47 protein-coding genes, 7 tRNA genes and 2 pseudogenes (2 of these 56 running past the window's edge) are annotated in these 57,671 nt (G+C 41.0%); 45 read left to right on the forward strand and 11 right to left on the reverse strand.

Features of this window, described 5'->3' with window-relative positions; translation table 11 throughout:
- From glnA to D0469_RS07245, 4 genes are all read left to right on the forward strand, one after another.
- Positions 1 to 415, forward strand: the 3' end of a protein-coding gene (glnA, locus tag D0469_RS07230; RefSeq protein ID WP_117325966.1) for a type I glutamate--ammonia ligase. The gene continues 950 nt to the left of window position 1, outside the view; 415 of the gene's 1,365 nt are visible here — the last part of the coding sequence; its start codon lies off the left edge, out of view; it ends in the stop codon at positions 413 to 415.
- Between the two features lie 1,559 nt (positions 416 to 1,974).
- Positions 1,975 to 2,757, forward strand: coding sequence for an alpha/beta fold hydrolase (locus tag D0469_RS07235; RefSeq protein ID WP_199478402.1), 783 nt, complete (start codon positions 1,975 to 1,977; stop codon positions 2,755 to 2,757).
- A 79-nt stretch (positions 2,758 to 2,836) separates the two neighbouring features.
- Entirely contained in the window at positions 2,837 to 3,274 is a 438-nt protein-coding gene (locus D0469_RS07240) for a glycosyl hydrolase family 18 protein (RefSeq protein ID WP_158553383.1), read from the forward strand.
- Between the two features lie 165 nt (positions 3,275 to 3,439).
- Positions 3,440 to 4,006 (forward strand): DUF4256 domain-containing protein, encoded by a 567-nt coding sequence (locus D0469_RS07245; protein ID WP_117325969.1) that lies wholly within the window; start codon positions 3,440 to 3,442, stop codon positions 4,004 to 4,006.
- A 1,104-nt stretch (positions 4,007 to 5,110) separates the two neighbouring features.
- On the opposite strand, the gene D0469_RS07250 is transcribed toward D0469_RS07245, so the two are convergent.
- On the reverse strand, positions 5,111 to 5,347 hold the full coding sequence (locus tag D0469_RS07250) for a transposase (protein ID WP_117325970.1): 237 nt from the start codon (positions 5,345 to 5,347) through the stop codon (positions 5,111 to 5,113).
- 519 nt (positions 5,348 to 5,866) lie between these two features.
- Between D0469_RS07250 and D0469_RS07255 the strand changes: the two genes are divergently transcribed.
- The 5 genes from D0469_RS07255 to D0469_RS07275 all read left to right on the forward strand — a co-directional run bounded on the left by D0469_RS07255 (position 5,867) and on the right by D0469_RS07275 (position 12,649).
- Positions 5,867 to 6,646: an IclR family transcriptional regulator gene (locus D0469_RS07255; protein WP_117325971.1), complete on the forward strand. Its 780-nt coding sequence runs from the start codon at positions 5,867 to 5,869 to the stop codon at positions 6,644 to 6,646.
- Positions 6,647 to 6,667: 21 nt separating this feature from the next.
- Positions 6,668 to 8,557: a TRAP transporter permease gene (locus tag D0469_RS07260; protein ID WP_142919171.1), complete on the forward strand. Its 1,890-nt coding sequence runs from the start codon at positions 6,668 to 6,670 to the stop codon at positions 8,555 to 8,557.
- A 12-nt stretch (positions 8,558 to 8,569) separates the two neighbouring features.
- Complete coding sequence (locus D0469_RS07265) at positions 8,570 to 9,607, forward strand: TAXI family TRAP transporter solute-binding subunit (RefSeq protein ID WP_117325973.1); 1,038 nt, start codon at positions 8,570 to 8,572, stop codon at positions 9,605 to 9,607.
- 67 nt (positions 9,608 to 9,674) lie between these two features.
- Positions 9,675 to 11,018 carry a 4-aminobutyrate--2-oxoglutarate transaminase gene (gene gabT, locus D0469_RS07270; protein ID WP_117325974.1) on the forward strand — a complete coding sequence of 448 codons (1,344 nt, stop codon included), beginning with the start codon at positions 9,675 to 9,677 and terminating at the stop codon, positions 11,016 to 11,018.
- Complete coding sequence (locus D0469_RS07275; protein ID WP_267897292.1) at positions 11,015 to 12,649, forward strand: thiamine pyrophosphate-dependent enzyme; 1,635 nt, start codon at positions 11,015 to 11,017, stop codon at positions 12,647 to 12,649. The genes gabT and D0469_RS07275 overlap by 4 nt, the downstream gene beginning before the upstream one ends.
- Positions 12,650 to 13,164: 515 nt before the next feature.
- Here D0469_RS07275 and D0469_RS07280 read toward each other — a convergent pair.
- Positions 13,165 to 13,261 (reverse strand) — tRNA-Sec (locus D0469_RS07280).
- A 178-nt stretch (positions 13,262 to 13,439) separates the two neighbouring features.
- Between D0469_RS07280 and D0469_RS07285 the strand changes: the two genes are divergently transcribed.
- From D0469_RS07285 to selB, 5 genes are all read left to right on the forward strand, one after another.
- Positions 13,440 to 13,877 (forward strand): DUF2621 domain-containing protein, encoded by a 438-nt coding sequence (locus D0469_RS07285; protein WP_199478405.1) that lies wholly within the window; start codon positions 13,440 to 13,442, stop codon positions 13,875 to 13,877.
- Positions 13,878 to 14,042: 165 nt separating this feature from the next.
- Positions 14,043 to 15,188 carry an exonuclease SbcCD subunit D gene (locus tag D0469_RS07290; protein ID WP_117325975.1) on the forward strand — a complete coding sequence of 382 codons (1,146 nt, stop codon included), beginning with the start codon at positions 14,043 to 14,045 and terminating at the stop codon, positions 15,186 to 15,188.
- Positions 15,185 to 18,316, forward strand: coding sequence for an AAA family ATPase (locus D0469_RS07295; RefSeq protein WP_117325976.1), 3,132 nt, complete (start codon positions 15,185 to 15,187; stop codon positions 18,314 to 18,316). The genes D0469_RS07290 and D0469_RS07295 overlap by 4 nt, the downstream gene beginning before the upstream one ends.
- 31 nt (positions 18,317 to 18,347) lie before the next feature.
- Complete coding sequence (coaW, locus tag D0469_RS07300) at positions 18,348 to 19,166, forward strand: type II pantothenate kinase (protein ID WP_117325977.1); 819 nt, start codon at positions 18,348 to 18,350, stop codon at positions 19,164 to 19,166.
- A gap of 40 nt (positions 19,167 to 19,206) precedes the next feature.
- Positions 19,207 to 21,096 carry a selenocysteine-specific translation elongation factor gene (gene selB, locus D0469_RS07305; RefSeq protein ID WP_117325978.1) on the forward strand — a complete coding sequence of 630 codons (1,890 nt, stop codon included), beginning with the start codon at positions 19,207 to 19,209 and terminating at the stop codon, positions 21,094 to 21,096.
- Between the two features lie 45 nt (positions 21,097 to 21,141).
- On the opposite strand, the gene selD is transcribed toward selB, so the two are convergent.
- Positions 21,142 to 22,194: a selenide, water dikinase SelD gene (selD, locus tag D0469_RS07310; RefSeq protein WP_117325979.1), complete on the reverse strand. Its 1,053-nt coding sequence runs from the start codon at positions 22,192 to 22,194 to the stop codon at positions 21,142 to 21,144.
- A 181-nt stretch (positions 22,195 to 22,375) separates the two neighbouring features.
- Here selD and D0469_RS07315 point away from each other — a divergent pair.
- The 8 genes and pseudogenes from D0469_RS07315 to selA form a co-directional block, all read left to right on the forward strand.
- Positions 22,376 to 22,570, forward strand: a pseudogene (locus D0469_RS07315) (Rdx family protein); the annotation flags it as partial.
- A gap of 235 nt (positions 22,571 to 22,805) precedes the next feature.
- Positions 22,806 to 22,881, forward strand: a tRNA-Val gene (locus tag D0469_RS07320).
- A 65-nt stretch (positions 22,882 to 22,946) separates the two neighbouring features.
- A tRNA-Ala gene (locus D0469_RS07325) sits at positions 22,947 to 23,022 on the forward strand.
- A 63-nt stretch (positions 23,023 to 23,085) separates the two neighbouring features.
- Positions 23,086 to 23,165 (forward strand) — tRNA-Leu (locus tag D0469_RS07330).
- A gap of 15 nt (positions 23,166 to 23,180) precedes the next feature.
- Positions 23,181 to 23,254, forward strand: a tRNA-Gly gene (locus tag D0469_RS07335).
- A gap of 5 nt (positions 23,255 to 23,259) precedes the next feature.
- A tRNA-Ile gene (locus D0469_RS07340) sits at positions 23,260 to 23,336 on the forward strand.
- A gap of 11 nt (positions 23,337 to 23,347) precedes the next feature.
- Positions 23,348 to 23,422: transfer RNA gene (locus D0469_RS07345), tRNA-Asn, on the forward strand.
- Between the two features lie 325 nt (positions 23,423 to 23,747).
- Positions 23,748 to 25,154: an L-seryl-tRNA(Sec) selenium transferase gene (gene selA, locus D0469_RS07350; protein ID WP_117326034.1), complete on the forward strand. Its 1,407-nt coding sequence runs from the start codon at positions 23,748 to 23,750 to the stop codon at positions 25,152 to 25,154.
- Between the two features lie 71 nt (positions 25,155 to 25,225).
- Here the strand turns inward: selA and D0469_RS07355 are convergent, their stop codons facing one another.
- Positions 25,226 to 25,366: a small acid-soluble spore protein P gene (locus tag D0469_RS07355; protein ID WP_117325981.1), complete on the reverse strand. Its 141-nt coding sequence runs from the start codon at positions 25,364 to 25,366 to the stop codon at positions 25,226 to 25,228.
- 119 nt (positions 25,367 to 25,485) lie between these two features.
- Between D0469_RS07355 and D0469_RS07360 the strand changes: the two genes are divergently transcribed.
- The 3 genes from D0469_RS07360 to D0469_RS07375 all read left to right on the forward strand — a co-directional run bounded on the left by D0469_RS07360 (position 25,486) and on the right by D0469_RS07375 (position 28,577).
- Complete coding sequence (locus tag D0469_RS07360; protein WP_117325982.1) at positions 25,486 to 25,743, forward strand: hypothetical protein; 258 nt, start codon at positions 25,486 to 25,488, stop codon at positions 25,741 to 25,743.
- Positions 25,744 to 26,065: 322 nt separating this feature from the next.
- Complete coding sequence (locus tag D0469_RS07365; RefSeq protein ID WP_117325983.1) at positions 26,066 to 27,163, forward strand: L-dopachrome tautomerase-related protein; 1,098 nt, start codon at positions 26,066 to 26,068, stop codon at positions 27,161 to 27,163.
- Positions 27,164 to 27,746: 583 nt separating this feature from the next.
- Positions 27,747 to 28,577: a hypothetical protein gene (locus D0469_RS07375; RefSeq protein ID WP_117325984.1), complete on the forward strand. Its 831-nt coding sequence runs from the start codon at positions 27,747 to 27,749 to the stop codon at positions 28,575 to 28,577.
- A gap of 295 nt (positions 28,578 to 28,872) precedes the next feature.
- On the opposite strand, the gene D0469_RS07380 is transcribed toward D0469_RS07375, so the two are convergent.
- Positions 28,873 to 29,748 (reverse strand): MerR family transcriptional regulator, encoded by an 876-nt coding sequence (locus D0469_RS07380; protein WP_142919172.1) that lies wholly within the window; start codon positions 29,746 to 29,748, stop codon positions 28,873 to 28,875.
- A gap of 335 nt (positions 29,749 to 30,083) precedes the next feature.
- On the opposite strand from D0469_RS07380, the gene D0469_RS07385 reads away from it, so the two are divergent.
- Complete coding sequence (locus tag D0469_RS07385) at positions 30,084 to 31,613, forward strand: methyl-accepting chemotaxis protein (RefSeq protein WP_117325986.1); 1,530 nt, start codon at positions 30,084 to 30,086, stop codon at positions 31,611 to 31,613.
- 56 nt (positions 31,614 to 31,669) lie between these two features.
- Here the strand turns inward: D0469_RS07385 and D0469_RS07390 are convergent, their stop codons facing one another.
- Positions 31,670 to 32,020 carry a DUF2512 family protein gene (locus D0469_RS07390; protein ID WP_117325987.1) on the reverse strand — a complete coding sequence of 117 codons (351 nt, stop codon included), beginning with the start codon at positions 32,018 to 32,020 and terminating at the stop codon, positions 31,670 to 31,672.
- A 448-nt stretch (positions 32,021 to 32,468) separates the two neighbouring features.
- Between D0469_RS07390 and D0469_RS07395 the strand changes: the two genes are divergently transcribed.
- The 9 genes from D0469_RS07395 (at position 32,469) to D0469_RS07435 (ending at position 41,875) form a co-directional block, all read left to right on the forward strand.
- Positions 32,469 to 33,533 (forward strand): PrsW family intramembrane metalloprotease, encoded by a 1,065-nt coding sequence (locus D0469_RS07395; RefSeq protein ID WP_117325988.1) that lies wholly within the window; start codon positions 32,469 to 32,471, stop codon positions 33,531 to 33,533.
- A 742-nt stretch (positions 33,534 to 34,275) separates the two neighbouring features.
- Positions 34,276 to 36,987, forward strand: a complete 2,712-nt coding sequence (acnA, locus tag D0469_RS07400) for an aconitate hydratase AcnA (protein ID WP_117326035.1) — start codon at positions 34,276 to 34,278, stop codon at positions 36,985 to 36,987.
- A 160-nt stretch (positions 36,988 to 37,147) separates the two neighbouring features.
- Positions 37,148 to 37,654, forward strand: a complete 507-nt coding sequence (locus D0469_RS07405) for a redoxin domain-containing protein (RefSeq protein ID WP_117325989.1) — start codon at positions 37,148 to 37,150, stop codon at positions 37,652 to 37,654.
- A gap of 136 nt (positions 37,655 to 37,790) precedes the next feature.
- A complete protein-coding gene (locus D0469_RS07410) occupies positions 37,791 to 37,919 on the forward strand; it encodes an FbpB family small basic protein (RefSeq protein ID WP_117325990.1) in 129 nt (42 codons plus the stop codon).
- A gap of 68 nt (positions 37,920 to 37,987) precedes the next feature.
- Entirely contained in the window at positions 37,988 to 38,131 is a 144-nt protein-coding gene (locus tag D0469_RS07415) for an acid-soluble spore protein N (protein ID WP_117325991.1), read from the forward strand.
- A gap of 227 nt (positions 38,132 to 38,358) precedes the next feature.
- Positions 38,359 to 38,592, forward strand: coding sequence for a small acid-soluble spore protein Tlp (gene tlp, locus D0469_RS07420; RefSeq protein ID WP_117325992.1), 234 nt, complete (start codon positions 38,359 to 38,361; stop codon positions 38,590 to 38,592).
- Positions 38,593 to 38,739: 147 nt separating this feature from the next.
- Positions 38,740 to 41,103 (forward strand): AAA family ATPase, encoded by a 2,364-nt coding sequence (locus tag D0469_RS07425; protein WP_233522977.1) that lies wholly within the window; start codon positions 38,740 to 38,742, stop codon positions 41,101 to 41,103.
- Entirely contained in the window at positions 41,104 to 41,526 is a 423-nt protein-coding gene (locus D0469_RS07430; RefSeq protein WP_117325993.1) for an acyl-CoA thioesterase, read from the forward strand.
- A gap of 40 nt (positions 41,527 to 41,566) precedes the next feature.
- Entirely contained in the window at positions 41,567 to 41,875 is a 309-nt protein-coding gene (locus tag D0469_RS07435) for a hypothetical protein (protein WP_117325994.1), read from the forward strand.
- A gap of 41 nt (positions 41,876 to 41,916) precedes the next feature.
- On the opposite strand, the gene D0469_RS07440 is transcribed toward D0469_RS07435, so the two are convergent.
- The 3 genes and pseudogenes from D0469_RS07440 to D0469_RS07450 form a co-directional block, all read right to left on the reverse strand.
- Entirely contained in the window at positions 41,917 to 42,207 is a 291-nt protein-coding gene (locus D0469_RS07440; protein ID WP_117325995.1) for a HesB/YadR/YfhF family protein, read from the reverse strand.
- A gap of 104 nt (positions 42,208 to 42,311) precedes the next feature.
- Positions 42,312 to 42,482 (reverse strand): annotated as a pseudogene (locus D0469_RS22110) (hypothetical protein); the annotation flags it as partial.
- A 207-nt stretch (positions 42,483 to 42,689) separates the two neighbouring features.
- On the reverse strand, positions 42,690 to 42,890 hold the full coding sequence (locus tag D0469_RS07450) for a hypothetical protein (protein WP_158553385.1): 201 nt from the start codon (positions 42,888 to 42,890) through the stop codon (positions 42,690 to 42,692).
- 322 nt (positions 42,891 to 43,212) lie between these two features.
- Here D0469_RS07450 and D0469_RS07455 point away from each other — a divergent pair, with 322 nt between their 5' ends.
- From D0469_RS07455 to D0469_RS07465, 3 genes are all read left to right on the forward strand, one after another.
- Complete coding sequence (locus tag D0469_RS07455; protein WP_117325998.1) at positions 43,213 to 43,839, forward strand: flavodoxin family protein; 627 nt, start codon at positions 43,213 to 43,215, stop codon at positions 43,837 to 43,839.
- A 58-nt stretch (positions 43,840 to 43,897) separates the two neighbouring features.
- On the forward strand, positions 43,898 to 45,193 hold the full coding sequence (gene egtB, locus D0469_RS07460) for an ergothioneine biosynthesis protein EgtB (RefSeq protein WP_233522982.1): 1,296 nt from the start codon (positions 43,898 to 43,900) through the stop codon (positions 45,191 to 45,193).
- A gap of 313 nt (positions 45,194 to 45,506) precedes the next feature.
- Positions 45,507 to 45,710: a hypothetical protein gene (locus D0469_RS07465; RefSeq protein WP_233522978.1), complete on the forward strand. Its 204-nt coding sequence runs from the start codon at positions 45,507 to 45,509 to the stop codon at positions 45,708 to 45,710.
- 251 nt (positions 45,711 to 45,961) lie between these two features.
- Here the strand turns inward: D0469_RS07465 and plsY are convergent, their stop codons facing one another.
- Positions 45,962 to 46,570, reverse strand: coding sequence for a glycerol-3-phosphate 1-O-acyltransferase PlsY (gene plsY / locus D0469_RS07470; RefSeq protein ID WP_117326038.1), 609 nt, complete (start codon positions 46,568 to 46,570; stop codon positions 45,962 to 45,964).
- A gap of 81 nt (positions 46,571 to 46,651) precedes the next feature.
- Between plsY and D0469_RS07475 the strand changes: the two genes are divergently transcribed.
- The 5 genes from D0469_RS07475 (at position 46,652) to D0469_RS07495 (ending at position 54,378) form a co-directional block, all read left to right on the forward strand.
- Positions 46,652 to 47,950, forward strand: coding sequence for a purine/pyrimidine permease (locus tag D0469_RS07475; RefSeq protein WP_117326000.1), 1,299 nt, complete (start codon positions 46,652 to 46,654; stop codon positions 47,948 to 47,950).
- A 125-nt stretch (positions 47,951 to 48,075) separates the two neighbouring features.
- On the forward strand, positions 48,076 to 48,486 hold the full coding sequence (locus D0469_RS07480) for a CoA-binding protein (RefSeq protein ID WP_117326001.1): 411 nt from the start codon (positions 48,076 to 48,078) through the stop codon (positions 48,484 to 48,486).
- Between the two features lie 395 nt (positions 48,487 to 48,881).
- Complete coding sequence (gene parE, locus D0469_RS07485; protein WP_117326002.1) at positions 48,882 to 50,873, forward strand: DNA topoisomerase IV subunit B; 1,992 nt, start codon at positions 48,882 to 48,884, stop codon at positions 50,871 to 50,873.
- Complete coding sequence (parC, locus tag D0469_RS07490; protein WP_117326003.1) at positions 50,860 to 53,307, forward strand: DNA topoisomerase IV subunit A; 2,448 nt, start codon at positions 50,860 to 50,862, stop codon at positions 53,305 to 53,307. Before parE ends, parC begins: the two co-directional genes overlap by 14 nt.
- Positions 53,308 to 53,826: 519 nt before the next feature.
- Positions 53,827 to 54,378: a hypothetical protein gene (locus D0469_RS07495; RefSeq protein WP_117326004.1), complete on the forward strand. Its 552-nt coding sequence runs from the start codon at positions 53,827 to 53,829 to the stop codon at positions 54,376 to 54,378.
- A gap of 179 nt (positions 54,379 to 54,557) precedes the next feature.
- Here the strand turns inward: D0469_RS07495 and D0469_RS07500 are convergent, their stop codons facing one another.
- A complete protein-coding gene (locus tag D0469_RS07500) occupies positions 54,558 to 55,922 on the reverse strand; it encodes an amino acid permease (RefSeq protein WP_117326005.1) in 1,365 nt (454 codons plus the stop codon).
- 281 nt (positions 55,923 to 56,203) lie between these two features.
- On the opposite strand from D0469_RS07500, the gene D0469_RS07505 reads away from it, so the two are divergent.
- The gene (locus tag D0469_RS07505) at positions 56,204 to 57,565 is read left to right on the forward strand and encodes a cytochrome ubiquinol oxidase subunit I (RefSeq protein ID WP_117326006.1); all 1,362 of its coding nucleotides are present in this window, start codon (positions 56,204 to 56,206) and stop codon (positions 57,563 to 57,565) included.
- 15 nt (positions 57,566 to 57,580) lie between these two features.
- Positions 57,581 to 57,671: the 5' portion of a cytochrome d ubiquinol oxidase subunit II gene (locus D0469_RS07510; protein WP_117326007.1), read on the forward strand. Its footprint extends 953 nt past the window's final position; only the first 91 of its 1,044 coding nucleotides appear in the window; its start codon is at positions 57,581 to 57,583; the stop codon falls past the right edge of the window.

A 57,671-nucleotide genomic window follows, 5' to 3' on the forward strand; every position in this document is an offset into this window, starting at 1 on the left:
CTACATTGCTTGGTCAGCTTCTAACCGTTCAGCACTTATTCGTATCCCAGCGAAAAAAGGTCTTGCGACTCGTGTAGAATTACGTTGTCCAGATCCATCTTCTAACCCTTACTTAACGTTTGCTGTTATTGCTGCAGCAGGCTTAGATGGAATAGAAAAAGGATTAGAGGCTCCGGCTCCAATCAATGAAGATATTTTCCATATGACCGAAGAACAAAGGGCAATCCTTGGGATTGACAACCTGCCAGGAAGCTTAACAGAAGCAATCAAAGAACTAGAATCAAGCGACTTTGTTTATAACGCATTAGGCGAACACGTCTATAGCGAATATGTTGCTGCAAAAAAAGCAGAATGGGATAGCTATCGCACAGCCGTTCACGCATGGGAAATCGAGAACTATCAATCTAAATTTTGATAGAAAAGCAGGCATTAGCCAGCTTTGTACAAGTTTTTAGTTCCTTTACGTTTCTAACTTGATTTTATTAATAAGGAATTAGCAGAAGCTAGCTGGAAGTAAAGGGAATATTCTAAATAGCCCTTCATTCTTCTTTTTGGTGAAAGGGAGGCCTATTTCTTCATTTCTTGGTGTTCGCCTAAAAAAACGGTCGAATATATAAGTCTGCCTTTTCTGTTAAAGTCCAAAAAAGAAGCCAATCCAGCCATAATTAAACTAGGTATACTTCATTACTTGGCTATCTGTTACTGGTTTTAAAGCTTAGGAGGATCCTTTAAAGGATTAAAATGCAGTTGGCTTGTCAGTGGAATGTCGAAAGTTATCCTGCGTGGGGATAGCTTTCTACATACATTGGAGAAAAGTTGCATCACAAGTCCATAGGTCTGATGCTTCGCAGCGTCAAATTATTATATATTGCGGCAAGTGATATTATACATTGATAATAGTGTAACAATCATTCGTTTAAAGGGACAGTAATGAAAATAGGATATACATGCCCTATAATGATAATATTAAAAACTTGACTCTTGCACATTTTAATTTTATCCCTGAAAAAGGACATACGGGTAGTGCGGTTGTAAAAACTGATTTTTAAGCGATTAGTGCAGGGCATTCAGTACCTTTTTCAAGGGAGTTTTGGCTACCATTTCTTGATACACATATACAACGAGCTGCCCTAAAACTTCTGTCCTGATTCGTCGGACTGTATCTCCAAGCGTAAAGGAAGCGTCTCGGGACCACTTATGCCTCTTCAAGGAAGTTTTGCGTCAGGTATTGGATGGCCCAGTATAAAGCTCGATGGACTTATCGATGGACTTAATAGAAAGAAATTGATATTGGTCAAAGCCCAATAACTCTTTGAAATAACGATAGCCAGTTTCAATCTCCCAACGCACATGTTCCCTGTCTGAATATACAAGCGATTATATCGAGAGCTCCGGCCTTCACTCTGTGACTGTGAATGATAAAGGGAGATTTCGTATTTACTTATGCGGAGGTCCGCTCTCGGATATGGAAAATGTCAAAATCCTATTGTCCTGGGAGAAAAAATTCATCCCGGGAAAAACTCCGTTTTGTCTCCTGTACACCGACCGGGCCTTGGAAGTCGTGACCATCCTAGGTTATTAATACCCTGCGGGCAAATTTTGCGATTGGACTTTACAGCCTCCATCACGTGAAAGCCTTTAATGTTACAACCATCAATCATCTTTTTGCTTGTATACCAGCTGTCCAGTAAAACATAGACCTGTTCACCTTCATTTGCAGGAAAGTCCCTAAACATGTCCAGGACGAAGTCGTTCTTGCTTTTGAAGGGGATCTGACGTTCCTGGCAATAGGCCTTAGAGATCCAAAGCTGCTTTTCTGCAGCTTTTTTGTGCTAAAGGGGCAGAAAAGTTCCATAAGCACATTTCTATTTCCACCGATACGGCATGCCCCCAAGGAATAGGTATTCACAGATGTTTGCCTATGTGAATAACTTACTGCTAAAGCCATTTTATTATTTGTGTGGGGGAATCGGTGTGGGATACTATGTGACTGTAGAATTAGGCGTAAAATTATATGTGGAAGATATAAATCCCGTGGGAAGTAAGACGATAGTGTTTTTACATGGTTGGCCATTAAGCCATAAACAGTTTGAGTATCAGTTTGATGTTCTTCCCTCAATGGGCTACCGCTGTATCGGAATTGACTGGAGAGGATTCGGAAAGTCGGATAAACCAATAAGTGGCTACAATTATAATCGATTGGCTGATGATATTCGCACAGTAGTTGGTGTACTTCAATTAGACAATTTCATTCTTGTAGGTCACTCTACAGGTGGAGCAATCGCGATTCGGTATATGTCCCGATATAATGGTTACGGAGTATCAAAACTTGTCCTTGTAGACGCTGCAGCTCCAATAGGCTTTACTACAGAAACTGCGAATAGATTACTTTCTCAAGCGTTAAATGACCGTCCTAAGATGATGCGAGAAGTAACAGACACCTTTTTCTTTCAATATATAACAAGCCCATTCTCTGAATGGTTTTTTCAATTGGGGTTACAAGCAGCAGGTTGGTCAACAGCAGCAATCATAATTACACTAAGAGATGAGAAGCTTTATGCGGATTTGGAAAAAATACTTGTTCCAACCATAATCATTCACGGTGTTCACGACAAAGTTATTCCATTTGCACAAGCTCAGGAATTAAACCAACAAATAAGAAATTCACAGCTTGTTCCGTTTCATTACAGTGGTCATGGTCCTTTCTGGGAAGAACGTGACAAGTTTAATCAGCAATTGAGGCAATTTATTGGTTGATAGTCTTCTTCAGCTAAAGGGGGCATTTACGGTGGTTTGATTACGAAAAGCTTGGTTATATTCAGATGGGTTAATGATTATGACATACGATGAACACAACCCAAGAACAAAACCTGGGTCAACAGCATCATTCAATTGGACAGAAGCAACGATTCGTTATGCTTTGAAACATGGTGTACCACCATCAAAAATTTTACTCGGTATCGCTGGTTATGGATGGGACTGGGATACCGCAGCAGACAAAGCCTTGTATAGCTCCTACGCACAGTTAATGGATCAGAGAACAAAATATAAAGCTAAAGTTATATGGGAAACCCGTTCGCAAACACCTCATTTCAAATACGTTGATCATAATCATCATAGCCACCAAGTTTGGTTTGAGAATAGCGATAGTCTGCGGTTTAAGTTAAACCTAGTAAAAAAATATAACTTGCGGGGAATCGGGATTTGGCGGCTCGGCTTAGAAGACCCAAAGTTCTGGACCACTATACCCGAGGAAATAAAAGTAAAAAAGTGATGAATGGTCCTCTAAATCCTGAACTTGTTTAATTGTGAAGAGTTGTACTTAAAGTAACGGGTACGTTTGTCTAAGAAGGATAACGCATCTTTTTGTTGAAGTTATTGTACTAAGAGCAGTTTAGTCCTTATTCAATTATGAGGACAACCCAAGGGGGAAACTAATATGACAAAGAGAATTAAGGAGTTGTCACTAGAACAACGTGAAGAACTACTAAGAACTTTGGAAGCCCGTTTTGAGAAAAACATGCACAGACATAAAGGTCTCGAATGGGCTAAAGTACAAGCTAAGATTGAAGCTAATACTGAAAAACTGTGGTCGCTCAATGTAATGGAGGGAACTGGCGGTGAACCGGATGTTGTTGGCCATGATAAAAAGACGGGCGAATACATATTTTATGATTGTTCACCGGAAAGTCCTAAAGGTCGCAGAAGTGTTTGTTACGACCGTAAAGCACTGGAGTCAAGAAAAAAACACAAACCAGAAAATAACGCTATTGATATGGCAACTACCATGGGAATTGAACTTTTAACAGAAGAACAATACAGGGAGCTGCAGAAACTTGAAAATTTCGATATGAAAACATCGAGTTGGGTGCAAACTCCTGCTAATATTAGAAAACTTGGCGGGGCCATCTTTTGTGATTGTCGCTACGACACTGTATTTGTGTACCATAATGGAGCGGAATCCTACTATGCTGCAAGGGGTTTCCGTGGCTCGCTAAGGGTCTAAATTATGCACAAACAGCTAATTTCGATTTTTACGTTTTTCATTTGAAATTGTTATTTAAGATTTCAATATCCTATTTTCTGAGAGTCAGCCTTTCCAGCTGGCTCTCCTCTTTTTTTACACAAAAACAAAACTAACTGGCTACTAATGGCAATAACCGTTCGAACATGCGCCTGTCGTTGGTTTTCTTCATGGCTTCCATGACACGAAAAGTCTCCTGTTTGATAGTAGTCAATGTTTTCATCCTCCGATTAAGTTTTCCTATTCAATACCCTTTATTGGGAGAGCAGAATCTTTTAATTTCAACTTATATAGGAATGAATGAATGGATCTGGGAGTAAAAACAAATTCCCCGCCTAATTTAGAAAGATTAGGTGGGGAATACTAAATAACTGAGACATATTCAAAAATCAAAGGTGTTGAATCTTAATTGATGAAAACTTGATGGTTAAACTTGTTACCTTTGATTATTAAATATGTTGCCGAAGTGTGACCAAATCAGTTTTTATCGGGATGGAAAAATTCTTCCAATATTGTCTTTTTTATAGTTGCCGACAAGTATGCAAATCCAATAAAAGGGTTTGCATTTTTTTATTGCCTTCAAGATACATAAAATAATTGAGTTTAAAAAAAATGAATACAATGTTCGTATAAAAACAGAGTGAGTTTGAAACTGTTGAAATACTATTTTACGTATATTAGATTTAGTAAAAGATGATTGGGGGCAGATCGTTTATTTGTGTCCGAAAATTCTCCCCAATATCTTGACAGGTTAATATCTATTACGTAAATAAATGTTTTGAAGTAATAAAACATCTAATTGAACAGCGGCTATGTATAGGAGTCATTACTGCAGGGAGTATAAATCTTTTTGGGTAAATAGGGTTTTCACTTCGGTAATGTAAAGGCTTTATATTGTGGGGGTATGATAGGCTCAGCCGGGCGATGCCTTTCTTTTAAAGGTTTCGCCCAATCTCCAGAAATCATGCGCAGAAGCTCCATGTCAAGTCGGAACTACACTTCGGTCAAGCGGAAATCCCGTCCTTACAAGTAATAAGAATGTCTTCGCCACCCTGTTTTTCAGGCATTGCACAAAAACTTGCACTTTCATTTTTCTGCAATCCAAATACCAAAAATCTCTTTATGGCGAGACATAATGATTCCTAAAACGCTGTAAGCAGACTTATTTACGATTCGGTTTTCTTTTCTGACCTTAAAATGAATGGCCTCCAAGAAGACGATTGGGTAACTCTGTCTAATGGACGGGATTGCCACTCCCACAATAAGTGGCATAATTTTATCCGTTACTTTGCTCACCAATAGTCGGCAAAACATCAATTCCATATAAATGTTTCATATAGTCCTCAATATCCCAGGTGGACATGCCGTTTGCATAGAGGCCAATGATCTGTTCTTCCAGCCCATTTACTGTGTTTCTCATTTTTTATTGTGTGAGGTTCATATTCTTCGTTCCGGTCTCTCGGCATTTTCAGTTCGGTAGGACCAAATTTTGATTTATCCGTTTATGGCTGTATCCAATTTCGGCTATTGCCGGAATTAGTTCAATTTCCGCTTCAAATACTTGTTGGATTGTATCTTTAAAAGGTTCTTCAACATTTTGACTATCTTCAACTGATTTACATTGTTCTTTCGCTAAATCATCAATTAATTTGCTTATTCTTAATGGTAATTTTAACTATTTATACAAAACTTCTTACAGTGGTAAGTTTTCAATTGTAATTGCTCAATTTTAATAATCATATATAAATGGAATAATTATCTTACTTCGAAAATATTAATGAAGTAAGTAATAGATGAAATGGCGTTGCAATTATTGAAACTCCATACGGGGGGAAAGTTAAGATGAATCAAAGTGTGATAAAAGCCCTAAACTTAATAAATTATTTTTCTCTGGATAAACCAGAGCAATCCCTCTCTGACATCGCCAAGCTTTCAGGAATGTCGAAACCGACGACTTATCGATTACTTAGCTCATTAGAATTTTGTGGTTTTCTATCGAAAATTAAGTATTCGGATCAGGACATTCGTTATCGTCTTGGGATGAAGTTGTTAGAACTAGGTAATATTGTATTGGAGCAATCCGAAGTACGAAAGGTATGTTTGCCCCTTATGAAGCAATTGGCAGAATCGGTGGATGAAGCTGTACATTTAGTAGTCGTTGATGGAGAACATGCTGTTTATATTGAAAAGGTAGACAGCAAACAGCCCATTCGCTTGTTTACTAGTGTAGGCAGAAGGTCACCATTACACCTTGGTTCTGGTTCGAAATTATTGCTTGCCCACATGGACGGACTAGAGCGTGCTAAACACCTTCAAAAGATGGAATTAATAGCGATGACGCCCAACAGCATTACTACTATAGAAGGACTGGAAAAAGAATTGACCAAAATTATCCAAGATGGCTATTCCATTAGTGACGGGGAGCAAACCCTAGATACCATAGGATTATCCTTTCCGATTCGGAATCATAAGGGTAATGTTATAGCTGCACTCACGATAAGTGGGATGAAGTCCCGTTTTCAAGAGCGCTTGGCATTTTTACTAGAGGAAACGAAAAAAGCTGCAGATCTCATTTCTGGTGATTTAGGGTATAGAAAGGAAGTTATATCTCTCAAAATATGAATAGGTTGAGGTGAAGAAATATTGGATAGAAGTGCTAGGCATTGGAATTTACTAACTAGTTTATTAGGGGTCATGCTTTCCGGATTTGTCCTTTATACCGCGATTTTTGGTTCACTTGTCGCTATGAAGCAACGCGCCTTCGTTCTCCTGTTTGCCATGGTGCTCTGCTTCCTGATTTTTCCTGCAAATAAAAAAAGAAAAGGAAATCGTATTTCGTTTTTAGATTTACTGCTGGCTATTTGTTCTGTTGCTGTAAGCGTTTATATTATTGTTGCTTTTAATGATTTAATAACACGCATGGGAATGCCAAACAAGCTAGATTTAATAATGGGAGTACTAGCGGTAGTTCTTATACTTGAAGCTACTCGACGAACAATTGGATGGGAGCTATCCTTCATTACAATCATAATTCTACTCTATGGATTCTTAGGAAATCATATCCCGGGTATATTCAATCACCGTGGTTATTCTGTAGAGCGGATGATTAATCAAATGTATTTGACAACCGAAGGAATCTTTGGAGTTCCACTCGGGGTTGCTACGACATTTGTGTTTTTGTTCGTGCTTTTTGGAGCCTTTTTAGAAAAATCTGGTGCCGGTCAGTTTTTTATTGATTTAGCGGTTAGTTTAACTGGCAGAAGCAAGGGAGGTCCTGCGAAAATCGCAATTTTTGCAAGCGGTTTCATGGGAACTATTTCAGGAAGTTCTATTGCCAATGTCGTAGGGACTGGGACATTTACCATTCCGTTGATGAAACGAGTAGGATACAAGTCCCATTTTGCTGGAGCAGTAGAGGCTGCTGCTTCTACCGGTGGACAAATTACACCACCAATAATGGGGGCTGCGGCTTTCATCATGGCCGAGCTTACAGGGGTGCCCTACATGGATATTGCCATGGCAGCCATCCTCCCGGCAGCACTGTATTACTTAAGTTTATATATGAACGTTCATTTTGAAGCTTCACGTACTGGACTGAAAGGGATGTCTAAAGAGGAAGTTCCTGATCTTAAAAAAACTTTACTATTAGGTGGACAATTTATCATTCCACTGGTAGTTGTTGTTACGGCACTAGCCGGGGGCTCAAGCCCAACGAAAGCTGCCTATCTAGCTATCTTTAGTTTAATTTTAGTTAGCATGATAAAAGCTTCCACAAGGATGGGGATAAGGAAAATCGTGGATGCCTGTAGGATGGGTGCAGAAATATCTATCAGTATTATTACTGCTACCGCTTGTGCAGGGATGATTGTCGGAACGGTTTCACTTACTGGATTGGGTTTAAAATTCACTGATTTTATCGTTTCCATTTCCGCTGGGCAACTGTTTTTAGGGTTATTCCTAAGTATGATTGCATCAATAATTTTGGGGATGTCGTTACCTACAACAGCTACATATATAGTTTTATCAGTTCTTACTGCACCAGCACTGGAACAATTGGGTATCCCATTAATCGCAGCACATATGTTCATTCTGTATTTCGGGGTATTTGCTGATATTACCCCACCGGTTGCTTTGGCTTCTTATGCAGGTGCTGGAATTGCAAATGCTTCACCCATGAAGACGGGTATGACCACGGTGAAAATTGCCATTATTGGCTTCATCGTTCCGTATATGTTTGTATATTTCCCATCTCTATTATGGATAGGGAAGACAAGTGATATTATAATCGCTACGATTACCTCAATACTGGCTATTATTTCGCTAGCAGCTGCGCTACAAGGGTATATGCTCCGCCCGACAACTAAATTAGAACGCTTGATCCTCTTAATTTCCGGTGCGCTGTTATTAGTTCCAGAACACGTATCGGATTTGATAGGGGCTTTTGCGGTAGTATCAGTTTTTGTATGGCAGTGGAAAACGTCAAAACAGACAACTAAGAATGAAATAGAGCAAGCAAACACAAAAAACACTTAGGAGGGTATTAAATTGAAAAGAATATTAAAAAAAGGAATGCTATTATCAATATTTGTTGCACTATCAATACTTGGTGCTGCATGCAGTGGTGGTGGAAACAAGGTAACTTCCACCAATTCACCAACAGAGACTGAAAAACCTGCTGAACGCACATCTCCCGGAAGCAGTGAAGCAATTTCCATTGTAACTGGAGCAACTAGTGGTACTTACTATCCACTTGGTGGGGGAATAGGTAAAGCACTTAACGGTGCAGGAATTGGCGTAAATGCTACTGTAGAATCCACTGGGGGATCTAATGAAAATGTTCGTTTGTTGGGACAAGGTGAAGCAGAAATTGGATTCACAGAAACTGGTATAGCCTACTACGGTTATGAAGGTATTGAGATGTTTAAGGACAACAAGTTTGATAACCTACGTGGAATTATGTCCTTATATGCCAACCTAATGCAAACAGTCGTTATGAAGGATTCAGGTATTCAAAGTTATGCTGATTTGAAAGGAAAGACTGTAGCGATAGGTATTCAGGGGAGCTCATCTGCTTTGAACATGCAGTTAGTACTTAAGGAGTACGGGCTGTCTTTGGGTGATATCAAACCTCAATTTGTTAGCTATTCGGAAGGTGTTACTATGCTTAAAGACGGTCAGATTGATGCGGTTATGATCGATTCAGGCATTCCGAATTCTGCTGTTACTGATATTACTACTCAACATGACGTGAATATTTTACCGATTGAAGAAGAAAAGATCAAATCATTGGTTTCTAAATATCCTTACTTCTCAAACATGGTCATCATCCCAAAGGGAACATATGAAGGCATCGACGTTGATGTACCTACGGCAGGTGCCAAGGTTATGCTAGTAACTCATGCAGGGGTATCTGAAGAAATGGTTTATAAATTAACGAAAACCATTTTTGAAAAGAAAGAAGAGATTATAAAGATCCATCCGCGTGGTGATAGTATTGACTTGAAAACTGCTACTGATGGTATGTCTATTCCGTTGCATCCAGGTGCTGAGAAATACCTAAGAGAACAAGGTGCTATAAAATAGATTTGTAAATGGAAGCACGGTGCCTCAACCGTGCTTCTTCTAAATAAGAGAGAAGAGGTGCTTGTAAATGGGAGAGATTGTAATGAATAGTTCGGTGCCAGGACCAAGATCTATACAGCTTAAGCAAGAAAGAGAAGAAGCTGTACCACAAGCCCTAGCGAATGCGACTTCGATTTTTGCAAAGAAAGCATACGGTGCGCTCCTTACCGATATGGATGGGAACACCTTTATTGATTTTGCGGGTTCAATTGGTGCCCTAAATGTGGGTCACTGTCCGCCTAAAGTTGTAGAATCAATAAAAGCACAATTAGACTCTTTTATACATACCTGTTTTCATGTAGTTATGTATGAATCCTATATTAAGCTGGCCCAACAGCTAAATGAATTGGTACCCGGAAAGTGGCAGAAGAAAACGGCACTATTCAACAGTGGTGCAGAAGGAGTAGAAAATGCGATAAAAATTGCCAGATACTACACAAAAAGAAGAGGTATCGTATCATTTGAACGCGGATTCCATGGGCGAACACATTTGACTATGACTCTAACTAGTAAAGTAAAACCTTACAAATACGGTTTTGGTCCACTTGCCACCGACACGTACCGCATGCCATATCCTTATTACTACCGCTCTGAGCTTCCGCGGCCAGAAGCAGACCGAAATGCGCTTAGACAGTTTGAACGCCTATTTAGTATGGAAATTGCACCGGAGGATATTGCAGCGGTAGTTATTGAACCGATCCAAGGTGAAGGTGGTTTCGTTATCCCGTCGAAGGAATTTCTGCAAGGAGTTAAGGGAATTTGTGAAAAGCATGGTATTTTACTTATTGCCGATGAAATTCAAACCGGCTTTGGACGCACGGGTAAAATGTTCGCCGTTGAGCATTTCGATATTGAACCAGATTTAATGGTCATGTCTAAATCGTTGGCAGCTGGTGTTCCACTTAGTGCTGTTACTGGGCGAGCGGTTATAATGGATTCGCTGCAGAAAAAGGAGCTTGGCGGTACGTTGGGAGGAAGCCCTCTCGCTTGTGCTGCTGCTTTGGCCGTAATTGAAACAATCAAGGAAGAAAAGCTGTTGGATCGTGCTACATTCATCGGACAAAGGATGAGTGATAGGCTTAACAAACTTGCCCAATGCTGTCCGTCAATTGGAGAAATCCGATGCTTAGGTGCAATGTGTGCTGTGGAATTCGTGAAGGATCGTACAACAAAGGAACCTAATTCAGAATTGCCGCAGCGTATTGTAAAAATGTGCTTAGACCGCGGTTTAATTGTTCTTACTGCAGGGTGGTACGGAAACGTAATTCGATTCTTGACTCCTCTTATTATAACAGAAGAGCAGCTGGAAGAAGGGCTTCAGATATTTACAGAAGTGGTTCAAGAATGTGAAAAAGGAGTGTTTAAGAAGTGAGAATTTCGGGAGGAAAAGCGATCGTTGAAGTGATGAAGGTGGAAGGGGTAGAATCTGTATTTTGTGTACCGGGTGAGAGTTACTTAGGTGTTTTGGACGCCCTCTATGACACTAACATTAATGTCATTTCAGCCCGTCATGAAGGAGGTGCCTCTTTTATGGCTGAAGGTTATGCCAAAATGTCGGGTAAAGTAGGAGTTTGCATGGCGACTCGTGGAGTTGGTTCCACTAACCTATCGATAGGTATCCATACGGCTTACCAGGATTCTACACCAATGGTTGTATTAATTGGACAAGTGGAACGTCCGTTTAAAGCGAGGGAAGCATTCCAGGAGGTTGACCTTGCTGGATACTACAATCATATAGCTAAGTGGGCAATAGAGATTGATGATGCGAAGCGGATTCCAGAAATTATGCACCGGGCCTTTGCCATGGCCAAATCTGGAAGACCGGGTCCTGTCGTTGTTGGTCTGCCACATGATATGCTAGAGGATAAAGTTGAGGTTCATATAAGGAAGCCATATCCAATTGTCGAACCGGGAGTGGATTCGGCAGCGGTTAGGGAAGCACTTAACATTCTTGCAGTAGCGGAGAATCCAGTTCTGATCGCCGGAGGTGGAGTCACTCTTTCTGGTTCTTCTGCATGGCTTATCCAGTTTGCAGAGAAATTCACAATTCCTGTCGTTACTGCTTTCCGACGCTTCGACGCCTTCCCAAATCTCCATCCGCACTACATCGGCTGGCTTGGCTTTGGTCCTTGCAAGTCCACCTTGGAGGCTATCAAGAAGGCTGATGTTATATTAGCACTAGGAACGAGATTCTCTCAAGTGAGTACGCAAGATTATGAGCTCCTAAGTGAAAATACAAAGTTGATTCATGTCGACATTTCACCGAATGAGCTGGGGAAAGTTTACGCACCATATCATGCAATCGTATCAGACGCGAAAGCTTTCTTAGTGGAGGCATTAAAGCAAGAAGCATCGGCAGTATCTGAAGGTCGAATGGAGATGATAGTGCGGGCAAGAAGTGAATATGAGACCTTTTCAACTTCAAAACCCTACTATTCTCAAGAGTATACAGATATGGAAGGAGTCATTCATGATTTAATTGAATATGTTCCCGAAAACACAGTAATAACAAGTGATGCTGGAAACTTTTTTGGTTGGGTCTGTCGCTTCTTTCCATTCCGTGAAGAAAAGACCTATGTAGGTCCTACTTCTGGTGCTATGGGCTATGGACTTCCTGGGGCGATTGGTGCAAAGATTGCTAGTCCAGACCGTACGGTGATTTCCTTCTCAGGTGATGGCGGATTTATGATGACGATGCAGGAATTGGAAACAGCAGCGCGTTATAACGTCCCGATCATTGCTATAGTTGTCAACAACAATATGTATGGAACGATCCGTGCGCATCAAGAAAAGCATTTTCCAGGCCGCGTAGTTGCGACCGATCTAAAAAATCCCGATTATGCAGCACTTTCTCGTTTGTTTGGTTGTCATGGTGAAACCGTTCATAAAAATGCTGACTTTGTTCCTGCTTTGAAACGGGCATTGGACAGCGGTAAGCCAGCTTTAATCGAGATTCAAACGGATCCTAGCATCCTTTCGGTTAATCAAGTAAAAAGATCATAGAAAAAAAGATTTTTTGACCTTTCAACTTTTCATCGGAATTCATAATTTACTTATAGCATAGATATAGATATCACATTTTCACCTAAATGACATCAAGTGCACATCCTTGGAGAAATTTAAAATTCATTCGCAAAATAAAACCACGGAAAATATCAACTTTGATTTGATCAGAAGATATCTTCAACTTTATATCTTTTAAAATATTCAAAGTGATTGTAATAGCCAGTTAAGTACGGGAAGAAAATGCTTCCGTTTTCTTAATGGTCATAAAACGTTCAAATATTTGAAATGGTGTTAATTCTTTTATTACCTTTTTAGTTTTCTTGCTGTTTTTTCCTCGCTTGTATTTGCGAATAATTTTGTTTGCATAAAAATAGCGCCCTATGAATTATAATAGGGCGACTAAGAGTAAATGTCCTACTCGGTTTTTCAAATCGGACTCAATCGGTTTAGCCTATTTTTACCGCGAGGACCGTGCAAGACTGTTATGTACAATAACGCTGTAAATCTTAATTTGGCGGGACCGTGTGGGAATCGAACCCACCAGAGACGACACGCGCCTCTCACGCGGTTTTGAAGACCGAGGGGCGCACCAGCTACCCTTCCGACCCCAGAAATTAGAGAACTTTTATATTATATATAGCCCGTCGACAGAAATCAATATAAAAGCTCGCTTGCTGGATGGAATCTGCAGTACTGCGATCATGTAGGTTCGACATTGTTTTTCTTGTTTTTCCATTAGGCTCGTGGCTATAATAAATTATACATAATAGATTACTTGATTAATGGGGTGAACAGGGTGCAACTGGAAGGCTGGTTTTTGTGGTTTATCCTGTTTTGGATAGTTGTTTTGGTTGGATTATTCGCGATTGGCGGCTTTTTTATGTTCAGAAAGTTTTTAAAAAGGCTGCCGAAAGAGGATGGCAGGTCCGACATGGATTGGGAAGAGCATTATGTCGAAAAGACACGCGGACTGTGGTCTGCTGATGAAAAAGTCTTGCTGGAGGATTTGGTAAGCCCGGTTCCTGAATTGTTCAGGGATGTAGCCAGGCAAAAAATTGCAGGGAAAATTGGGGAAATTGCTGTAAAGGAAAAGGCCCCGCAAATCACGGAAGATCTTATTATCAGAGGTTATATCCTTGCTACACCTAAGCGCGACCATAAATTCCTGCGGAAGAAGCTTGCCGAAAGAAAAGTGGATTTGCGGCCATATAAACACTTGTTTTAGCATCTAGGGACAAAACGCCATGTTTTGTCCTTTTATTTGTTTCTCGAATTTTTTCCCCATAAATATTGAATTGAAGGAAAAAAAGAACATTTGTTTCGTTTTCCGTCTATAAGCTTCTTTTTTTGCTATAATCAAACCATATATGAACACGGATGGAGTGAAATTATGAAATTCATACATACGGCGGATTGGCATTTGGGAAAGATTGTCCATGGCGTCCATATGACAGAGGATCAAAGACTTGTATTGCAGCAATTTATTGAAGTGGTTGACGAAGAGCGGCCGGATGCAGTTGTTATTGCAGGGGACTTGTATGACCGCTCTGTCCCGCCGACAGAGGCTGTAGAACTCCTTGATGAAGTGCTTTATACCATTAATGTGGACATGAAGACGCCCATTGTTGCGATTTCGGGGAACCATGATAGTGCAGAGCGGCTCTCTTTCGGCTCTTCCTGGTATCGCCACAGCAATCTCCACATTCAGGGAAAGATGCCTCAAAAGTTTGAACCCGTTCGGTTAAACGGCGTAAATTTTTATCTTGTTCCTTATGCAGAGCCTGGAGTAGTGAAGGCCATGCTGGATGATGATTCTATCACGACCCATGATAATGCGATGAAGGCGATTGTCGGGAAAATAGAAGAGACTCTTAATCCAAACGAACCGAATGTTTTTGTTGGACATGCTTTTGTTCTAGGTGGTAAAACGACTGATTCCGAACGAATCTTGTCTGTTGGCGGTTCCGGCTGTGTAGCCTCCGAGCTGTTTGAAACTTTTGATTACACGGCGCTGGGTCATTTACATAGTCCCGACGCATTAAAGCACGATAAAGCAAGTTACTCTGGTTCGTTGATGAAGTATTCCTTTTCAGAAGCCAAACAAAAGAAATCTATTACAATTGTTAATATGAATCCTGATGGCAGCTTCGAAACAAAGTATCGCTCCTTAGTACCAAAGCAAGATATGCGTGAAGTGGAAGGACTGTTAGAAGAGCTATTGGACCCTGCTTTCTATCAATCTCAAAAAACGGAAGACTATTTGAAAATTACCCTCCACGATGAAGGATCAATCATCGATCCGATGAACAAGCTTCGTATGATTTATCCTAATGTTTTGCATCTGGAACGGAAGTGGGAAGCTGTTGACAGCAAGCGAAAGCAAAGCTTCCAATCCGTAAAGGACGAAAAGAAAACGGAACTTGATTTGTTTGAGACGTTTTACAGTGAAATGACCGACCGTATATTTGATGAGAAAAAACGCGGAGTAATGACCTCTGTCATCGAGAAAGTAAAAAGGGAGGAAGCGTTGAAATGAAACCTTTAAAATTGACCATGCAGGCGTTCGGACCGTATGCCGGGAAAGAGCATGTTGATTTTACCCTCCTTGGCAGCAGGACAATGTTTGTGATTTCCGGGAAAACCGGTGCTGGAAAGACGACCATTTTTGATGGAATTTCCTATGCGATTTACGGAAAAGCGAGCGGGGAAGACCGTATCGGTCAAGAGCTGCGAAGCCAGTTCGCGGAAGACAGTCTGACTACCGAAGTTACCCTTGAGTTTATGCTGAGGGGAAAATCGTACGTTATTACACGTGCACCGCAGCAGGAAAAGAAGAAGAAATCAGGGAACGGTGTTACGACTGTAACAGCCAAAGCTGAACTATATGAAATAGAAACAAACGGCGAAAAGAAACTGCTAGGTGCGAATGTGCGGGAAGTGGATGAAAAAATTAAATCGATCATGCAGCTGGATACAAATCAGTTCCGCCAGATTTTAATGATTCCGCAGGGGGAATTTCGAAAGCTGCTTACATCTGAGAGCAAGGACAAAGAACAAATTTTGCAAAAGCTTTTTCATACTGAGCAATATAAACGCGTAGAAGAAAAGCTTAAGGACGAAGCAGCTGAACTTAAAGTGCAGGCGGAAAAAAGCCGGCTTGAGCGGATTAGATTAATAAAGGAAATCTATACCGCAGAAGAATCGGAGCTAAGTGAAGTGGTACAAAGCGATGAACCAAATGAACATGTAGTCCTTCCTTTGCTGTCGGCTGAAATTGAGAAGGCGGAAATGAAACTTTTTGATATGGAAACAATTATGCAAGCGAAGGAAGCGGAAAGAAGCCGAGCTCAGCAGGAAATTCACAAAGCTGAGGACATTTTGGCCAGGATGGCTGAGAGGGATAAACTGCAGGCTGAAAAACTGCAGCTTGAAGCGAAGAAAGAAGAGATTGAAGAACTTAAAAACTGTATTCGTTTAGCGCAGAAAGCGGCTAACCTTGAAAAGCAGGAGCAATACTGCAAAAGAATTCACTCACAGGTGACACAGCTGAAGGCAGAGCTTGAAAGGCTTACGATGGAAGCTGAAAAATGGAACAGCATAAAAAGAGAACTTCAGGATAAATACGAATTAGAGCAGGCAAAATCCTCCGAGCGCGAACAGGCAGCTGCAGAGGTCCATCACCTGCAGCAGCTAAAGGAAAAAGTGCTTGTATTTTCAAAGCTATCTACTGAAACGGGAACTCAGGAAGTCAAGTGGAAAAATGCTGTTTCTGATAAACAAACAGCTGAAGCAGCTTTCCGTCAGCTAGAGCTGACTGAAGAAAGGCTGCAGCAGGAAAAGGGTGATTGTGAAAAGGCAGCTCTATTATTTTCAGAGGAACAACGAAAATGGGACAAAGCAAAGTCGATACTCCAGCAGTTATCACGGCTTTCCGAAACGATGAAGGACCTTGGAAATGCTGAAGCCCTTTTTGGCGCAAAAGAACAATCTATGAGGGAAATGACGGAGAAGCTGGAAAAGGAAAAACAGCAGTATGAAAACCTTGAATTAAGCCTGAGGTCTTCCCATGCAGGGATACTGGCAGCGACACTTGTAAGTGGGGAAGCATGTCCGGTCTGTGGTTCAGCTCATCATCCAAATCCGGCTGGAATCTCTGATGATTCACCCTCTGAGGATGAAATGAAAGCCCAAAAGGCCAAGGTGGCAACTGCAGAGCAAGCACGAAGCAGGTCAGAGTCAGAGTACTATCAAGCGAAGTCCAGCTGGACATCACTAAGCGCCAGTACGGAAGAGAAAATCGCGGGAATTCAGGAAACAATTCCGGATTTCCATGTTTCGGACATTAGCATCTTTGAACGGAAATATAAGCTGGAAAAACAAGATCTTGAGCAGGAGCTAAAGCGGTTAAAGCTAAAAAAGGATTCACTCCCGCGGATTGAAACTGAATACAACAGCCTTAAATTGCAGCGTGAAGAAAAGAAAATGCTAATTGAGGAGTTTGGAAAAAAGGAAGATGCTTTAAAGGTAAGCTACCTGGAACTTAATGCAAAGCTAAACAGCCTGATGGATACCGTCCCAGAGGATATGCGGACACCGGAAACGTGGGAAAGCGCTTTGGGAGCAGCTCAGGCCACGCACAAAATGATGCAGGAAGCATTAGAGAATGCGGCAGCAAAGCTGCAGCAGGCAAGAGAAACGGAATCTGCTTTTTCCGCACAAAAGGCCGCAACCGAAGAAAATCATCATAAAATGCAAGCGGAGCTGGAACAGGAACGGAGCCGCTTTAAAGCGGACATGATTGCCCAGGGGTTTGAAACGTACAGCGCGTATGAGTCCGCCAAGCGTACGGAGGCTCAGCTTAACAGCTACGAAAAGACAATTGAAGCTTACGGTCAAAAATTCCATACCATTACTGGGCTGCTTCATGACTTAGAACTAAAACTGAAAGATATAAATAAACCGGATCTTGCTGCACTGCAAAGTATGTTAAACACTGTTTCTGCCGATCTGGATAAGTTAAGGAATGTCCACCAGGAATGGAGAATGGGCAAGCAAAGAAATGAAAAAATACTCTTGAAAATAGAGGAAATCTCAGCTTCCCAAAAGGAAATTGACGAAAAGTATGCAGTCGTTGGTCATCTTTATGAAATCACGAAAGGTCAAAACCCTTTCAGAATTACATTTGAGCGCTATGTATTGGCAGCGTTTTTGGATGATATTTTAAAGGAAGCTAATATGAGACTGATTAAAATGACCGGAGGCCGTTACCAGCTGCGCCGGAAGATTGACCCTACCCGCCGCAATATTCAGAGCGGATTAGAACTATCGGTATTTGACCAATATACTGGGCAGGAACGGCATGTTAAGACCTTATCGGGCGGGGAAAGCTTTAAGGCTGCGCTTTCGCTGGCGCTGGGACTTGCAGATGTTGTCCAGCAACATGCCGGCGGAATTTCACTTGAAACAATGTTTATTGATGAAGGCTTTGGAACTCTTGATCCCGAATCATTAGACAATGCTATTGAAGCGTTGATGGATATTCAAAGCGGCGGAAGATTGGTGGGAATCATATCCCATGTTCCGGAGCTAAAAGAACGCATTGATGCACTCCTTGAGGTAAGTGCTTCACAAAAAGGAAGCACAACCAATTTTCTGTTTATGTAGTTTTATTCTCATTTAGACGGGAGCTGGGTAGATGGAAGCAAAAAAAACGATTGGGATGGATGCTGGAGGCTCACTGATTAAACTTGCTTATTTTGAGAAAGGAAATCTCCATCTGAAAAAATACAGTTATCAGGAGACGGATTCATTGTTAAACTGGCTTTCGCTCATCGCTCCTGATGCAAATATCCGCCTAACCGGCGGCAGGGGCATGGCGGTAAAAGGAAAATTTTCCGGGCGGATTACTGAGATAACAGAATTCGAGGCGTTTACAGAGGGAGCGGTTTACCTTCTGGAGAAGGAACAATCCATCCGGGAAAAAGGATTTATCGCTGTAAATATCGGAACGGGGACATCCCTTCATTTTATTAAGGAAGGGAAAAGCGAAAGGCTGATTGGCACAGGTGCAGGTGGTGGGGCCCTGCTTGGCCTTGCCGCCCTTTTGCTTGGAACGGGAGATTATCAAGAGGTGATTAAGCTGTCGAAAAACGGGGACAGGAGTGCTGTTGACCTTCAAGTAAAGGATATTTATGCTCCGTTTGAACCTCCTGTTCCCGGTTATTTAACAGCCAGCAATTTTGGTAAGGTAACACATGGAAAACAATATACACGTGAAGATATTGCTGTGTCCCTGACAGGGTTAATTGCTGAAACTAATATGCTGTTAGCTGTTCAGGCTGCCCAAATGAAAGGAACCACGTCTGTTGTTTATTTTGGGGGAGCATTGGCTTCAAATGGTTCTTTGCAGGAATTCTTGATAAAAGGAACCAAGTTGTTCGGGTGTGAACCGCTGATTCCTGAACAAGGCGAATTTTGTGGAGCTATCGGTGCATTGATTGCTAAACAGCTATGATATAATTCCCTTATCGAATAAGAACTAGAAGGGTGTCACAATGAAAAAGCATTTTACTATAGGTATGGCCGGCCATATCGACCACGGAAAAACTACTCTGACAAAGGCATTAACAAATGTGGACACAGACCGTTTAAAAGAGGAAAAGGAAAGGCAAATATCCATTGAACTTGGCTTTGCGCCTCTTTTTGAGGATGAACATATGCATGTTTCGGTCGTCGATGTACCTGGCCATGAGCGCTTTATCCGTCAAATGATTGCTGGTGTCGCGGGCATCGATATGGTGGTTTTGGTTGTTGCCGCTGATGAAGGAGTTATGCCCCAAACTAAAGAACATCTTGAAATTCTCCATTTTCTAGGAGTGAAAAGAGGAATTGTGGCTATAACCAAGATTGACAGAGTGGAAGAAGACTTTATTGACTTGGTCCGAGAAGAAATTATGCTCGAGCTTGAAAGCAGTATTTTCAAGGAATCCCCTGTGGTGTTGGTCGACAGCATTACTAAAAAGGGAGTTGACGAACTGAAAGCAGCGATAGTAACCGAGCTTAAACAACTGGAACCGCGGGACAGTAACGGGCCCTTCAGGCTTCCTATCGACCAGGTGTTTACGGTCAAAGGGCAGGGCACAGTCGTTCGGGGAACGGTATATGAAGGCAGAGTAAGTGAAGATCAGACCTTGGTGGTACTTCCGCAAAATATCGAAGTGCGGGCCAGGCAGCTGCAGGTCCATCATAACCCTGCGAAAATGGCTTTTGCTGGCCAGCGTGCGGCTATTAACATTTCTGGAGCCGCAAAGGAAGATCTGGAACGGGGAAATGTGCTCGTATCCTCTGAGCATTTTATCGTATCAAATTGCATGGATGTCGCCTTACAGATGGTGGGTGATCTTGAGCATTTGGTCAAACAAAGGATGCCAATTAAATGTCATATTGGCACCTCAGAGGTTATGGGACGGATTGTGTTTTTTGATAGAAATGAAATTTCAGAAAACACGGGTGAGATTCTTTGCCAGCTCCGCCTTGATGAAGAAATTGTGATTAAACGAGGCGACCGTTTTATCCTGAGGCGTCCAAGTCCTCAAGAAACTATTGGAGGCGGCTGGGTAATCGATCCAAAAGGCGAAAGATATCGTTTTGGCGATAATACCATTCAGGCATTGCAAAAAAAGAGAGAAGGCAAACCGGATGAACGAGTACTGGCAGCGCTGCAGGAAGCAAAGGGGCTAACTAAAGCTGAGCTGCTGACAAGGACCTCATTGACTATTGAGGAGCTGGAGAGTGTCCTTCAACTGGAATCTTTTGTTGCTTATTATCCTGATCATTTTACGCATAGGTCCGTTATTACGGCCGTAACAGAGGATATATTCGACCGTCTGACGGCGTTTCACAATAAAAATCCGATGAGACCTGGGGTTAACAAAGCTGAAATTGTGCAGGTCTTGCAGAGCGGTCTGCCTAAACAGTTGATTGAATATGTGCTGGAAGCAGGGGTTGAACAAGAGATTTGGGAACGGACAGGAATGTTCATTGCAAAAGACGGATTTCAGCAGCACGTACCTCAAAGCTGGAACAGACGTGTGGAAGGAATGCTTAAAGCGATGGAAGGAGCAGGATTATCTGTACTATCTCTTGAAAATTATCTGGACGACGCAGGGATCCCGTCTGCTATTGCATCAGAATTGCGCCACTTTCTCTTGAATTCGAAAAAAATTATTGCTTTGGACGAAAAATTCTATCTTGCTACTTCTGTTTTCGAGCAGGCTGTTCATAAGCTCAAGGAACGAACAGGTGAGACATTTGAAGTTGGGGATGCAAAGGAAATCCTTGGATTGTCAAGAAAATATTTGATTCCATTCCTCGAACTGCTGGACCGTGAAAAGATAACGGTTCGGGAAGAAAACAGGCGCAGATGGATGATGACTCAACAATAGTGCACATAAAAAGGAACCAGGCAGATGCTTGGTTCCTTTTGTATCTTACCGAACATAGATAAGTTTTGTATCTTTCTCTTTCACGCTTCCAATGATCGCGGTGGACTTGATGCCCGCTTCCTTCATGTTAGCAACGTATTGCTCTGCTTCATACCTCGGCATGGAGATGAGTAAACCTCCAGCGGTAATTGCATCACACAAGATTAGCTGTTCTTCAACAGGCATAGATTCTGGATACTCTACGTCACCGGCCAGCCAGGAGTGATTGGATTTAGTGCCGCCGGGTACAACGCCACTCGCAGCGAGATCCCTTGTCCCATCAAGCAACGGGACATCCTGACTGTTGATTTCAATACTAACTTCACTGCCTTTAGCCATTTCACTTGCATGACCGAGCAGGCCAAACCCAGTGACATCTGTTACCGCAGTTGGATTGAACTTTGTCAACTGTTCAGCAGCAGTTTTGTTTAGCATTGCCATTGTTTCTGTAACTATTTTTTCCTGTTCAGCGGATGCTGCGTTCCTCTTGATTCCAGTAGTGATAATTCCAACACCAATTGGTTTTGTCAGCACAAGGGCGTCACCTGGCTTCGCTCCGACATTTTTCCACACCTTTTCCGGATGGACAATGCCTGTAACCGATAGCCCGAACTTTGGCTCCTGGTCATCGATGCTGTGGCCTCCGACCGTTACAGCACCTGCTTCATTGACCTTGTCAGCTGCCCCCTTAAGGATTTCTGCCAAGATTTCACCGCCAAGTTTTTTTATTGGAAAACCTACGATATTTAATGCAGTTTTTGGCTCTCCACCCATAGCGTACACGTCGCTTAATGCATTTGCTGCAGCGATTTGGCCGAACATATATGGATCATCCACAATTGGAGTGAAATAGTCGACTGTCTGAATCAGAGCGATAGAATCGGTGAGCTTATAAACTCCTGCGTCGTCGGAAGTATCGTGTCCAACGAGCAGTTCTGGTACTGGATCAAACTTTGGTAAATGGCGCAAAACTTGCGCCAGGTCCTCTGGACCAATTTTGCAGCCTCAACCAGCCTTTGTGGAAAGAGCGGTTAGACGGATATTTTCATTTTCTTTCATAATTTTTGGTCACCTCCAATGTTAGTATAGTTCATTTAACTATGTACATGCTAATATAGGCAACAAATTTGCTTTGGCTCCGCCATTCACATACAATGCAAGTGAGAAATTCGAGTGGGAGGTTATGCAGATGACTTATGATGTTAGAGTAGAATTTTGTATGATGTGAAACTACGCTCCAAAAGCTGCGAGTCTCGCAGAAGATTTATTCACCCGATTTAGAGGAAGTATTACTAAGATGGAATTGATTCCTTCGTCCGGTGGAGTTTTTGAAGTAACAATTAATGATGCGTTGATATATAGTAAAAAGGAAACAGGTGTTTTTCCAAAAAACAGGGATATCATTGCTAAAATGGAAGCATTAAATAATGAATAAATAAGAGAAAAAGATCGTGGACCAAAGCCACCCTTGGAAGGCCAGTCCGGTCTTTTTTTTTAATTAGAAGAAATTCTCGGAGTATCTGCAGTATTACCAAAAATTAATTTTGGAAGAGATGAAACATTACTTTCCACTATTACACAGGTTATATTATATTGCGTAGATATAGACAAGAAACTTCTTTTTTGATATACTATTTCTTGTCGTTGATATGCATATTGGTCGTCTATTTGGAGGATTAGCTCAGCTGGGAGAGCACCTGCCTTACAAGCAGGGGGTCGGCGGTTCGATCCCGTCATCCTCCACCATCTATATTTTTTAAAAGCCTGCGATTCGTATTTTTGAATCCTGTCATTCCAACTAATAAAATTTTGGGGCCTTAGCTCAGCTGGGAGAGCGCCTGCCTTGCACGCAGGAGGTCAGCGGTTCGATCCCGCTAGGCTCCACCAATAAAAAATATCAAATGATAATTAATAATGACCGTTAGATTAGCTGAGTAGAGAATTCATTTGCGATGTGGCGGTATTGGCAGACGTGCACGACTCAAAATCGTGTTCCGCAAGGAGTGTCGGTTCGACCCCGACCACCGGTATTCGTTTCATTATTCGCGGGTGTAGTTTAATGGTAAAACCTCAGCCTTCCAAGCTGATGTCGTGAGTTCGATTCTCATCACCCGCTCCAAATATGGGCCTATAGCTCAGCTGGTTAGAGCGCACGCCTGATAAGCGTGAGGTCGATGGTTCGAGTCCATTTAGGCCCACCATATAAAATTGTTCCGCAGTAGCTCAGTGGTAGAGCATTCGGCTGTTAACCGAACGGTCGTAGGTTCGAGTCCTACCTGCGGAGCCATTTTTTTTTTATGGGGAAGTACTCAAGAGGCTGAAGAGGCGCTCTTGATAGATTACGCAATGATAGTAAGAGTCCCAAAAACTTTTTCTTTAGTGTAAATCGTTGAGTATTCTTAATTATGATCCAAAATCATACATCACTTTTAATTTTTTACATAATTAACAAGGCAGCTATTTATATGGCTGTCTTTTCTTATATTGAATTTACATATTGGCCATTTCTTCTTATAAGAGCTTGCTTTGGTAAGAGACTATGGAGCATTGAAAACCGAGCGAATCAAAATGGTATAATGGAAAATAGTACATATCAAAATGGAGTGAATAATTTGAAGGAACTTCTTCGGCAGATCCCCCCAGTGCATGAGCTGCAAAAGCATAAGGAATTCATGGCGATTATGGGAGCGGAAAATGTAGATGAAAAAGCACTGACTGAACTTTTAAAAAACAAACTGAGTGAAATTCGTGTTTTGATAGCAAATGGTAATTGGTTCGGAAGCTTGCCGGGCACGTCAGACTTTACAATGTCGCTTTTTTCAGAACTTAAAAAAGATATCAAACAGCAATTTAATTACCGTTTGAAGAGAGTTATTAATGCTACTGGCACTGTCCTCCACACAAACCTTGGACGGGCACGGCTCAGTGAGGAAGCAATCAATCATGTTATAGAGACGGCCAGGAGTTACTCGAATCTGGAATATAAACTGGATGAAGGGGAACGCGGTTCCCGCCATAGCCATATTGAAGAATGGATTACCCGGATTACGGGGGCTGAAGCTGCAATGGTCGTAAATAATAATGCGGCCGCAGTTTATTTAGTCCTGCGGGCACTCGCTAAGGATAAGGAAGTAATTGTTTCTAGAGGCCAGCTGGTTGAAATCGGCGGTTCTTTTAGGATTTCTTCTATCATGGAGGAGAGCGGGGCAAAGCTTGTAGAGGTAGGAACTACTAATAAGACCCACTTATATGATTATGAGAATGCAATTAATCCTGAAACCGCGATCATTATGAAAGTCCATACGTCCAATTTTAAAACAATCGGTTTTACGGAGAGTGTCGAAACAGAGGAATTGGTTCATCTAAAGAGCAATCACTCGGGTGTCTTGTTTTACGAAGATTTAGGGAGCGGTGTTCTCTATGACCTGAAGAACGAGGGAGTAGGGGAAGAACCATTTGTCAGTGAAATCATCCAACAAGGGGCAGACCTGGTTTCCTTCAGCGGGGACAAGCTTCTTGGCGGACCGCAGGCAGGTATTATCGCTGGCAAGAAACAATACATTGAAATTCTGAAAAGGCATCAGCTTGCCAGAGTATTGCGCGTTGATAAAATGACGTTGGCCGCATTGGAGGGTACATTGGCATCCTATCTAAAAGGCAATTTTGCAAGGGAAAGCATTCCTGCAGTAAGGGATATTCTGCAAAGTGAAGAGATATTGGAAATGCGCGCACATTTGCTCTTATCAGGCATTCAAGTAATTGGAAAAGGGTTAACGGCTGAAATAATAAAAGACACTTCTGCCATTGGTGGCGGAACAATGCCGGGTGTAGAGATACCCACAATCGCAGTTGCTGTTCAGCATACCGGCACGTCTGCAGCATCACTGCATTCCAGGCTTCGAAAGGCAGATCCCCCAGTTGTTGCAAGAGTTAAAAATGAGTTGTTAATTCTGGATACACGGACTATTACAGATGAAGAAGCGGCAGAAATCATCACTGCCTTCGACAAAATATTTTAATACCTAAGAAAACCTTGTCTGGGTAACTTCAGACAAGGTTTTCTTTTGATTGAGAAATAGAAAATCTACGGTTACATTGTGTTCCCCCGGTTGTTATTCTGCCGCGAGTGGTTACGGTTTTTTACCTTATGCGACCCGCTTAGAGGAGCAGGCTGTGAAGAACTATGACCTTTTGATGGGTTATTGTTTACATCCTTACCTTTAATCTGCATGTGAATCCCTCCTCTGTATTCTTAACATGAGCTTTTCCCATGGCTATTATACGTTCTGTATAAATAACCGGGAAGTGCAGCAAGATAATGATATTAATGGAGTAAGGAGCTGATATAGTATGCCGTATCATAAAAATAAACAGCAGGCTTTCCAGGCGGCACAACAAGGGGTTAAGCAGGCATTGGATGCTTCTGAAATAGATGAGCATGATGTTAACTATGGATCAGAATTGAACCACCTCAAACAAGAAGTAAACGAGGCTTACCAGCAAATCGAAAATGCGATGGAAACAGCTTCAGAGCATCAGCAAAAACAGCTGGAACAGTTTCGGGACGATCTGGAGTCTATCGTTACGGATGTAAATGAAGAAGAATAATTAGGGTCTTGATTTTGGAAAAAGGGAAGAGGTTTGCGGAAAGCCTCCACACTAAGCAATGGAGAGTTCATTGCCAAATATACAACTAATCAATGCCCTGCAATGATTTTCTGCTGCCTTAACCAAAGGTGGCTTTTTCTTTGCTTATAATAGGTAAAATTTGATTATAAGAATGTAAAACACAAAGGGGGTAGATTTATCTTAAAGTAATAATCTTTTAGCTGAAACGAAATTTATAAAAAAATAATCAAGAACCAGGCACCAGAAAAAATGTTAATCATATATAGGTGATATCCCGTTTCAATTTGCTGAGGAGGATATAATGAAACCTATGTTACCTTTTGAAAAATATTTCGGTAAGTTAGAACTAGTTTATGCCTTTTATGGGGCTATGCCTACAGGTGTGAGTGTTTCGGAAACCGGCCGTATTTTTATTTGCTTTCCGAAATGGGGAGACGACGTGGAATTTACGGTCGCGGAAATTGTTCAGGGTAAGCTGCAGCCTTATCCTAGTTTAGAAACTAATTTGATAAACCCAGGGAACCTCACAATGTCTTTCATCAGTGTCCAAAGTGTAGTTGCTGATGGAAGGGGTACACTTTGGGTATTAGATACAGCGGCACCAAATTTTTCTGAGCCTATTAAAGGTGGGGCAAAATTAGTCGCTGTTGATCTAAAAACGAATACAATAAGAAAAGTTTATACCTTTACAGAAGATGTTGTCTTGCCAACAACTTATTTGAACGATGTCCGATTTGATTTTTGTGTTGGAAAAGCAGGTTATGCATATATAACGGATTCTTCTTCCAAAGGACCAGGAGCTATTATCGTCGTTGATTTAGAAAATGGAGACGCGTATAGACGGTTAAATGGAGCAAGATCAACTTCACCCGATCCCAATATGCTACCGAAAGTAGAGGGTGAAATATTGATGAATCGAAATAAGGATGGCTCAACTTTTCCATTTAGGTTGGCGTCTGACGGTATAGCCATTTCTCCCAATGGAAAGGTGTTATTTTATTGTCCACTTACCAGCCGTTATTTATTTTCGATATCAACAGAAGCTCTAAGAAACAGAAATATATCGGATATGGATTTACTTTATAATGTGGAGTATCGGGGAGAAAAAGGTGCGTCTGATGGTATGATCACTGATGCGAGAGGAAACATTTATGCTGGAGATTATGAAAATAACAGTATTCGAAAGATAATGCCAAATGGCACAATGGTAACTATCGCACATGATCCGAGAATTTTATGGCCGGATACTTTTTCGATCGGTCCGGATCAATACTTATATGTCATTGTGAACCAATTACATCGGCAAGCAAGATTTCATTATGGAAAAGACCTGCGACAAAAACCTTATAGTTTACTTCGCATGAAAATCGATGAATTACCTGCTCCTACCTTTTCATAATAAAAAATAGTTGAATAATAATTTTGCATTACAAGATATTCCAAAGGTTGTAAGCTTAGTGCTTTGCGTCCGTTGTATGTTTGTGAACGTAATATTCTCACTTCGGGGGTAAAGATAATGGAATTTTCTTTAAGTAGCCATGGAGCTCTGCCAGTAGAATTCACTTTAGAGTAGAACAATGGACGCTATATGATTCGAAAAATCGATACGAGCGGGGAAGCATTTAATAGTCCAGCTGAGCTGATTCAATAGTTGCGACGAATTTTACACAAGAGGAGTTTTGTAATCCTGCTGAATTCTGTGGAATGATTTCACAGCTATCCGAATATTTATTAGATTCTAGTTCATATGAATAATACTGGTTTTTTACCAGTTAACAGTTGCTGCCGTGGCGTCTTTTTCAGTAAAGGTAAGAGTGTGAAAAAATGTTAATAAACTTTTGTGCCTCTGTTGGAAACAGGGAGTTGTTGCGGCAGCTCTTTTTTCTTGTTATGCTAACGCAGTTTAGCGCAATTAGGAATGGTTTTTGTTAAAGTTGACATGGTAAAATTATATTATAGAAAAGATACAAGGGGCTAAATCAATGCGTAGTAATTTTGGTAAATACGATGTACCGCCTACACTCCAAAGATTAATCGACTTACAACATGTTCTTGTTGACCCTGAACTTGTTTATCTTGGTCTTAATTTTTACCCTTCTCTTGCAAACTACAGATATTTCAACACACCTTGTGATGTGGTCGTATTTGGAAATATGGGTGTAGATGGTGTTCATTATGGGTTCCTTACTGATTTTGGTACTGTAACTGATCTTGAGGCAGCTCCTATTGTTTGTGTTTGTCCTATGGATTTTGAACGTCCAACTCGTATAGTTGCAAACAATCTAACTGAATTTCTGAGAGTAAATTTGACTGACAGTGCACTATTCTATAACAAGTTTGATAGTGACGGTAATTATTTAGCAGCTCGAGAACAATGGGTGGAAGAGGCTTCTAACTCCCCATATCAACCATCTGAAAATGACAAATTAGTTCTGGAGAGAGTAACAAAGTTTTTAATGGAGAATCTCAAGTTTCCTATTATTGACAATGCGTATCTTTACGTTCAAAACGTCGATCAGGAGCGGCAAAAAAATGTAACGATCCAAACAGAGGATGGACTGGGCGTTACTACTCCACTTCTTAAAGGTGAAAAGTACATACCATTCCCGATTCAAAAACACGCAGAACCTGATTTGAAGTTGTTCAAGGAATACCTGTATTCCGCACCGGTTGCCTCACGACTTGCGTTATTTAGGGAGATTCAGCTTAATTATGTTTTGCAAGACCACCAAGAACTGCACGGAATAGTAATTGAGGCAATGATCAATATGGACCTTGCCGATGAAGCCAAACGATTATCCGAAGATATTTAAATATTAACCAACATAATGAGTACAAGCGTGTAAAGATGGCATAAAATTAGTTGATAAATTACGAACAGCCACCAACGAAGGTGGCTGTTCGATTGGTCCCAAAATCAACAACCTACAGAGGCTTTGTATAAACAAAATTAACTTCAACTGTGGGGAGAAGTTTATTAGAAGTTTTATAATTAAAGAATAATTATTATGAAGAGAGAAGCATAGCAGCTGTCTACCCTTTATATGTTGAAACACTTGCTGTAATATAGAAAAAATAACTTTGGTTTAACACTTGCATTTACATCAATCAAAGTTTACTCCTCGAATTCAACCATTTCTTCCAATTTTCCAGATCTCCTTTTAATCTATATTTTTGCATAGGTTCCGAAAGGAATTTTGCTCCAGCTCCACCGATGACAAAATCTATGTTTGTTCCTTTTGACAATAAGTCCGAGATGAAGGTTTCAACCTGACTGATGCTTTCTTCCATGGTTATCGAAATGCAGACTAGTTGCACATTGTTTAGGTGAATAAGCGGAAGAAGGCTCTCTGTAGGAGTGCTTTGGCCTAGAAATAGAACATCAATTCCTCTTCTTTTCAAGAAAAGGGAAAAGAGAAGCAAGCCGACATTATGCAGTTCTTCCGGGGCGCAAAGTGCTACAGCCTTTGGCTTCATCGGATCAGCGTACAAGTCATGAAAAAAGGGAAATATCCTTCTTTGCAGGAAGTTGCAAATAAAATGCTCCTGGGCAACACTTAGTTTACCATTCTCCCACTGGTACCCAACCCGGTGCAAAATTGGAGTAAATATATGATGAAAAACTTCTTCAAAATCGAACATGGAAAAACATAAGTTAATTTGCTTTGTGGCCTGCTCTGTCTGATACTCCGTTAAAAAGTTCAGGATCTCCTCAATATGTTCTTCGTAGCTGCTTCCTGTTATTGTCGATTCAACTTTCATTTCCTTTATTTCTTTGAGCAGGTCCATTGCTTGTCTGACGGTGATGCCTCTTTCGTCTTTTTGTTTTTTTATCCATATGATGTCTTCTATATTTTCTTTTGTATAATAACGTGCGCCACCCTGGGATCGCGAGGGATTGATTACTTTATATCTTCTCTCCCAGGATCTCAAAGTTACTTCTGGTACACCCGTTAATTCCGATACTTTCTTGATGCCAAACAATAGAAATCCTCTTTTCTGTACAGTCAATGAATAAACTACGACTATAGTATATCAAAAAATTAAAAAGATAAAAAAATAGATTGTGCAACAGTTGTGCAACAGTTATTCTGAAGTTATGCAATTAATTATATATCCTAAAGAAAACAGAAAGGAGAGGACATATTAAGCAGAGGAAAAGTCATCATTTTATAAAAAAGAGCAGAAGCTGGGAGGAAGGTTTATGCTTCTCAGCTAACGGTGGCTGCAGAAGCTGTTGAAACGAAAGAACAGCTGGAATTACTAATCGACCTAAAAAGTATAATCTGTATAACTATAACATTTAAGGTGGATCTCTTATGAAGTACATAAAGAATTTAATGATGTTATATTTTTCTGGTTTTGTTATTTTAATTTCGCTTATCACCCATTTTTTACATAGAAGTATGGGATTTTTGGATGATTATGTTGTGTTGAATACGGCGATTGCAGAGCGCGACAGCTTCCACCTCATCCTTAATGTTTTATTAATAATACCTATATTGCTATGGACAGTTTCTTTTGTGTATTACCGAAATCAAAAAACGCATGATCGAATTCCTTTGTTTCTTACACTGTCTTTAACTTTTTCAAGCATATCCATCATTGCAGGTGGGGATGGATTAGTTGAATATCATTTCTCGATCTTTATGGTTATTGCAAGTCTAGCGTATTTTAATTCTATTAACTTAATTCTAGTTAGTACGATAATTTTTGCGATTCACCATTTAGGCTGTTACTTTGCGTTCCCTGAACTGATATGTGGAACGAGCAATTACAAATTCTCCTTGCTGCTTATACACGCAGTATTCCTACTATTCACAAGTGCCGCAACGATCATCCAAATTTATGTGAAACAAAGAGAAACAGCATCACTTCAAAAAGAAAACTCAACCCAGAAAACGCTTATTGAAGAGATGATGAAAAATATACGCGATACCTCAAGCCAAGTACTACAAAGTGTTGAACAAATTAAAAATGGCTCACAAGAGTCGGCCTATGCCAGCCATAACATTACCAGTTCAATCCTAGAAATGGCATCCGGGTCAGATAAACAGTTTCAACGGTCGGCAGAAAGCAACGAGCTGCTGAACCGGATGATTGTTGATGTGAACAAAATGGCAAGTAAATACAAAATCCTTAGTGATAGTTCGTACGAAACGACAGAAGAGGCAAGGAAAGGGCAAGAGTCAATACAAGCGACTATACAGCAAATGGAAAGAATTACACACTCAGTAGAAGAAATATCTGGCAGAGTTCAAAAGCTAGGTGAACGATCAAAAAGAATTGAAGATATCTTGACGGTAATATCCAGTATAGCAAGCCAAACGAATCTATTGGCGCTTAATGCTGCGATTGAATCAGCCAGAGCAGGAGAAGCAGGAAAAGGTTTTGCAGTAGTAGCTGCGGAAGTTAGAAAGCTTGCCAATCAGGCAGAAGAGTCAGCAGGAGAAATTTCAGCTTTAATTATTGAAATGCATAAGGAAACCCAATCAGTGATTCACTCAATGGAAAATGGTGCAAACGAAGTGAAATATGGAATAAAGATCGTCACAGAAACAGGCCTTGTTTTCGAAGACATCCTTCAGTCTACCAATCAAGTGACTAATAAAATTAAAGAAGTGTCTACCATTTCTAACGGCCTGGTCATTAAATCTGCTCAAGTTGCTGAAGCAATGAATGAGGTAATGCTGATTACGGAGGAAGCCAATGCAAATGCCGAAAGTATATCTGCTGCGTCCGAAGAACAGTTGGCGACGATAGAAAATATGGAAAAAACCACAGAAACCCTTAGTAACCTTGCTGAAAAACTGGATGAATTGCTTGAAGAAGTCTACCGGAAAAATTAAAGTGAACAAATAGGCTTTTGGATATAAATCTGCACAAGGGAAAAATAGTACGGGGCTTATCCTATTACCTGTTTAGATCTTAAGAGAGCTTTATGAAAAAGGTATTCAACTATCGATACAGCGATAGCTGAGAAGAATGATGCTTCAACTGCCTTTCCTTGGTATCCTGCAGCTCGACTGGTTATCCAAATAACCATGAATGCTAGACCAAAATCAATTATTGTTGCTGTTATGTTGCTTGTTTTAGGTAAAACATATAAATCACCTACTATGAATCCTATGATCGTTAAAAATATTGAAATTGAGAGAACTGAACCAAAACTGTGAGCATAAAACAAAGCAAGGATAATAGCAAGAACAGATAAAACTGAAATGAACTTAACAAATAAAGCCGTTGATCGTGGCATAAACTCAACTCCTTTTTCGCTTATTCTGCGGTAGTTACAATTAATTATTCCCTAACGAAGCAAATAAATGATCAGTTTTGCCGGCAGGGGGTAATTCTATGTCATACCAATATAAGCGCCACAACGCTAAGGGAGACAAATAACTATTTCCTGACTTATACGCAAAGCATTAGGATTTTATCAAATATTTGCATTTGATTAATTCTGGAATTGATCTTTAACAAGATAAGTTTTTGATTTATCCCATGTGTTTGAAAGGACAAGACCCTAGACACTATGAAATTCCAAAACACGTATGATATACCATAAATTCAGGAGTAAGCGATTTCCAAATATATTTCCTTTTCAAGGGTATACTCTTTATGACGATGTGTGGTTATAAAATATACTGTTATCAAATTCGACCATAAAATTATTAACCATAATGTAGAAAGAGGGGGGAAGCTGTTTGCAATGCCCGCAATGTGTTTACTCCAATCCAGAGGGAGTGAAGTTCTGTTTAAACTGCGGAGAAAACTTTAATAAAAATAACGCACAAGTCGATGACAAGAGCTTTTTTTATGAGTTTGCCCATTATGTAGATATGATTCCGAAATTTGAACGAACGATTGAGCCGAAATTTCAAAACATATTTTCGCGTGTTTTTCGTAATCATAGTGAACTGGAAGCGGAACGGCTTTTTATCGTAGGGACCGCGCTTACGACACCCAAAATTTCGGAAGTTAAAGAAACATGGCCAAAGCCTTGGCTTTTTGCAAGGGTGTTTGTCATTGCGCTTCTGGCATTCGCAGGTTTTTATATAGGCGTGAGCTATTTTAGAAATGTGAATTTTATACCTGGACTTATTATCGTTGGTTCTTTTGCTGTTCCGTTTACAACGTTAATCTTCTTCTGGGAGATGAATGCACCGCAAAATATTCCCATTTATCGAGTTATTTATGTGGTGCTCATCGGCGGGATTCTCTCCATGTTAGTCGCACTGATGTTTTTCGACATTCTGAAAAACAATATCAATCCAATTACGATAGGTATTGCTGAGGAGCTTGCCAAAGCGGTAACAGTTATTACATTTGTTCGATACAGAAAATACAAATATATCCTAAACGGACTTCTTATTGGTGCTGCTATTGGAGCGGGTTTTGCAGCGTTCGAAACAGCAGGGTATGCTCTTAGGGCATTGCTTTCCGGAGACGGCAGAAATCTCTACAACACGATCCTTTGGCGGGGGATTTTTGCTCCTGGCGGCCATGTTGCCTGGGCGGCTCTGACAGGTGCAGCATTCTGCAGAGTACACGGGGACCATCCTTTTAAAATTAACATGCTATTCCGTTTAAAATTTTTACGTGTCTTTATGTTGGTTGTTGTGATACATGCTTTATGGAACACCCCTATACAAGGAATGTTTCCTTATGGGCATATTTTTTTAATGGGAGCTTCATGGATCGCTGTTTTTCTATTCATACGTGCCGGTCTTAAGGAGATAGGGGAAAGAAAAGTAAAGTTTCAGGAGTAGGGGAGATTTCTTCTGCTCCATTTTATATTGGGCCAGCATTTTTTTATTACCTGGAAAAAGACTCATAACTTAGTCTCTAAGTGTAGACAGTTAGGTATCGGGCCGAAAGCCAACCCGATGATAGGGAGTCGGATAGCAGCAGTAGTATCAATGAAGTTGGGTAATGCCTACGGACAGAAGGGCTAGCTGCCAGTTATCACCCTTACAAAAGGTATTGTCCTGTTCCAGTATGACGTTTGTATATTTAAAAGCTCAGCTTAATTAAGAAACAACCACAGGAATACCGGAACATTACACACGGAGTTAGAATGAGGATGTAGCATAGGAGGGGCAATTAGGAACCCTGATTTATCAATTATATTTGCCAGCTCTTTGGAAAAACACTTTTTCACAATAATAACTGGTGTAGGCAGAGTTTTTGATTAAATAAAAAGGAGAAAATAGAAAACGGTAACGGAAAGGGGTTCCATTACTTTGCATAATTTTATAATAAGAAAAACTTATAAAAAACAATAACTTTCTTGTTATTTACTTATAGTATAAGTTGTATTACTATTAATTTGTGAGGAAAGTTCGGAGAAGATTCAAACTTTTCGACAAAATTAAGCAAATTCTTTATATTAATTGTATGGGCATGGTTCTTTATGATTCATAGACTCATATAAACCACGTTTTACTTTTCATGGCCGGGAACTGTTCCCGACTGATCAAGAGGGGGAGAATTTGAATGGCAAAAGATGTTATCGCCAAGAATGATGTGTACCAGGCGCGCAATTTTTTTGAAGCGAACGGTAAACGCTATCACTACTACAAATTAGATGCTTTAGAAAAAGCAGGTCTAGGCAAAGTATCAACATTGCCTTATTCCATTAGAGTATTGCTTGAAGCTGTTCTTCGTCAGGTTGACGGCAAAGTAATCACTAAAGAACATGTTGAAAATTTGGCAAAATGGGGCACCCCAGCTGTACAGGAAATCGATGTTCCTTTTAAGCCTTCCCGTGTAATCCTTCAGGACTTCACAGGCGTACCAGCTGTTGTGGACCTTGCATCTCTTAGAAATGCAATGGCAGCCATTGGCGGAGACCCGGACAAAATCAATCCGGATATTCCTGTTGACCTGGTTATTGACCACTCCGTGCAGGTAGATAAAGCTGGAACTCCTGATTCATTGGCAGTTAACATGGATCTTGAATTTGAACGTAACACTGAGCGCTACCAGTTCTTAAGCTGGGCTCAAAAGTCTTTCAATAACTATCGCGCGGTACCGCCTGCAACTGGTATTGTCCACCAGGTCAACCTTGAGTATCTTGCGAATGTTGTTCACTCTGTAGAAACTCCAACTGGCGATGTAGAAGTATTCCCAGATACTGTTTTCGGAACAGATTCACATACAACCATGATCAATGGTATTGGTGTTTTAGGATGGGGTGTCGGCGGTATTGAGGCAGAAGCAGGTATGCTTGGCCAGCCTTCATACTTCCCGGTTCCTGAAGTTATTGGGGTTAAACTAACTGGTGAACTCCCGAACGGCACAACAGCAACTGACCTTGCTCTGAAAGTGACTCAGGTTCTCCGCAGCAAGGGTGTTGTAGGAAAGTTTGTTGAATTCTTTGGACCAGGAGTTGCGCTTCTGCCGCTTGCAGACCGTGCGACGATTGCCAACATGGCTCCTGAATACGGCGCAACATGCGGATTTTTCCCTGTTGATGAGGAAGCAATCAACTATCTTCGCCTGACTGGCCGCGATGCAGAGCAAATTACTGTTGTGGAAGAATACAGCAAAGCTAACGGATTATTTTACACTCCAGATTTAGAGGATCCAACATATACAGATGTAGTGGAAATAAACCTGTCTGAAATTGAGCCAAATCTCTCAGGTCCAAAGCGTCCACAGGATTTAATTCCACTTTCTCAAATGAAGACAGCTTTTAACACAGCACTTACTGCTCCAATGGGCAACCAAGGCTTTGGTCTTAACGCAAAAGAAATTGATAAAGAAGTATCCGTTAAATTTGCGGATGGCCGTGAGACAACAATGAAAACAGGTGCGATTGCGATTGCTGCAATCACAAGCTGTACAAATACTTCAAATCCTTATGTAATGCTTGGTGCGGGACTAGTTGCTAAAAAGGCTGTTGAAAAAGGACTTTCAGTTCCAGCTTTTGTTAAAACATCTTTAGCTCCAGGTTCAAAAGTAGTATCAGGATATCTCCGTGATTCCGGTCTTCTTCCTTACATGGAACATCTTGGATTTAACCTTGTCGGCTATGGCTGTACTACTTGTATTGGTAACTCAGGACCATTAGCTGATGAAATCGAGGCAGCTGTTGCTAACGCTGACCTTCTTGTAACATCAGTACTTTCCGGAAATCGTAACTTTGAAGGACGTATTCACCCATTGGTGAAAGCAAACTATCTTGCATCACCGCCTTTAGTTGTAGCATATGCTCTTGCTGGAACTGTTGATTTCGACCTTCAAAACGACTCACTTGGAAAAGATAAAGAAGGTAACGATGTTTACTTGAATGATATTTGGCCGACAACTGAAGAAGTAAATGAAGTGGTACAGAAGACAGTAACTCCTGACTTGTTCCGCAAAGAATATGAAACAGTTTTCAATGATAACGCCCGCTGGAATGAAATCCAGACAAGCAATGAGGCTTTATATAAGTTCGACAGCAACTCAACTTATATCCAAAACCCGCCATTCTTTGAAGGTTTATCTCCAGAGCCAGGTGAAGTCAGCGCCCTTACAGGCCTTCGTGTAGTCGGTAAATTCGGGGATTCCGTAACAACTGACCACATCTCTCCAGCTGGAGCAATCGGCAAGAATACTCCTGCAGGCAGATACTTGCTTGAAAATGGTGTTGAGCCTCGTGATTTCAACTCATACGGATCACGCCGTGGTAACCACGAAGTTATGATGCGCGGTACATTCGCAAATATCCGTATTCGTAACCAAATTGCACCAGGTACAGAAGGCGGCGTAACAACGTACTGGCCGACAGGCGAAGTTATGGCGATTTACGATGCGTGCATGAAGTACAAAGCAGACGGAACTGGACTTGTTGTGCTTGCTGGCAAGGACTACGGAATGGGAAGCTCCCGTGACTGGGCTGCTAAAGGTACTAACCTGCTTGGCATTAAGACAGTTATCGCTGAAAGCTTTGAACGGATCCACCGCTCTAACCTTGTATTAATGGGTGTGCTTCCACTTCAATTTAAAGCAGGCGAAAGCGCTGAAACACTTGGATTGACTGGTAAAGAAGCCATTGATGTCAATATCACTGAAAATGTTAAGCCTCGCGATATCGTTACTGTTACGGCAACTGACGAGCAGGGCAACAAAAAAGAGTTTGAAGCACTTGTACGCTTCGACAGTGAAATTGAAATCGACTACTACCGTCATGGCGGTATCCTTCAAATGGTTTTACGCGACAAGCTAAAAGCATAATTTTACACAGAAAAAGCAAACTTTACTTTTGGAGTTTGCTTTTTTTGTGAAAAAAATCGGGGGGAATGAATTACAAGAAATATGTGACAATAAATCCTTTTGTCTTCGAGGCATAATTACGCTACAATTTAGACAAGTGTTTTCCAAGGAGGATTTATTTATGTTCAAAAAAATAATTGCTTCCGTTGTCCTTATGCTTTTAATTTCGGTGGCAATTGTACAAGCAATGGAAAAGAAAAAAGTTGATAACCTGCCAGGCCTAAAAATTGGTGCAAAGGCTCCTGATATTCAGCTTTCCGACCTTGACGGCAATACAGTGAAACTGTCAGATTTAAAGGGCAAGAAGGTCATGCTCAATTTTTGGGCAACCTGGTGTCCTCCATGTAAAGAGGAAATGCCGGCAATGCAGGACTTTTATAACGAAATGGATGATAATGAAGCTATTCTGTCAGTAAATATAGATCCTGAAAATGATGTGAAAGATTTTGCCGGGAAAATGGGAATTACTTTTCCAATCGTTCTTGACCATGGAGGCAAAGTTTACGATTCATACCAGGTAATTAGTATTCCCACAACGTATTTTATTGACTCTGACGGAATCATTCGCGAAAAATTCATCGGGGCGATGACCAAAGATGAAATGGAATCAAAAATGGATAACTTATAATGAATTTCCAAGAAAACCCCAGTCCGGGGTTTTTGTTATTCTGAATAATATTATAAAAAATTGCAACAATAATGTCATAATTTTTTGTCAACTTGGAGATAATAAGTAGCAATATGATGTTAAGAAGGTGAAAACAATGAAAAGAAGGAAGCGTTCTTTTGAGGAATTAGTAACAGAAAACAAGCGCGAGCTTTTAAAAGACGCAAAATTAATGGAAAAGATTGAAGACCGGCTAGAAAAAAGGCATCTGCAAAAAGCTGAGTAATAGTATCTAAAATTTACTACTTATGCGAATTTCCTTCTGGTATAGACTATTATCAGGGGGGATGAGCAATGGGAAATCCAAAACGAAATCCAAAACCTTTTGTTCCGAATCATATTGGGACACAGCCGCGAGCAGCCGGAGGCAATAAAGGGAAACAAATGCAAGATAAAACAGGCCGGCATCCACAAGTTATTCAGACGAAAGGTGAATAAATGAATCAGTCGCTGAATTTTAATTATAAAGTGAGATAGGGCGAAATTTCGGAAAAGAATTCCTTATATGCATAATGAAAGATCCTGCCTGTTTTAACGGGCAGGATCTTTTGTTCAAGAAGTTATTTACATAACAATATTATTTAAAATATATAATTTTACCTTGGTTAATTGAGTTAAAAGAGCAAAAAATAAAAACCTACCGCTTATATGAGGAGGTCATAACCATGGCAAATCAAACACCGAAGCCAGATAATCGTTTGGATAATGTTGAAAAGCTTCAAGAAATGGTTCAAAATACAATTGAAAATATAGAAGAAGCGCAAGAATCTATGGCATTTAGCAGCCCGGATCAGCGGGAAAAAATCAAAGCTAAAAACCACCGCCGCGAGGAAAGTATTGAAAGTTTACGCCAAGAAATCCGGGATGAGTCAGAGGCACGCGAAAACGGTTATCAATAAATAATAAAGCATTTACTATAGCTAGATGTTAATTTTCGCCGGGGTCCCCCGGCTTTTTACATAAGAAAGCAATACAAGAAGCCAGTTATAAGTAAGTATGTTAAAATAACGAGTACTAAGGAAAGCAGATTGGAAGAAGTGAACAGAATGATGAATGAACGCAGTTTACATACACCATTAGCCAGCTTACTCAAGCAGGTGGAAGAAGAAGTGGGGGAAACTGGAACTGTCGGCACCCGGGGCAGGTTGATAGAGGCTATCGCTGGCCTGGAAAATGATCAAACCCTGGAGGAGGAAGCCAAGAATAAATGGAAAGCTGAACTATACAGCTTGCTGGCATTATCACGCAAGCACAGCAGCGGGGAAGATTCTATTTACGACTCTTGGTTAAGTGAATCATTGAAAGCCGATCCGGCAAATAAAAGAGCAAATGACCTTTATGCTGAGTCAAACTGGAAAAAGAATGCTGCCCTTTTTGACGAACTAATCTTTCCAGCTATACGGGAGACGGATAATCGTCCTGCCAAAAAGAAGATTGCCGATCAATATATTGCAGTATGCCGGGAATATTTAAATAAACTTGATGATGTTCAAGATGAGCTAAGCAAGAGCCGCGAAATGTCAATCAGGGTAATAAATCAAGAACTGATTGAAATATACGATAGAATGATTGATATTATCGAACAAATGCAAGAGGAACTGTCGTCGTTATTAAGGGCAGCAATAGAATATCAGGAATCCATTACTGGTGTTTTTTATACCTCTGCTCATTTTGAGAATGTAAAAATCCATGTAGATAAAGTCCTTCACCTTAAAAGCGACTGGGAAGGAATAATTCAAACAAAAGGACAGAAGAACACGAAAACAGAAACTGCACTGGAAGAATTGCATCGCATGATTGGACTGGCAGGGGTTAAAAAAAAGGTTAATGATTATTATCATTTTCTGCAATACGAGAAACAAAGAAAAGCACTTGGTTATAAAACGAAGGATGAACAAAGCCTTAATATGATACTTACCGGGAATCCAGGGACCGGTAAAACGACTCTCGCCCGGCTTCTTGCGAAAATATATTTTGAGCTTGGCGTGCTTCCGAGGGAAAATGTTCTAGAAGTTGATCGCTCACAGCTGATTGGTGCTTATGTTGGTCAAACAGAAGAAAATGTGCGGAAAATCATTGAACGCTCCTTGGGCGGAGTTTTGTTTATCGATGAAGCATACAGCCTGAAAAGATCCGGCCAAGCGGGGAATGATTATGGACAAACGGCGATCGATACGCTTGTTTCTTTAATGACGAACCAGGACTATGCCGGGAAATTCGCCGTTATCCTTGCGGGATATCCTGATGAAATGAGACAGTTCCTTGATGCCAATCCTGGTCTGCGCAGCAGGTTTCCAAGCGCTAACCATATCCATCTGCCAGATTATTCTACAGAAGAACTACTTCAAATAGCTGAAAAAACAGCGGAAGACAACGACTATATTTTAACTCAGGAAGCCCTTCAAGCAATTGAAACAGCAATAGATAAGGAACGGGTGGACGATACGTTTGGAAATGCCAGGACTGTCCGATCCATCATTACTGAGGCAATTTTTAACAAAGGTTCTCATGCGGATTTATCCAAAACTGAAACGTTTCCGTTTACACTTCTTGAAGGAAAGGACTTCGGCCGGGAAGAAGAAGTGAATGGGCGTTCACCGGTCGAAAGGCTTGATGATCTTGTTGGTCTGGAGGATATTAAAAAGGAAGTAAAAACGTTAAAGTCTTTTGTGTATATGCAGCAAATTAGAAGAGAAAAGGGGCTTCCTTCCATTCCGATCCAACTCCATGCCGTGTTTACCGGCAATCCGGGCACTGGAAAAACTACGGTTGCAAAGATTTATTCAGAAATTCTCAAAGAATGCGGCATATTGAAAAGGGGACACCTGGTCATCACCTCTAGGGCTGATTTTGTGGCCGGCTATGTCGGGCAAACCGCAATTAAAACAAAGAAAAAAATCAGAGAATCCCTTGGCGGAGTTCTTTTTATTGATGAAGCATACTCGTTCATAAGCCAATCAGGTGGTGATTTCGGAAAAGAGGCCGTAGATACCCTTGTAGACGAAATGACGAGGCATAAGGAAAACCTGGTCGTTGTGTTAGCAGGCTACACAAATGAGATGAATAACCTGCTTGAAAGTAATCCAGGCCTCCGTTCACGTTTTAAAAAGTATTTCCATTTTCCCGATTATACCGCTGCGGAAATGCTGGAGATAATGGAGCGTTATGGAGAGAGCTATCAATATTCGTTAGATGGGGAAGCTAAAGCCTGGCTGAAGGCTTACCTGGAGAAGCAGCGCGTAAAAGGGAATGGCCGTTATGCCACCAATGTTATTAATGAGGCAATACAGCATCAGGCGTTCCGGTTAATGGAACACACCACAGAGATGCTAAACGACATTGATTTATTTGAAATTCAAATGGAAGATGTTCAGGCTGCGGTTGAAAAGCTGGAAAGAGGGGAATTTTAAGTGCTGATTTCTGAAAGAAAAGTAGAAGTCCGTTATGCGGAAACAGATCAAATGGGTGTCGTATATCATGCAAATTACTTGGTATGGATGGAGTTGGGGCGGACTCAGCTCATTCATGATTTAGGTTTTAATTATGCCAGTCTGGAGGCGGATGGCATCATTTCGCCGGTAATTGATATCCAGGCCTCCTATAAAAAGCCGGTAAGGTACGGTGAGGAAGCGCTGATTAAGACTTGGATAGAGGCATATGACGGCTTTCGTGTAACATATGGATATGAAATTCTGACGCAGGCAGGGGAGCTTTCTGTTCAAGGGACTTCTGTGCATGTGTGTGTAAAAAAGGATACATTCCGTCCAATATCTTTTAGGCGTGCATACCCGGATTGGCATGAAGCATATGAGGAAAATAAGAAACTGGATTAATATATAAAAGTGGATCTTACAAATCGGGCAGGAGATAAAAATGGCATTTGGTATTAAACGGGAAGACATTGAAAATTGGAAAAAGAAAATAGACCAAGGTGAAATAGCCTTCTTAACGCATTATTGGCTAGATCCCCGTTTCCCTGGCTGTAAGACGATTACAAAGGCAGGCTGCAAAGACCTTGCCAGGCTGGCGGAATGGGGCCGACAATATGGGCTGAAGAAAGAATGGATACATATCCGAAAAGAAGGATATTCGCATTTTGATCTGTTAGGCGAAAAACAGCGGGAAATCCTTAAACTTGAGGGAATTAATGAAAGATTGGTTGAGGAAAGCGAATTAAAGTAGATAAAAACCTTGCCGCCGGCAAGGTTTTCGTTTTGTTAATTTCATTTTTGATAATCAAAAACCGGTTCATCATATTTTTCATTAAACGATATATCGAGATTATGGCCGTCAAAATACCATATATCATTTTCTTCTATAAAAAAAGAAATGCCGTTAGAAATAGCTTTTGCTGCTGCATTTACTGGCTTATCTTTATTGATCCCCAGCGAAAACCCGCTTTGCACTGCACTAGAGCCACCATATCTAACAAAAAAGCGAACAAAATCGCCCTCTTGTAAGTCTAATTCACGTTTATACCATTCAGCCGCCTTTTCAGAGATCGAAATGTTCATGTTAATCCCCTTCCGTAATTTCCTCTGCTTTTATAATTATAAAGTAAAACCCATTATCATGCGAACATACTACCTTCAAACTGATGAAATGAATGTTAGGAAATTCAATATCCTAAAAATATAATCCCGCTCCAAGTTAAAAGCAAGTTGTTAAAGAAATGCAAAATCAAGGCGGGGACGAAGCTCTTTGCCTTGATCATGAGAATCGCATAGAGCAATCCGCTAATAGCAAAAACAAGTGAAATGGGCAAAGTAAACCCAGAAGAAATGTGGCTAAGTCCATAAAAGCCCTGCTATAAGGAAATTTATATTCCAGCTGCCAAGATTATCGTTCAGCATGGGTAAAAAAACAGTTAGTCGTCAAGCATATGGCACCTAGCAGAAAGTGCTTAAGCTTTATTGTATGAAAGCCTACAATCATAAGAGGTGCCATAACCGGATGATTCCAATCGGGTCGTGAGAAACTAAATGGCTTCTGTTCCTTAAAGGATCTCATTACAATATAAACCGGAACAGCTTATCACATCAGCAGCAGCCAGGTTAGAAACTTTTACGGTTGACTGAAACGAGAAAATAACGTCAAGCTTCACATTAACTACATAAGCCAGCTCGCCTAAGGAAAAAGCAAGAATCAACCAAATAAAAACCCGATCCTTTTCCTTGAAAAACGGAATAATCACCATCGCCTCCAGAAATCAATATTTTAACCCCTAATAATTTCTTCCGTAAATGCTTCATAAATACTCTTGAGGCAGTTAGCAAAGCCCTGAATCCATCTCAAAAGATAGTATTCCAACGTTCTTTATTGTCCATACTGATGCCCATGTTGCATGTACGATAGCCTAAAAACCTCGTACACCGAAGAAGAGGTTCAATGAAACTGCACTTATTTAGTACTTATTGTTAAATAATTGCATTAGTTAGTACCGGGGAAATATGTCTAAGGTTTATTTATAACTTTAGAGGGTAATAAGAATTATTCATATAGTATGGGAGGGGGAGCAGTTGAGTATAAAAGCAATCGTATTAAACTGCAGTTTAAAGAAGAGCCCAGAACAATCAAATACACAGGCATTAATAAATGAAGTGATCCAAATATTTGATAAAGAAGGCGTCGAATCCGATGTACTCCGTTTATCTGACTATAATATGGCTTATGGAATAACGGAAGACGCAGGGGCAGGAGATCAATGGCCAGCTATTTTTCGAAAAGTCAAAGAAGCAGATATATTAATTATTGGTACACCTATCTGGCTTGGAGAAAAAAGCAGTATTGCAACCCAGGCAATTGAAAGGCTTTATGGAGGAAGTCGACTAAAAAACGATAAAGGCCAATATATTTATTACAACAAAGTGGGTGGAGCCGTCATTACTGGAAATGAAGATGGCGCGAAACATGCGGCGGCATCTATTTTATATAGTCTATCGCATATAGGGTTTACCGTCCCGCCAAATGTCGATACATACTGGGTTGGAGAAGCAGGGCCGGGACCTTCATTTATTGAAGCCGAAGGAAAAAATAATGAGTTTACAATGCAACATGCACGGATAATGGCATACAATCTCATTCACTTTGCACGCTTATTAAAAGAGAATCCAATTCCAGCTCAAGGTAATGTGGTAAAGAGTTAAATATCAAGAATCCAGTAATACTGGCAAAAGGATAGAACAATTACGGCAGTTTTAATTGATGATAACGGGAATATTTTATGAAAGGAAGATAAGTATGACTATTACTCTGAAAAAAGATGCATTAGTATCACGTTACAAGGAAGTCCGTTTGTTCACTGAGCAAATTGTTCAACCGCTGGAAGTTGAGGATTATATCATTCAGGCCAATGCCGATAGCAGCCCGCCCAAATGGCATATAGCCCATACTACTTGGTTTTTTGAACGATTTATATTAAAAGAGTTTAAAAAAGATTATCAGGAGCTTAATCCTCAATTTGATTATCTTTTCAATTCGTATTATGAAACGATTGGGCCATTCCATCCCCGTCATCATCGAGGTGTATTAGCAAGACCGAGTGTTGAAGAGGTGTATACATATCGGAAATATGTGGATGAAAATATGGTTCAGCTCATGGAAAATAGTAATGAAAGCGAAATCGATGAAATTAAAAGTTTATTAGAAATAGGTCTGCAGCATGAACAACAGCACCAAGAACTGCTTATAACTGACATCAAGTACAATTTTTCCCAAAACCCATTATTTCCGGTATATGCACCTTTGAAAACAAGTAATAATGATCAGATACCTATATTATTTAAAGAATTTCAAGGGGGATTACTGGAAATAGGGCATAGTGGGGACGATTTTTCTTTTGATAATGAGAGACCAAGACATAAAGTTTGGTTAGAGCCATTTATACTTGCCAATCGCCCTGTTACAAATCGGGAATTTTTATTGTTTATGGAAGACGGTGGTTATAAGAAACCTGAATTTTGGCTATCCGACGGCTGGGCAGCTGTAAAGAAGTTTGGCTGGCAATCTCCGCTGTATTGGAGAAAAGAAAATGAAGAGTGGATGCAATTTACTCTATCGGGGGAGAAACTATTACATTTAGATGAACCTGTATGCCACGTAAGTTTTTACGAAGCAGATGCTTATGCAAGATGGGCGGGAAAGAGACTGCCCACGGAAGCGGAGTGGGAGGTTGCAGCAGAGGGTCTCATACCTCAGGGGAATTTTGTAGAAAATCAGTATTTTCATCCATTATCCTCTTTAGAGGAACAAAAATCGCTTTTTAAAATGTTTGGAGATGTTTGGGAATGGACGAGTAGTGCATATTCACCCTATCCCCGATCCAAACCATTAGAGGGAGCATTAGGAGAATATAACGCTAAATTCATGTGTAATCAGATGGTGCTGCGAGGAGGTTCTTGTGCAACCCCATCGACCCATATTCGTGCTACGTATCGTAACTTTTTCCAGCCGGAAAAGCGCTGGCAATTCACTGGAATACGTTTAGCCGGGAATGTATGATGGAGACTAGAAATTCATAAAAAGGGAAATTTTGGTAAAGTCCTGAAACGACATGCGTGACTAGTTCAGTTCAATATTTAAAAAACAAGAGGACTGTAGTCATTCTAGATAAACAATAGAATGGCTTTTTTTATGCGTGATAATTCAGCATAACTACTGTTTAAGTGATTTTAAAATGATCTATTAATTAAGCAATAACTGATAAACTGCCAGAACAATATCAAATACTTGAAGTGTTTAAACCGCCAATATGAAAGTTTAAATAAGATTAATTAGGGTATCTATTTATTAAACGTCACTAAGGAGATGATATATGATGAAATTTAAAAACCTACTTTTATCAATCCCTTTAAGTGCGGGTTTATTAGTAGCAGGGTGTGCTGAAGCTGATCCAGCGCCTGAAGATGACAACATGGAAGAACAAGATAATATGGAGCTCGAAGTTCCAGAGGCTGATGAGGAAAATCTTGACAAAGATGAACCGGACATGACAGAAGAGCCTTCGGAAGAACAGTGATAATCTGTTTTATATAAGCACCAAGTAACAGCTGCCATGCAGCTGTTATTTGCTTTCACCGGGATTTTTTATCTTGCAGCATCTCCAACACCAGTCATGCTGTAGTTTTGTGTGTTGATGAAATTAAGGCTAGACCATAAATTTCCTTTTTAAGCAGTGCGTCTGTGTTATAAAAAACATTCAAAAACAGCAATAACACCCTTTCTGCCTGAGAGGGTATTATTGCCGTGTATATACTGCATCAATGTTTTTTATTGTCTGTTTTTTTTGGATGAGAGCCATTTTATCTTTGGCTCGGTTTTATTTCTGATTCGGCGGATGTTTGCCCTGTGGCGGTAGATAATAAAGGTCGCCATAACAAGCAGGACTATTAGCAGGGGAATGTCTTCATGGTTTGTGGCGAGAGTGTATAAAACGGCAAATACAGCTGTAATCATTGAGGCAAGTGAAACATATTTTGTAATGAAGAGCCCCAAAGCAAACACAAGAAATACCAGCAGGAACAATAACGGGGCATACCCAAGCAACACTCCTCCCGAAGTGGCTACAGCCTTTCCTCCGCGAAAGCCTGCGAAGATAGGGAACATATGTCCGATAACACTGAACACACCTGCCAATAGGGGATGTATGTCGGCGCCCAGCCAAGCTGGGACAAGGGTAGCAATCGTTCCTTTCAGAACATCCATCAGCGTAACTGCGACACCTGCTTTAACACCCAGAGTCCGAAAGGTATTGGTTCCGCCCAGGTTGCCGCTGCCATGCTCCCGGATATCTTTTTTGTAAAAAACCTTGCCAATAATCAGTCCTGAAGGAATCGAGCCTATCAGATACGCTAGAATTAATGAGATAATAGTAATCATATAAATGCCCTTTCTTACCATCTTCAAGTTTCTCTTCATTTTACCATGAGTTGGACAAAAAGCCATAAGGGAGACTATATTATGAAAAATTTATTTGGTGCCGTTCAATGGGCGGCTTTCATGATTGCTTCATCCATTGTTGCCCCTATTGCCATTGCAGATTTATTTCAGCTAAATCCGTCAGATTCCGCGGCTTTTGTCCAGAGGACTATCATGGTTCTCGGGATTGCAGGAATGATCCAGGTTACCGCCGGTCACAAGCTGCCAATTAATGAAGGTCCTGCCGGGCTTTGGTGGGGTGTTTTTGCATTGTATGCTGGTTTTGGGGCCTCACTTTTTGGTTCTGCAGCCAATACGCTCCAAGCGCTACAGGCTGCTTTGGTTGCCAGCGGATTGTTATTTGTTCTGCTTAGCCTGTCGGGTATTATCACTAAGATAAGCCGATTGTTTACGCCTGTTGTAACAGGTGTTTTTTTGCTCTTGCTTGTCTTGCAGTTAAGCAAGTCGTTTATAAGCGGAATGCTTGGGATTGGCTTTTTTAAAGAAGGAATCGATTTGAAAATTGGTGCGCTGAGTATGGCTGTTGTTTTTTTCACCTTTTACCTTACCCGCCATACTAATGGAATTATCCGTCAATATGCCATTTTGATTGCTTTAGCCGCAGGCTGGCTGTTGTTTATCCTTACAGGAGCGGTTAAACCTATTGATTTATCTGCAGAAAATGTCATTTCTTTTCCAGGGATCTTCGTTTTTGGACCGCCTGTTTTTGAACCAGGTATGATAGCTGCTTCGGCTTTTGTGACCTTGCTTTTATTAACGAATATGATTGCGAGTGTCCAGGTTGCTGAAAGCGTGATAAAATCCGCCGTCAAGGGTGATATAAAGAAGGCAAGTCTGAAAAGGGCCGGATTTGCCACAGGAATCAATCAGATGCTCGGGGGCCTTTTTAGTGCAGTTGGACCTGTACCGATATCGGGGGCGGCGGGGTTTATTGCATCAACCGGATTTACAGCACGGCTGCCTTTCTTTCTAGGCAGTTTGCTTGTCATCATATTAAGCTTTTTTCCTTTCATGATGAGGCTTTTTTCGTCCATTCCTGTCCCGGTTGGATATGCGGTAACTTTCGTCATTTTTACAAATATCCTAGGCCTGGCATTGAAAGAGTTTGAGAAAGAAACAGAGCCAGATAGGACGAAGGTCGTAATCGCTTTTTCTCTTAAGTGTGGCATAGGGGTGATGTTTTTGGAGCCAAAAGCATTTGCAGGATTGCCTGTTATTGCCACCTCAATTTTAAATAATGGAATGATTCTTGGAAGCATTATCGCAATTTTTACTGACCGTCTTACCGTTCAGATCGCAAAGCGACGTTCTAACGGCTAGCAGACATCCTATTGACCTTTATTCTTTTTCCTTTGAAGGAATTCGAAGGCAAATGTTTAATTTTAAAATAGTGGGTATTAATATTATCAGGTAGATTAGAAACTATTACAAGGAGGTCTTCTGGCATGATTGAAAATCCAGGCAGAGATGAAATAAGGGAGATTCTAAAAAAGACTAAGCGTATAGCGGTTGTTGGTTTATCCGACAATCCAGAAAGGACTTCATATATGGTTTCCCAAGCGATGCAGGCTAACGGCTATGAAATTATTCCGGTTAATCCGTCTGTCCAGGAAGTGCTTGGAGTTAAAGCGGTCGCTTCCTTAAAGGATATTGAAGGGCATGTAGATATAGTGAATGTATTCCGCAGATCTGAATACCTTGCCGAGGTTGCTGAGGAATTTATCCAAATTGATGCTGATGTGTTCTGGGCCCAGCTTGGTCTCGTGGATGAACAGGTATTTAATTCCCTAAGGGACAAGGGATACACAGTCATAATGGACCGATGCATTAAAGTAGAGCACGCATTAACTAAATAGGTACTATAGAACCATGAATTTTTATTTAACTGTGGTATTTAGGAGCGGATGTAACGCTCCTTTTGCATCTTTTCCCCTATCATTCCCCTATACAATTTTCATAGAAAGAATTTATTCCACACAAGCTAATAAACATGAATTAGCGTTTTTTTTTCGAAAGGTTATTTGCCAAATAAGAAATTATCGCTACAATAAGTCATAAGGCGTTTTATTGAGACCGTATAAAAAATTGTATACTTCAATACAGTGTGGGAACATTTGTTCTTTTTGCTAAATTGGCTTATAATAGTATTGGAGCAAGAATTGTTCGGTAGGCATCATGCATGTAGACTGGGTGATTGCGTTTGCCAGCAATGTAAAGATGCTTTGTGCTTGAAACGAAAGGGGATTTTTTAGTGGCTAGAAATGTTAAGCCAATCGAATATAATGACGATGCGATACAGGTGCTTGAAGGCCTTGAAGCCGTCAGAAAACGTCCGGGCATGTATATCGGAAGTACAGATGTACGCGGGCTTCACCATCTTGTTTATGAAATTGTAGATAATTCCGTTGACGAAGCGCTGGCAGGCTTTGGCGATCATATAATTGTGAGGATACATAAAGATAACAGTATTAGCGTAACTGATAAAGGACGCGGTATGCCAACAGGTATGCATAAAATGGGCAAACCCACTCCTGAAGTCATTTTGACTATTTTGCACGCTGGCGGAAAATTCGGCCAGGGAGGATACAAAACGAGCGGCGGTCTGCACGGAGTGGGTGCTTCGGTAGTTAATGCCTTATCAGAATGGCTCATCGTTACAATCAAACGCGACGGGTTTGTGTATGAACAGCGTTTTCATGAAGGAGGAAAGCCGCTAACTACTCTTGAAAAGACTGGAAAAACGAATCAGTCCGGAACAAAGATCCACTTTAAGCCTGATCCATCAATATTTTCAACAACAACCTTCAATTATGAAACCCTATCTGAACGCCTGCGCGAATCAGCATTCCTGTTAAAAGGGATGAAAATTGAATTGATTGATGATCGCCATGACAATCAGGACCTTTTTTATTTTGAAAATGGAATAGAAGCCTTCGTTGCCTACCTAAACGAAGAAAAAGACACGCTTCACCAGGTGGTCAGCTTTGAAGGCGAACAAAATGGAATTGAAATTGACTTTGCTTTTCAATTTAATGACGGCTTTTCTGAAAACGTCCTAAGCTTTGTCAATAATGTCCGCACCAAGGACGGTGGGACCCATGAAGTGGGTGCCAAAACGGCTATGACAAGGGCTTTCAATGAATATGCGAGAAAGACCGGCCTGTTGAAGGAAAAGGATAAAAACCTTGAAGGGTCTGATATCCGCGAGGGTCTGTCAGCTATTATTTCAGCCAGGATTCCAGAAGAACTGCTTCAATTTGAAGGCCAGACTAAAAGCAAGCTGGGGACAAGCGATGCACGATCGGCGGTTGATTCGATAGTTTCAGAGCATCTCGCTTATTTCTTTGAAGAAAATCCGGAGACAGGTACCTTGCTGGTAAAGAAATCAATTAAGGCTTTCCAGGCCAGGGAAGCTGCACGTAAAGCCAGAGAGGAAGCGAGAAGCGGAAAGAAGCGGAAGAAATCGGAAGCAATCCTTTCAGGTAAGCTGACTCCTGCCCAATCGCGCAATCCTCAAAGGAATGAATTATACCTGGTTGAGGGTGACTCTGCAGGCGGTTCGGCAAAACAGGGCCGCGATCGCCGATTCCAGGCAGTGCTGCCGCTCCGGGGTAAGGTAATCAATACAGAAAAGGCAAAGCTTCAGGATATTTTTAAAAATGAAGAGATCAATACGATTATCCATGCAATTGGCGGGGGAGTAGGCCCTGATTTTAACGTGGAAGACATAAATTACGATAAAATCATTATCATGACGGATGCCGATACGGATGGCGCCCATATCCAGGTGCTTTTGCTGACATTCTTTTATCGCTACATGAAGCCGCTAATTGAAGCCGGTAAGGTATATATTGCCCTGCCGCCGCTTTACAAGGTGAGCAAAGGGAGCGGTAAAAAGGAAGTAATAGAGTACAGCTGGAGCGATGACGATCTCCAGGATGTAATCAAAAAAGTAGGCCGCGGGTATATGCTTCAGCGCTATAAAGGGCTTGGAGAAATGAATGCAGACCAATTATGGGAAACAACCATGGATCCGGAGACAAGAACATTAATACGTGTTCGGATTGATGATGCTGCCCGTGCCGAGCGGCGGGTTACGACGCTGATGGGTGACAAGGTGGAGCCGCGCAGGAAGTGGATTGAATCAAATGTTGCCTTTGGTCTCGAAGAAGATTCGAATATTTTGGATAATGAAAATATTTCGATGATAGAGGAGGACAACCAGGCAGATGTCAGCAACTGAAAAATTTCGTGACTTGCCTCTAGAAGAGGTAATAGGCGACCGTTTTGGCCGCTATAGTAAATATATTATCCAGGATCGCGCGCTTCCTGATGCGCGTGACGGCTTGAAGCCTGTTCAGCGGCGAATCCTATTTGCGATGCATGAAGAAGGCAATACCCATGAAAAGGCATTTAGAAAGTCGGCGAAAACGGTCGGGAATGTAATTGGTAATTTCCATCCGCATGGCGACAGCTCGGTTTATGACGCCATGGTGAGGATGAGCCAGGATTGGAAGCTTCGCAAACTAATGATCGAGATGCACGGGAACAACGGGAGCATCGACGGCGATCCGCCGGCTGCCATGCGTTATACAGAAGCAAGGCTCTCTGCGATTGCCGGCGAACTGCTCAAGGATATCGATAAACGAACGGTCGAGTTTGTTCCGAACTTTGATGACACTTCAAATGAACCGGTTGTCCTTCCTGCTCTTTACCCGAACCTTCTTGTCAATGGGTCCACTGGTATTTCTGCAGGATATGCAACAGAAATCCCGCCTCATCAAATAGGCGAAGTGATAGATGCGGCAATCATGCGTATTGAGAAGCCGGATTGTACAGTCGATGAACTTATGACCGTAATTAAAGGTCCTGATTTTCCTACTGGCGGCATCATTCAAGGTGTAGATGGTATCAAAAAGGCCTATGAAACTGGTAAAGGCAAGATTATTATCCGAGGAAAAGCGGAGATTGAAGACATCCGCGGCGGCAAACAGCAAATCGTGATTACGGAAATTCCGTATGAAGTCAATAAAGCCAATCTTGTAAAAAAAATTGATGAGTTCCGGCTTGACCGCAAAGTCGAAGGTATCTCGGAAGTCCGGGATGAAACGGACCGAACTGGACTTCGGATTGTTATTGAATTGAAAAAGGATGCAGATGGTGCCGGCGTACTGAATTATTTATATAAAAACTCCGATCTTCAGGTTGCATACAACTTCAATATGGTTGCCATTTATAAGAAGCGCCCAGTGCTTATGGGGATTAAAAAGCTTCTGGATGCCTATATTGACCACCGAAAAGAAGTTATTATCAACAGGTCACGATTTGAGCTTGAAAAGGCTCGTGACCGTTCCCATATTGTTGAAGGACTAATGAAGGCATTATCTATTTTAGATGAGGTCATTGCCGCCATCCGTGCTTCGAATGACAAACGGGATGCAAAGGACAATCTGATTGCCAAGTTTGGTTTTACAGAACCACAGGCTGAAGCAATTGTATCTCTCCAGCTTTATCGATTAACAAATACAGACATCACGGCGCTTCAAGCAGAAGCTGAAGAGCTTGAAAAGAAAATTGCCGAACTAATGTCTATTTTGGATAATGAACGAAAGCTCCAGAGTGTTATAAAGAAAGAATTGAAAGAAGTCAAAAAAGACTTTAATGATGAGCGCCGTTCACGGATTGAGGATCAAATCGAAGAAATCAAAATCAATCTCGAGGTTCTAATTGCCAGTGAGGATGTAATGGCTACCGTCACTAAAGAAGGCTATGTAAAGCGTACTTCTCTTCGTTCTTATGCAGCATCTGGCGGACAATCGTTCGGCATGAAGGAATCAGACAGGATATTAGGTCAATATGAGGTAAATACGACAGATGTGCTCCTTCTTTTTACCAACAAGGGCAATTATCTATTCTGTCCTGTCCATCAGCTGCCTGATATACGCTGGAAAGATATTGGACAGCATATTGCCAATATAATTCCGATAGACCGCGATGAACAAATCATCAAGGCTATTCCAATCAAAGAATTTGATTCAGAAAGATATTTACTGTTTATTACAAAGAACGGCATGGTCAAGAAAACCGAATTAGCGGCTTATAAAGCCCAGCGATATTCGAAACCATTGGTTGCCGTCAACATTAAAGGCGAAGATTCGTTAATTGATGTGCATCTCACTACTGGCAAGTCAGAGTTATTCCTAGCCACCTACTTCGGTTATGCGTTATGGTTTGATGAAGAAGAAGTGAGCATTGTTGGTGCCCGTGCAGCCGGGGTTAAAGGGATAAGCTTGAAGGACGGGGATTTTGTCGTGGGAGGACAAGTTATTGAGGACTCTCAGTCAGATTCTGTCATCATTGCAACCCAGCGCGGAGCTGTTAAAAAAATGAAGATGTCCGAGTTCGAAAAAACAAGCAGGGCGAAGAGAGGCCTTGTTATGCTTCGAGAACTAAAATCAAATCCGCATAGAATCATCGGTGTTACAATTGGACAAAAGGGAGATACAATCTTTATTGAATCCCAAAAAGGTACAATTGAAAGCATACCGGTTGCACAGCTGAAAAATAGCGACCGCTATATGAACGGTTCATATTTAATTGATGAAGCCGAAAGCGGCAAAGTCATAGAAATGTGGAAAACCGTCCAGGAGAATGAAACCGATCCTCCAGTTGAATAATAAGGATATAAGGAAACCCTGCCGCAGTTTTTGCGTGCAGGGTTTCTGCATAAATTGATGTCAGCTGCCTAAAATTAGGGGGGGTATATTACATCAGTTGTTATAAAGATCCGTTAATATTACACAACAAAAGGTAGATGATTGACTTAAAGGAAGTATTTTTACACTAGCCTGCCAAGGTTATATGTTTGAAGTGGCAGTACTGCTTTTATAAGTCGGATTATCATCTATTATCGTCAACTTTCATCATACTATCGTTAATATTTTTCAATATATCACTGCTTTTAAAGGTCATATACCTCCCGGGGAAAGGACGTAAATATAAAATCGGCGACTTGGTACATTTTTTCATCAGCTTTTGGTCTATTTCGTCGACCTGGCTATTTTTATCGTCAACAATTGGAATATATCGATTTCTCGATAAATTTATGACAATACAAGTAGGTCATTAATCAATTTTGGAGGACCCTGCATGTGAAAAATGTTTCACGAAATCCCAAAAGATAAGGTGAATGTTAAATGGAAAAATCAAATTCCTTTATATTAAAAATTGAAAATCAAAGATGGCTTACTGACGAGGATACAGATGTATGTTCTCATGGTGAAATATACTTAAATATTAACGGTACTATTCTCACACAAACTGGTATAGAGGAGGAATGGGGAATCAGTGAGTCTGCATTAGCACTGTTAAGAACGCTTGATAGGGATTATACTTGTGATCCAGAAAAGGAAGAGGGGCTTATTCTCCACGGCTGCGGTCTCATTTTAATGATGGGCTGCCCCATTTCAATTCATTGGTCTGTAAAGCATAAAAACGATAAAGTAATTTTATCCGATTTTGTAAAAGTGACTACCACAAACCCGCAGACGGGGAGTGTTCATTACCCAGGACTCGTGGCTACAGTAAGCCGAAATGAATACCAAAATCAAATTCTTTCTTTTGCCCAGCAAGCTAAAAGATGGTTTGACAGCTCGAAAGAAAAAAGAATTACAGATAACTTTGACAAAGAGATGTATATGGATTTTTGGAGTGAATACAACAGGTTAATAAGAAAAGCTTTGCTTTAATAAAATGTAAGCAATATTATTTAATGCTTCCTTTCATCCTGCACGTTTTTACTAGTAAATCATAATTACTCGTTCATTTAGATTGCTTCTATATATTAAATCCTAAAAAACTAACAACTACTTTTCATAGCCACAAACAAAAACCCTTGCCAATTATGCTGGCAAGGGTTCTCCTTATTCTATCGTCTATGCAGCCCTTTGCTGTAATAGACAGCAATTAAGATAAAAAACCAGAGCGGGCCAACTATGAGTGCGATTCTAGTATCAGGGACATATGCCATGACGGCTATGACAACAATTAAAAACAGGAGCGCTAAAATATTGCTATATGGGAAAAGTGGCATTTTATATTCCAGCTTGTCAAATTCTTCAGAAGTTAGTTTCTTTCGGAATTTCAATTGCGAGATTAAAATAGTTGCCCATGTCCAGATAGCTCCAAATGTTGCAATGCTTGTTACCCATGTAAACACCTTGGCCGGTACTATATAGTTCAGGCAGACCCCAATCAGGAGAGCACCCGCCGAAGCGAGCAGTGCTTTACCGGGCACGCCATTTTTCGTTACCTTTCCATAGCTTCTTGGAGCTTCACCTTGCTCAGCCAGATTGAAAAGCATCCGGCCTGTACTGAAAATCCCGCTGTTACACGAAGAAAGTGCTGCGGTCAGGACAACGAAATTGATAATTCCGGCAGCGCCGGCAATCCCAATTTTTTCAAATGTTAGTACAAATGGGCTTCCCTCTGAGCCAATTTGATTCCATGGGTAAATGGACATTATGACTGCTAATGACAGCACATAAAAAATCAATATTCTCCAGAAAACAGTATCGATGGCACGCGAAATTGATTTCTTCGGATTTTTTACTTCTCCGGCGGTGACACCGATCATTTCTATGCCAAGGTATGCAAACATAACCATTTGCAGTGACATCAGGACACCGGAGAAGCCATTTGGAAAAAATCCGCCATTGTTGACTAGATGGCCAAATCCAGTAGCTACTCCTCCGTTACCCAGCCCGAAGAAAATCATTCCGGCCCCTATGATAATCATAGCCACAATAGTCACGATCTTAATAAGAGCAAACCAAAACTCAAGCTCCCCATAGGCCTTGACGGCCAGAAAGTTTACCGAAGTCATGATGATTAAGGCAGCAAGGGCCCACATCCATCGCTCTGTATCAGGAAACCAAAATTCCATATAAATTCCCACTGCGGTAATTTCCGCCATACAGGTAACGACCCAGAGAAACCAATAATTCCAGCCGGTTAAATAACCAGCTAAAGGGCTTACATAATCGCTGGCATAACGGCTAAAGGAACCAGCAACAGGATTTTTGATCGCCATTTCGCCTAGCGCCCGCATGATGAAGAAGATTGCCAGTCCGCCCGCAGCGTACGCAAGGAGGATGCCCGGGCCTGCCAGCTTGATTGCCGACGCCGATCCAAGAAAAAGCCCGACACCGATCGCAGCACCAAGTGACATTAATGAAATATGTCTTTCCTCAAGCCCTCTGTTAAGTTGTGAATTTTCATGTTCATTCCCCATCTTCTTTTTCTTCCTTTCGTTTAAGACGGAAGCAGTTCTTTCTAAAAAGATCTTTGTTCCCGAAAATTGTTGATGGCTCTTTCTATAAAATTATTCAACTCATAATAGTATACCGGAATAATTTTGTAAAGAGAGCCGAAATACTCTGGTACCAAAGAAACAGCCATATAAACCAGCTCGAAGACTTTTGCATTTCCTGATATTTTGTTAGCCAAATAATAGATATTTTTTCGGTATTTGGTAACGCTAAGATTACCTTAAAAAGCGAAAGGATGAGAAAGATGGATCATTTAACGATTGCCAGGTCGATGTTCGGGACTACCATGGCCTTTCATATTATTTTTGCCACCATCGGAGTCGGGCTTCCGATGATGATGCTGGCGGCTGAATTATTGTATCAAAAAACAAAGGACCGTGATTATGCAATCATGGCTAACCGATGGACAAAAACCTTTGCGGTACTGTTGGGAGTGGGTATTCCCACAGGTACTATCGCTGGGGTCCAATTGTCGTTGCTTTGGCCAGGATTCATGGAAGTCATTGGCCGGGTGATGGCTTTGCCGTTCCAAATTGAAATTTACGCATTCCTGATTGAAGCGCTATTTATGTCAATTTATGTGTATGCTGCTAATCGTATTTCTTCCTGGATGAGGATTGCAGCTCTTTCACTAGTGGCTTTTGGTGCTGTCGCATCGGCCATATTAATTACCAATGTTCACGCATTTCAGGGAACACCGGCAGGGTTTCGGGTGGAAGATGGCAGGATCGTAGATGTTGATCCATGGGCTGCTTTTTTTAACCCTAGCTTCCTTACATCTGCTCTCCACGTGTCGTTTTCTGCTTATACTGTAGGGGCATTTGTCATAGCTTCCGTTTCGGCATTTAAAATGCTGAGAAGAGGACTGAGCAACCGTGTTTATGAATTTCATCAAAAAGCCCTCATGCTTAGCCTTATCCTGGGATTGATTTTCTCTTTTGCCACAGCTCTGAACGGGCATGATACAACGCAAATGCTTCATGAAACGCAGCCTGAGAAGCTCGCTGCTGCAGAGGGCCTTTTTGAAACTCAGACTCATGCACCACTGACAATTGGCGGTTTTACTGATAGGGAAACGCAGGAAGTGAAATTTGGGATTGAAATTCCCTGGGCTTTAAGCTTTTTATCGGGGAACAGCTTTGATACAAAAGTGGTTGGCCTAAATGATTTTCCAGAAGAATATTGGCCGCCTTTATTTGTTCACACGCTTTTCAATGGCATGGTTTTTATTGGAACATTCTTGATACTTCTGTCCGCTGCGGGAATTGTTTGGAGAAAGTTTTTAAAGAAGGAAAAATATCCAAAAATATTTATGTGGGCTTTTTGTCTTTCAGGACCGCTCGCAGTAGCTGGAATTGAATTTGGATGGATATTTGCCTGCACTGGCAGACAGCCTTGGAATATTTACCGTATTCTTTCGACAGAGGAATCGGTGACAACCGCGACTAATCTGGGAGTGCTGTTTATTTTATTTGTAATTGTGTATGCAATTCTCGCTGCATCAGTGGTGTTTGTACTGCTTTATTATTTCAAGCGTCATACAGTAAGTGATGATTTAGCGAAAGACGAAAAGCATGGCCCGTTTTCACTTAATTCCAACTCATAAGGAGGCTCTCATGCTATGTCAGAAGCGTTATTAGCCGTTACCGTGCTATGGGGATTTGTCTTCATCTATTCGGTTATGGCAACCATGGACTTTGGTGCTGGTTTTT

This window comes from Peribacillus saganii (assembly GCF_003429095.1).
Taxonomy (GTDB): Bacteria; Bacillota; Bacilli; order Bacillales; family DSM-1321; genus Peribacillus; species Peribacillus saganii.

Coding starts and splice junctions, on each gene's coding strand:
- D0469_RS07255 (WP_117325971.1), top strand. CDS start 5,867: ATGAATCAAAGTGTGATAAAAGCCCTAAACTTAATAAATTATTTTTCT.
- D0469_RS07480 (WP_117326001.1), top strand. CDS start 48,076: ATGATTGAAAATCCAGGCAGAGATGAAATAAGGGAGATTCTAAAAAAG.
- D0469_RS07360 (WP_117325982.1), top strand. CDS start 25,486: ATGCCGTATCATAAAAATAAACAGCAGGCTTTCCAGGCGGCACAACAA.
- D0469_RS07440 (WP_117325995.1), bottom strand. CDS start 42,207: ATGAACATTTCGATCTCTGAAAAGGCGGCTGAATGGTATAAACGTGAA.
- plsY (WP_117326038.1), bottom strand. CDS start 46,570: ATGATTACTATTATCTCATTAATTCTAGCGTATCTGATAGGCTCGATT.
- D0469_RS07425 (WP_233522977.1), top strand. CDS start 38,740: ATGATGAATGAACGCAGTTTACATACACCATTAGCCAGCTTACTCAAG.
- D0469_RS07435 (WP_117325994.1), top strand. CDS start 41,567: ATGGCATTTGGTATTAAACGGGAAGACATTGAAAATTGGAAAAAGAAA.
- D0469_RS07410 (WP_117325990.1), top strand. CDS start 37,791: ATGAAAAGAAGGAAGCGTTCTTTTGAGGAATTAGTAACAGAAAACAAG.
- D0469_RS07475 (WP_117326000.1), top strand. CDS start 46,652: ATGAAAAATTTATTTGGTGCCGTTCAATGGGCGGCTTTCATGATTGCT.
- D0469_RS07465 (WP_233522978.1), top strand. CDS start 45,507: ATGATGAAATTTAAAAACCTACTTTTATCAATCCCTTTAAGTGCGGGT.
- D0469_RS07295 (WP_117325976.1), top strand. CDS start 15,185: ATGAAACCTTTAAAATTGACCATGCAGGCGTTCGGACCGTATGCCGGG.
- selB (WP_117325978.1), top strand. CDS start 19,207: ATGAAAAAGCATTTTACTATAGGTATGGCCGGCCATATCGACCACGGA.
- D0469_RS07290 (WP_117325975.1), top strand. CDS start 14,043: ATGAAATTCATACATACGGCGGATTGGCATTTGGGAAAGATTGTCCAT.
- D0469_RS07240 (WP_158553383.1), top strand. CDS start 2,837: ATGACATACGATGAACACAACCCAAGAACAAAACCTGGGTCAACAGCA.
- D0469_RS07415 (WP_117325991.1), top strand. CDS start 37,988: ATGGGAAATCCAAAACGAAATCCAAAACCTTTTGTTCCGAATCATATT.
- D0469_RS07390 (WP_117325987.1), bottom strand. CDS start 32,020: ATGCCACGATCAACGGCTTTATTTGTTAAGTTCATTTCAGTTTTATCT.
- D0469_RS07505 (WP_117326006.1), top strand. CDS start 56,204: ATGGATCATTTAACGATTGCCAGGTCGATGTTCGGGACTACCATGGCC.
- parC (WP_117326003.1), top strand. CDS start 50,860: ATGTCAGCAACTGAAAAATTTCGTGACTTGCCTCTAGAAGAGGTAATA.
- tlp (WP_117325992.1), top strand. CDS start 38,359: ATGGCAAATCAAACACCGAAGCCAGATAATCGTTTGGATAATGTTGAA.
- gabT (WP_117325974.1), top strand. CDS start 9,675: ATGGGAGAGATTGTAATGAATAGTTCGGTGCCAGGACCAAGATCTATA.
- D0469_RS07405 (WP_117325989.1), top strand. CDS start 37,148: ATGTTCAAAAAAATAATTGCTTCCGTTGTCCTTATGCTTTTAATTTCG.
- D0469_RS07250 (WP_117325970.1), bottom strand. CDS start 5,347: ATGGAATTGATGTTTTGCCGACTATTGGTGAGCAAAGTAACGGATAAA.
- D0469_RS07245 (WP_117325969.1), top strand. CDS start 3,440: ATGACAAAGAGAATTAAGGAGTTGTCACTAGAACAACGTGAAGAACTA.
- D0469_RS07495 (WP_117326004.1), top strand. CDS start 53,827: ATGGAAAAATCAAATTCCTTTATATTAAAAATTGAAAATCAAAGATGG.
- D0469_RS07385 (WP_117325986.1), top strand. CDS start 30,084: ATGAAGTACATAAAGAATTTAATGATGTTATATTTTTCTGGTTTTGTT.
- egtB (WP_233522982.1), top strand. CDS start 43,898: ATGATAACGGGAATATTTTATGAAAGGAAGATAAGTATGACTATTACT.
- coaW (WP_117325977.1), top strand. CDS start 18,348: ATGGAAGCAAAAAAAACGATTGGGATGGATGCTGGAGGCTCACTGATT.
- D0469_RS07355 (WP_117325981.1), bottom strand. CDS start 25,366: ATGCAGATTAAAGGTAAGGATGTAAACAATAACCCATCAAAAGGTCAT.
- D0469_RS07375 (WP_117325984.1), top strand. CDS start 27,747: ATGCGTAGTAATTTTGGTAAATACGATGTACCGCCTACACTCCAAAGA.
- D0469_RS07365 (WP_117325983.1), top strand. CDS start 26,066: ATGAAACCTATGTTACCTTTTGAAAAATATTTCGGTAAGTTAGAACTA.
- D0469_RS07450 (WP_158553385.1), bottom strand. CDS start 42,890: ATGGTGATTATTCCGTTTTTCAAGGAAAAGGATCGGGTTTTTATTTGG.
- D0469_RS07500 (WP_117326005.1), bottom strand. CDS start 55,922: ATGGGGAATGAACATGAAAATTCACAACTTAACAGAGGGCTTGAGGAA.